Source organism: Candidatus Neoehrlichia procyonis str. RAC413 (assembly GCF_000964795.1).
Classification (GTDB): Bacteria; Pseudomonadota; Alphaproteobacteria; order Rickettsiales; family Anaplasmataceae; genus Neoehrlichia; species Neoehrlichia procyonis.
This window is the reverse complement of the sequence record NZ_LANX01000001.1, coordinates 461,374-519,044: the sequence shown is the minus strand read 5'-3', so window position 1 is coordinate 519,044 and position 57,671 is coordinate 461,374. Positions and strand designations below refer to the sequence as shown.

41 protein-coding genes, 1 tRNA gene and 1 other RNA gene (1 of these 43 running past the window's edge) are annotated in these 57,671 nt (G+C 27.7%); 34 read left to right on the top strand and 9 right to left on the bottom strand.

Going from position 1 to position 57,671, the window contains the following annotated elements; translation table 11 throughout:
- A protein-coding gene (gene pstB, locus NLO413_RS01810; RefSeq protein WP_045808839.1) for a phosphate ABC transporter ATP-binding protein PstB crosses the window boundary here: on the top strand, positions 1-357 show its 3' end. The gene continues 402 nt to the left of window position 1, outside the view; the window shows 357 of its 759 coding nt (coding positions 403-759); its start codon lies off the left edge, out of view; its stop codon occupies positions 355-357.
- A 1,277-nt stretch (positions 358-1,634) separates the two neighbouring features.
- Here the strand turns inward: pstB and tgt are convergent.
- Positions 1,635-2,825 (bottom strand): tRNA guanosine(34) transglycosylase Tgt, encoded by a 1,191-nt coding sequence (gene tgt, locus NLO413_RS01805; protein ID WP_045808838.1) that lies wholly within the window; start codon positions 2,823-2,825, stop codon positions 1,635-1,637.
- A gap of 547 nt (positions 2,826-3,372) precedes the next feature.
- Here tgt and rpmF point away from each other — a divergent pair.
- From rpmF to NLO413_RS01790, 3 genes are all read left to right on the top strand, one after another.
- A complete protein-coding gene (gene rpmF, locus NLO413_RS01800; RefSeq protein WP_045808837.1) occupies positions 3,373-3,549 on the top strand; it encodes a 50S ribosomal protein L32 in 177 nt (58 codons plus the stop codon).
- 9 nt (positions 3,550-3,558) lie between these two features.
- A complete protein-coding gene (plsX, locus tag NLO413_RS01795; RefSeq protein WP_156965555.1) occupies positions 3,559-4,584 on the top strand; it encodes a phosphate acyltransferase PlsX in 1,026 nt (341 codons plus the stop codon).
- A 249-nt stretch (positions 4,585-4,833) separates the two neighbouring features.
- Entirely contained in the window at positions 4,834-5,793 is a 960-nt protein-coding gene (locus NLO413_RS01790; protein WP_045808836.1) for a beta-ketoacyl-ACP synthase III, read from the top strand.
- A gap of 444 nt (positions 5,794-6,237) precedes the next feature.
- On the opposite strand, the gene NLO413_RS01785 is transcribed toward NLO413_RS01790, so the two are convergent.
- The gene (locus NLO413_RS01785) at positions 6,238-6,651 is read right to left on the bottom strand and encodes a hypothetical protein (RefSeq protein ID WP_045808835.1); all 414 of its coding nucleotides are present in this window, start codon (positions 6,649-6,651) and stop codon (positions 6,238-6,240) included.
- Between the two features lie 155 nt (positions 6,652-6,806).
- On the opposite strand from NLO413_RS01785, the gene NLO413_RS01780 reads away from it, so the two are divergent.
- From NLO413_RS01780 to NLO413_RS01770, 3 genes are all read left to right on the top strand, one after another.
- The gene (locus NLO413_RS01780; protein ID WP_045808834.1) at positions 6,807-7,238 is read left to right on the top strand and encodes a nucleoside deaminase; all 432 of its coding nucleotides are present in this window, start codon (positions 6,807-6,809) and stop codon (positions 7,236-7,238) included.
- Between the two features lie 1,334 nt (positions 7,239-8,572).
- On the top strand, positions 8,573-10,012 hold the full coding sequence (locus NLO413_RS01775) for a replicative DNA helicase (protein ID WP_045808833.1): 1,440 nt from the start codon (positions 8,573-8,575) through the stop codon (positions 10,010-10,012).
- A gap of 401 nt (positions 10,013-10,413) precedes the next feature.
- Positions 10,414-11,484: an FAD-dependent oxidoreductase gene (locus NLO413_RS01770; protein ID WP_045808832.1), complete on the top strand. Its 1,071-nt coding sequence runs from the start codon at positions 10,414-10,416 to the stop codon at positions 11,482-11,484.
- Positions 11,485-11,543: 59 nt separating this feature from the next.
- On the opposite strand, the gene NLO413_RS01765 is transcribed toward NLO413_RS01770, so the two are convergent.
- Together NLO413_RS01765 and NLO413_RS01760 are read right to left on the bottom strand one after the other, a co-directional pair.
- Positions 11,544-12,431 carry an FKBP-type peptidyl-prolyl cis-trans isomerase gene (locus NLO413_RS01765; RefSeq protein ID WP_045808831.1) on the bottom strand — a complete coding sequence of 296 codons (888 nt, stop codon included), beginning with the start codon at positions 12,429-12,431 and terminating at the stop codon, positions 11,544-11,546.
- Positions 12,428-13,276 (bottom strand): polyprenyl synthetase family protein, encoded by an 849-nt coding sequence (locus NLO413_RS01760; RefSeq protein ID WP_045808830.1) that lies wholly within the window; start codon positions 13,274-13,276, stop codon positions 12,428-12,430. Before NLO413_RS01760 ends, NLO413_RS01765 begins: the two co-directional genes overlap by 4 nt.
- Before the next feature lie 135 nt (positions 13,277-13,411).
- Between NLO413_RS01760 and NLO413_RS01755 the strand changes: the two genes are divergently transcribed.
- From NLO413_RS01755 to ruvX, 3 genes are all read left to right on the top strand, one after another.
- A tRNA-Glu gene (locus NLO413_RS01755) sits at positions 13,412-13,484 on the top strand.
- A gap of 300 nt (positions 13,485-13,784) precedes the next feature.
- Positions 13,785-15,572: a ribonucleoside-diphosphate reductase subunit alpha gene (locus tag NLO413_RS01750; RefSeq protein WP_045808829.1), complete on the top strand. Its 1,788-nt coding sequence runs from the start codon at positions 13,785-13,787 to the stop codon at positions 15,570-15,572.
- Between the two features lie 6 nt (positions 15,573-15,578).
- Positions 15,579-16,049: a Holliday junction resolvase RuvX gene (gene ruvX, locus NLO413_RS01745; RefSeq protein ID WP_045808828.1), complete on the top strand. Its 471-nt coding sequence runs from the start codon at positions 15,579-15,581 to the stop codon at positions 16,047-16,049.
- A 955-nt stretch (positions 16,050-17,004) separates the two neighbouring features.
- Here ruvX and NLO413_RS01740 read toward each other — a convergent pair.
- Together NLO413_RS01740 and NLO413_RS01735 are read right to left on the bottom strand one after the other, a co-directional pair.
- Positions 17,005-18,297, bottom strand: coding sequence for an adenylosuccinate synthase (locus NLO413_RS01740; RefSeq protein WP_045808827.1), 1,293 nt, complete (start codon positions 18,295-18,297; stop codon positions 17,005-17,007).
- Positions 18,298-19,381: 1,084 nt separating this feature from the next.
- Complete coding sequence (locus NLO413_RS01735) at positions 19,382-19,837, bottom strand: OmpA family protein (protein WP_045809350.1); 456 nt, start codon at positions 19,835-19,837, stop codon at positions 19,382-19,384.
- Between the two features lie 1,510 nt (positions 19,838-21,347).
- Here NLO413_RS01735 and NLO413_RS01730 point away from each other — a divergent pair.
- The 17 genes from NLO413_RS01730 to NLO413_RS01655 all read left to right on the top strand — a co-directional run bounded on the left by NLO413_RS01730 (position 21,348) and on the right by NLO413_RS01655 (position 40,563).
- Entirely contained in the window at positions 21,348-22,817 is a 1,470-nt protein-coding gene (locus NLO413_RS01730; protein WP_045808826.1) for a gluzincin family metallopeptidase, read from the top strand.
- Between the two features lie 36 nt (positions 22,818-22,853).
- A complete protein-coding gene (tkt, locus tag NLO413_RS01725; protein ID WP_045808825.1) occupies positions 22,854-24,845 on the top strand; it encodes a transketolase in 1,992 nt (663 codons plus the stop codon).
- Between the two features lie 255 nt (positions 24,846-25,100).
- On the top strand, positions 25,101-25,358 hold the full coding sequence (locus tag NLO413_RS01720) for a monovalent cation/H+ antiporter complex subunit F (protein WP_045808824.1): 258 nt from the start codon (positions 25,101-25,103) through the stop codon (positions 25,356-25,358).
- Positions 25,359-25,362: 4 nt separating this feature from the next.
- Positions 25,363-25,647, top strand: coding sequence for a monovalent cation/H(+) antiporter subunit G (locus NLO413_RS04860; protein ID WP_045809349.1), 285 nt, complete (start codon positions 25,363-25,365; stop codon positions 25,645-25,647).
- A gap of 3 nt (positions 25,648-25,650) precedes the next feature.
- Positions 25,651-26,205, top strand: coding sequence for a DUF4040 domain-containing protein (locus NLO413_RS01710; RefSeq protein WP_045808823.1), 555 nt, complete (start codon positions 25,651-25,653; stop codon positions 26,203-26,205).
- On the top strand, positions 26,198-26,614 hold the full coding sequence (locus NLO413_RS01705) for a Na(+)/H(+) antiporter subunit B (RefSeq protein ID WP_045808822.1): 417 nt from the start codon (positions 26,198-26,200) through the stop codon (positions 26,612-26,614). The genes NLO413_RS01710 and NLO413_RS01705 overlap by 8 nt, the downstream gene beginning before the upstream one ends.
- A 375-nt stretch (positions 26,615-26,989) precedes the next feature.
- Positions 26,990-27,355 carry a cation:proton antiporter subunit C gene (locus NLO413_RS01700; RefSeq protein WP_045808821.1) on the top strand — a complete coding sequence of 122 codons (366 nt, stop codon included), beginning with the start codon at positions 26,990-26,992 and terminating at the stop codon, positions 27,353-27,355.
- An 86-nt stretch (positions 27,356-27,441) separates the two neighbouring features.
- The gene (locus NLO413_RS01695; protein ID WP_045808820.1) at positions 27,442-29,313 is read left to right on the top strand and encodes an Rne/Rng family ribonuclease; all 1,872 of its coding nucleotides are present in this window, start codon (positions 27,442-27,444) and stop codon (positions 29,311-29,313) included.
- Positions 29,314-29,411: 98 nt separating this feature from the next.
- Positions 29,412-31,322 carry a molecular chaperone DnaK gene (gene dnaK / locus NLO413_RS01690; protein WP_045808819.1) on the top strand — a complete coding sequence of 637 codons (1,911 nt, stop codon included), beginning with the start codon at positions 29,412-29,414 and terminating at the stop codon, positions 31,320-31,322.
- Between the two features lie 48 nt (positions 31,323-31,370).
- Positions 31,371-31,526: non-coding RNA, 6S RNA (ssrS, locus tag NLO413_RS04990), on the top strand.
- A 17-nt stretch (positions 31,527-31,543) separates the two neighbouring features.
- A complete protein-coding gene (locus NLO413_RS01685) occupies positions 31,544-32,014 on the top strand; it encodes a type II toxin-antitoxin system RatA family toxin (protein WP_045808818.1) in 471 nt (156 codons plus the stop codon).
- 339 nt (positions 32,015-32,353) lie between these two features.
- Entirely contained in the window at positions 32,354-33,874 is a 1,521-nt protein-coding gene (locus tag NLO413_RS01680; RefSeq protein WP_052690366.1) for a proton-conducting transporter transmembrane domain-containing protein, read from the top strand.
- Positions 33,859-35,208 (top strand): signal recognition particle protein, encoded by a 1,350-nt coding sequence (gene ffh / locus NLO413_RS01675; RefSeq protein ID WP_045808816.1) that lies wholly within the window; start codon positions 33,859-33,861, stop codon positions 35,206-35,208. Before NLO413_RS01680 ends, ffh begins: the two co-directional genes overlap by 16 nt.
- 278 nt (positions 35,209-35,486) lie before the next feature.
- Positions 35,487-36,386: a GTPase Era gene (gene era, locus NLO413_RS01670; RefSeq protein WP_045808815.1), complete on the top strand. Its 900-nt coding sequence runs from the start codon at positions 35,487-35,489 to the stop codon at positions 36,384-36,386.
- Positions 36,386-37,213, top strand: coding sequence for a 3'-5' exonuclease (locus tag NLO413_RS01665; protein WP_045809348.1), 828 nt, complete (start codon positions 36,386-36,388; stop codon positions 37,211-37,213). The genes era and NLO413_RS01665 overlap by 1 nt, the downstream gene beginning before the upstream one ends.
- A 606-nt stretch (positions 37,214-37,819) precedes the next feature.
- Positions 37,820-38,329, top strand: coding sequence for a retropepsin-like aspartic protease family protein (locus NLO413_RS01660; RefSeq protein WP_045808814.1), 510 nt, complete (start codon positions 37,820-37,822; stop codon positions 38,327-38,329).
- A gap of 497 nt (positions 38,330-38,826) precedes the next feature.
- Positions 38,827-40,563: an aminopeptidase P family protein gene (locus tag NLO413_RS01655; protein ID WP_045808813.1), complete on the top strand. Its 1,737-nt coding sequence runs from the start codon at positions 38,827-38,829 to the stop codon at positions 40,561-40,563.
- A gap of 970 nt (positions 40,564-41,533) precedes the next feature.
- Here the strand turns inward: NLO413_RS01655 and NLO413_RS01650 are convergent.
- Entirely contained in the window at positions 41,534-41,917 is a 384-nt protein-coding gene (locus NLO413_RS01650; RefSeq protein WP_045808812.1) for a hypothetical protein, read from the bottom strand.
- Positions 41,918-41,922: 5 nt separating this feature from the next.
- Positions 41,923-42,147 carry a hypothetical protein gene (locus NLO413_RS01645; protein WP_045808811.1) on the bottom strand — a complete coding sequence of 75 codons (225 nt, stop codon included), beginning with the start codon at positions 42,145-42,147 and terminating at the stop codon, positions 41,923-41,925.
- Between the two features lie 342 nt (positions 42,148-42,489).
- Here NLO413_RS01645 and NLO413_RS01640 point away from each other — a divergent pair, with 342 nt between their 5' ends.
- The 5 genes from NLO413_RS01640 (at position 42,490) to lysA (ending at position 49,600) form a co-directional block, all read left to right on the top strand.
- Positions 42,490-43,197 (top strand): uroporphyrinogen-III synthase, encoded by a 708-nt coding sequence (locus NLO413_RS01640; protein ID WP_045808810.1) that lies wholly within the window; start codon positions 42,490-42,492, stop codon positions 43,195-43,197.
- Positions 43,198-43,199: 2 nt separating this feature from the next.
- The gene (locus tag NLO413_RS01635) at positions 43,200-44,162 is read left to right on the top strand and encodes a gamma-glutamyl-gamma-aminobutyrate hydrolase family protein (RefSeq protein ID WP_045808809.1); all 963 of its coding nucleotides are present in this window, start codon (positions 43,200-43,202) and stop codon (positions 44,160-44,162) included.
- A gap of 796 nt (positions 44,163-44,958) precedes the next feature.
- Positions 44,959-46,938, top strand: coding sequence for a replication restart helicase PriA (gene priA, locus NLO413_RS01630; RefSeq protein WP_045808808.1), 1,980 nt, complete (start codon positions 44,959-44,961; stop codon positions 46,936-46,938).
- Positions 46,939-47,270: 332 nt separating this feature from the next.
- On the top strand, positions 47,271-47,582 hold the full coding sequence (rpmB, locus tag NLO413_RS01625) for a 50S ribosomal protein L28 (RefSeq protein WP_045808807.1): 312 nt from the start codon (positions 47,271-47,273) through the stop codon (positions 47,580-47,582).
- Positions 47,583-48,337: 755 nt separating this feature from the next.
- Positions 48,338-49,600 (top strand): diaminopimelate decarboxylase, encoded by a 1,263-nt coding sequence (lysA, locus tag NLO413_RS01620; RefSeq protein ID WP_045808806.1) that lies wholly within the window; start codon positions 48,338-48,340, stop codon positions 49,598-49,600.
- A 1,048-nt stretch (positions 49,601-50,648) separates the two neighbouring features.
- On the opposite strand, the gene NLO413_RS01615 is transcribed toward lysA, so the two are convergent.
- Positions 50,649-51,620, bottom strand: coding sequence for an RluA family pseudouridine synthase (locus NLO413_RS01615; protein WP_045808805.1), 972 nt, complete (start codon positions 51,618-51,620; stop codon positions 50,649-50,651).
- Between the two features lie 890 nt (positions 51,621-52,510).
- Between NLO413_RS01615 and NLO413_RS01610 the strand changes: the two genes are divergently transcribed.
- Positions 52,511-54,478: an acetyl/propionyl/methylcrotonyl-CoA carboxylase subunit alpha gene (locus NLO413_RS01610; protein ID WP_045808804.1), complete on the top strand. Its 1,968-nt coding sequence runs from the start codon at positions 52,511-52,513 to the stop codon at positions 54,476-54,478.
- A gap of 1,609 nt (positions 54,479-56,087) precedes the next feature.
- Positions 56,088-57,392, top strand: coding sequence for a hypothetical protein (locus NLO413_RS01605; protein ID WP_045808803.1), 1,305 nt, complete (start codon positions 56,088-56,090; stop codon positions 57,390-57,392).
- The last annotated feature ends 279 nt before the right edge of the window (positions 57,393-57,671 follow it).

Genomic DNA, 57,671 nt, shown 5'->3' with positions numbered 1-57,671 from the left:
CTATGGGAAGAACTATACGATAGGTTAAAAGATAATGCTTGTAAATTATCAGGTGGACAACAACAACGTCTATGTATTGCACGTGCTATTGCTGTAAAGCCTACAATGTTATTAATGGATGAACCATGCTCTGCTCTTGATCCTGTTACTACAGGTGTTATAGAAAGTTTAATAAAAGAACTAAAGAAAAGTTTTACAATTATTATTGTTACACATTCAATGAAACAAGCACGTAAAATTTCTGATAAAGTAGTATTTTTTTATAATGGTAAAATTATTGAACATAATGATACGGAAGAAATGTTTAACAATCCTAAATCTTTGGAGGCAAAAAAGTATATTCTTGATAATCTTTAATAAATTTTTAGGAATTTTGGTTATAAAAAAGCATTTTATAGCTAGTAATGTGAAGAATTAGAGATAATTATAATATATAAAGCGCTGTATTAGCTAAGAGTGTGTTTTAAAACTATTTTATGGAAAAATACTTTTGTGTTTTTGATGTTGCAGGGTTACTAATTGAGATGCCATTATTAATTGTATAGAATTAACAGTTAGAGAAGGAACTATTTGTAATATTATGGAGACTGTAAATTCAAGTATATTGGCAATTTATGAATGTAAAAATCTACACAAGAGGTGTAATAATTAGTAAACTAAAACTATATATATTAATAAATATTATTGTTTTGCAAAAATAGAACTAAAATATAGAAAAAGAAATTTTTTGAGTTATTAGCTTTCTTATTTTAACTAAATAATAAACTTTCAGTTAATAATGGTACATACTTATGTGAGCTAGTGATAAAATTATTGTTATTGAGTTGTCATGTTAAGATAGTACAAATTTTAAATAGCACAGATTACGCAAAAGTTTTATAAAAAACGATAAAATTGTTTATAATAGTAAAGCTATGCGTAGTGTAAGCTTAAAAATATTAGACTTTATAAATGGAAGTTTGGATTAACTTTAATATATTAAGGTAGCTTAATAGAAGAAATATATTAGATATTTTTTATTGTTCTGAAACTATAAATATAAATAACTGTAAAAATAAAGTAAGTATGATAATACAAAGCATTAAAGAACACATAAACTTTATATGTGAATTTGCATGAATATGTATTGCAAGCTAATATTTAAGCAGACATTTATAATGAATTGTTTGTTATAGTGGAAGTATAAGCTGTCACTTTAGCTAGTAAGTGTTTAATGGGTGTTGAATAGTGGGTAATTATGGTGATAATGTATTCAGGTATTAAGGTTATCTACGTGCTTATGTGTAATATTTTTATTATAAACATTTTAAGGGAAGAAAGAAAAGCTTGTTAAATATTGGGAATGTAAGTCAAGTGTACGCTTGATGTGCTATAGAAGGAATTACAAGCTGTACAGCGGTTCAAATAAATATTGTTATAAAGTCATATTGTAATTAAGTATTTTTTAACAATGGATTAATAATTTTTATGCACTGTTAAAATGTTTAATTTTCATTAATAGTAAAAGTTATTAATTATTAATATTATGATAATAATAATTTCTTTATGGAAAAAAGATTTGCTTAATTATTAGATATAAAAAATATAGGAGGTTATGTTTATATGCTTTATAGCCAATGATGCAATCATTAATATTACATATAAACCCAGTTATTCTTTTCTTGTTCAAATGTATTATTAATTATAGCATTTCTAATATTTTGCATTAAGTTGTTCATAAAATATATGTTGTGTGCAGTGATTAAACTATATGCTAGTAGTTCTTGTGCTTTTAAAAGATGATGTATATATCCTCTAGAATGATTAAGGCATGTAAAGCATAGACAATCGTCTTCTATGGGAGATAGATCTTCTTGAAATTTTGAATTGTAGAGATTTATGTATTCCTTATGTTTTGTATTTTCACATCTATTTTTTACTTTTACTAGTGCTGCTCCATGTCTTGCAATTCTTGTCGGGTGAACACAATCAAAAGTATCAATACCGTGCTTTACACCGTAAAATATGTCGTTAATATTTCCGATACCCAGTAAATGTATGGGTTTGTTCTTATTTAAATGTTCCATGGTAAAAGATACTGTGTTGTACATTTGCTGTTTAGATGCTCCTAAAGAGCCGCCAATAGCATATCCAAAAAATGACATATTATTTAAAAAGTCACAACTTGTTTTTCTTAAATCTTGATATATGCCTCCTTGTACTACTCCATATAAAGCTTGAGTACCATGATAGTTTTTTTTAAATTCTTCAAAAGATCTAATGGCCCATCTATTGCTCATATGCATTGATTGTTTTGTGTATTCATAGTTAATGTTAAAGGGTGTACATTCATCTAATACTATAATTAAATCTGCTCCTAATTTTTTTTGAATATTTATAGATTTTTCTGGTGTTAGATAATACTTTTGCCCGTTAATATAGGACCTGAAAATTGCACCATTTTCATTAATTTCCAGTAAAGTTTTGGGTCTTTTGTTATTCCTTTTTCCTTTGATTTCATCTGATACTGAACCATAACCTAAACTGAATATTTGATATCCTCCGGAATCTGTTAGTATTGGTTTATTCCATCCTAAAATTTTATGTAATCCCCCTAGCTTTTGTATAATGTTTTCACCAGGTTGAAGCATTAAATGGTAAGTATTTGATAATATAATTTGTGTATTACATTCTTTTACTGTTCTGATATCAAGAGATTTTATAGCGGCCTTTGTTGCGCAAAATGTAAATGCAGGAGTATGAATCTGACCATGTGGGGTATTAATGATTCCAACTCTGGAATTATTTACTTGACAAGAGATTGTAAAGCTAAAATTTTTATACATTAATTAATATAAATTATGAATTGTAAAATACATATCAAATATTACGGCAGTGTCTAGGTTTTTGTGAAGAAAGTTGTGTATTTAGTTATAAAATAAGAGCAGAAGCTGTATTTATGTTATGGGTTAATTATAGGCATTCTTCTATTTTGTTGAAAAAATTATAAAGCTTATATATGAGTTTAAATTTTAAAGTATTAAATATATAATAAAATATTATTCTTTAGATTTTATTTAATGATAATCAAAGGATTTGAAATTGCTTTTAGTTATTAGTAATTTTAAATAGCTGATTAACAAGAGTTAGATTGCATTTGTGCGGGATACATATGTTTAATATTATTAAGTTTTTGTATGATATTATGATATATAATAGAAAGCTAAATGTATTATTTTGTATTAAGTGTATGATTTAATGAAGCAATTATTTTTAAGGTAATGTGATTTATCTATAATAGTGGTTGCTATGTGTGTTGTAATAAAAAAAAAGTTTTATTGCTAATTTAAGTTTTTTAGAAGATAATAAATTATTTATTTAAGGAGTTATATTGTGGCTGTACCTAAAAGAAAAAAATCGAAGTCACGTCGTAATATGCATCGCTCTCATTTAAGGTTGACTGTTCCTAATGTAGTTGTTGATAATACTACTGGAGAATATAAATTATCTCACCATATATGTTTAGGTGGATATTATAATAATAGGCAAATTGTTCAAGTTAATAAATAAAGAGATATTGTGATAAATATACCAATTGCATTAGATGCCATGGGAGGTGATTTTGCTCCTGAATCAATAATTCAAGGGGCAGATTTTGCTTTATCAAGCTTGATGTATTCTTATAACTACAAAGTACACTTTAGTATTTATGGACAAGAAGATAAAGTAATGCCTATATTGTCAAAGTATAAAAAATTAGAGGAGAGTAGTACTTTTATTCATGTCGAAGATGTAGTGTTAGCAAGTGATAAGCCTTCTTTTGCTATAAGGCATCGTAAACAATCAAGTATGACGTGTGCAATTGAAGATGTAAAAAAAGGAATTGTTTCTGGGGCTATTTCTTCTGGTAATACTGGAGCATTAATGGCAATATCAAGGTTTATTCTAGGTACATTACCTAATATTGATAGGCCTGCAATTGCAACTACAATGCCTTCTATGGGTAAGGATTTTGTATTGTTAGATTTAGGTGCTAATGTTGAATGTAATGCAGATTCGTTATTTCAATTTGCAATAATGGGTAATGCTTTTGCAAAAACTGTGCTTAACAGAAAAAATCCTAAGGTAGCGTTGTTAAATGTTGGACACGAAGAAACTAAGGGTACAGATACGATTAGAGAAGCATTTTCATTATTAAAAAAGATTGAGTCTGGCATAAATTTTTGTGGATATGTTGAAGCTAATGATATTTTAAAAGGAGATGTAGATGTTGTTGTTGTAGATGGGTTTTCTGGAAATGTAATGTTAAAAATGATGGAATCTCTAGCAGAAAATATTTTTGCTTTACTAAAAGAATCGATAAATTACTCTTTGGCTACTAAATTTGCAGGGTTATTACTTAAATTTCAATTAAAAGAAAAGTTTTACCGTTTTAACCCAAAATTTCATAATGGTGCAATGTTATTAGGATTAAATGGTGTAATAGTAAAAAGTCATGGTAATGCTGATAGTATAGCATTTGCTAATGCTATTAAAGTTGCTGCCAATGCAATCTATAATAATATTAATGTAAAAATTGCAGGTGAATTAAATGTTATTGAATAAATCTGTTTCCTTAAGTAAAGTGTGCTTATTTACTTGAAAAGGTTGTAATAAATTTTTAATTAAAAGAAAATTTTACTGTTTTAACCAAAATTTTACAATGGAACAATGTTATTGGGATTAAATGGTAAATAGTAGAAAGTAATGATAATACTAATATATAGAGTTGCTAATGCTATCAAAGTTGCTGTCAAATGCAATATATAATAATATTAATAAAAAAATTGCAGAGTTAAGAATGGTATTGAATAAATGAAAAAATCTGCTTTATTGGGAATGGGTGCTTATTTACCTGAAAAGGTTGTAACAAATTTTGATGTTTCAATGCTTGTTGATACCAGTGATGAATGGATTGTAAAAAGAACGGGTATTAAAGAAAGGCGTATAGCTAAAGATGGTGAGACAACATCAGGAATGGCAATATTAGCCGCAAAAAAAGCATTATTAGATGCGCGTGTTGTTGAAAACGATATTGATCTTATAATTGTTGCTACAACCACTCCAGATAAGACTTTTCCTAGCTGTGCTACATTGATACAATCAGAATTAAAATGCAAGAATGCTTTTGCTTTTGATATTCAGGCTGTATGTTCAGGTTTTATATATGCAATTTCTGTTGCTGATAATTTTATAAAATCTGGTCAGATTAAGACAGCTTTGGTTATAGGAGCAGAAACTATGTCAAAGATTGTTAATTGGCAAGATAAATCAACATGTATATTGTTTGGTGATGGAGCAGGTGCTGTTGTAATTAATGATAGTGGGAATGCAAGTACAGGTATTATTTCAACTTTATTGCGTTCAGATGGGACATTAAATGACTTGTTATATACTAGTGGGGGTGTTGCTTCTACTGGAACAGCAGGTATTATACATATGAAAGGTACTATAGTATTTGAGCATGCAATTGAAAAATTAACTTCTATTATTTCTGATATACTATTACGTAATTCTATTTGTGTTGATGATATTGATCTATTTATCCCACATCAAGCTAATGTGAGAATTATTAACTTGGTTGCGAAAAAATTGGGTATTTCACATGAAAAAATAGTTATAAGTATAGATAAGCATGCAAACACTTCAGCTGCATCAGTACCTCTTGCTTTATGTGAAGCTAAGAATGATGATAAATTGAAATCGGGGAGTCTCATATTATTAGCAACAATTGGTGGAGGGCTTACTTGGGGAGCATGCCTAATACGTATGTAGTTGTATCTATTGTATTGATAGATGCTATTTTATACGATTTTCTCTTGTAGTTAATATATTAAATATCGTAGTTTTATATAGTTCTGCCTATATTAACAACTTTGTATAAGTTTCATTCAATTTTACACAATTTTCTTACAGTTAATATATTAAACATCATATAAACAATATGCAAATCAAAACATTAACCACATTTAACAATATCACAGCTAAAAAATTCAATATATACAATGTTGTAGTGCTGATAATGTATTTTATAAACAAAAATTATATTATAGAAATGTATATTTATAACGGCATACAACAAATCTTTTTTACAGTTTTCTTAAAATTTTACATGATTGGAAAAACACTTTCAGTATAATAATCTTCTATAGATAAATCCAAATGATCACTAAAATTTAACAAACCAATAACTATATTATAAACTTTTTATATAGACGCTTACCTAGATCTTCCTTTATACTTACCTTGTGTAAACCCTTGCATTCTTATAAGCATTTGCCAAAAACCATTTGGCTTTTTATTAAATTTTATTCCAACAAGTCTTTGCAATTTTTCTGACATTATAAACTTTGTCCACTTACCTATTGGTTCAATAACTTCAACAACCTTTATATTATTTTGGTGATATACTTCTGTTACATTTTTAAATGAAATTTGATCTCTAACAATTTCTTTTTTCTTATTATTAAGATAATCCTTATACTTTTCTTCATTTGTTAGGTTTTCATCATTATCATAAAATATATTTATAACATACTGATGCACGTGATCTTTATACAATCTAAAAAGCAGAATAAATGCCCCAAAAAAACCTATAACAATGGATAAGTAAACAACTATTTTAAAACTCATAAATTTTTTCCACACAATATATCCTATTATATCATAATTTGATAAAAAAGGTAATCATAAACGCCTTTTCCTATTCTACATATCCATTTACGAGAAAATATGTTATAACTTATTATTAACACAGGTCCTTTAAAACATTGTTTGATTACACTTATATGAAAATAGCGCTAAAAAAAGCACAAGAAAATTTACAGCAACAAGAAATACCTGTAGGAGCTGTGATAGCAACTAACAAGCAAATCATATCTTGCTGTAGCAATTTAACAATATATAACAATGATCCAACTGCTCATGCAGAAATTTTAGCAATTAGACATGCATGTTCTATATTGAACACCACTATATTAAATAACTGCGACATGTACGTTACTCTTGAACCATGTGCCATGTGTGCGCAAGCGATATCACTATCCAAGATACGTAGATTATATTTTGGAGCATATAATAAAAAATATGGTAGTATTGAAAATGGTGCAAGGATATTTCAATTTTGCAATTACATACCAGAAATATATGGAGGGATTTTAGAAAAAGAAAATATAAAGCTCTTAAAAGACTTTTTTATAGAGTTAAGACATTGTCATTAATAAAGGTTGTTAAAGTTATTGAACTAATATGTAGTGGACAAAGTTTATAATGTTGAAAAATTACAAAGATTTGTTGGAATAAGATTCAATAAAAAACCAAATGGTTTTAGCAAATGCTTATAAAAATGCAAGGATTTACACAAGGTAAGTATAAAAGAAGATCTAGGTAAGTCTCTATATAGAAAGTTATAATATAGTTATTGGTTTGTTAAATTTTAGTGATTGTTTAGATTTATTTAAGAAGATTCTATACTGAAAGTGTTTTTCCAATCATGTAAAATTTTAAGAAAACTGTAAAAAAATTTCTTTTATGCCATTATAAATTTGTTTGTATGATGTTTAATATGTTAACTATAAGAAAATTGTGTAAAATTGAATGAAATTTATACAAAGTTATTAATATATACAGAACTACATGAAGTTATGTTTATTGTAGATTAATATACATTAGTTTAGTTATTTTTTGTCACTGATATGGTTATTTGATTATAACACTATTAATTGTGTATTTCATATCTGGTCTGCTGTTAATAGAGGTGCTTTGTAATAAATATTGGTATTGTAACAGTTTAGTTAAGCTTATTATTTTTTATTATTTCCGAAATGATAGTAAGTAAAATATGTTTTATTTATGTAAAGTCACGTTGTGTCAATGATATTGTTATAAGTTTTAGATTTTTATTATTTATACTATTGAATCATAAGTTTGATTTATTATTAATGTTGTTTATAACTGCTACCGGAATTATTAGGTACAAGTATGTAATTTATTTAAAATAAACCAATAACTATATTATAACTTTCTATGTAGATAACGATTTTTACCATTACTAAGTTGTTGTAATGTTGAAAAATTTATGCTGATGACTTGCTTTGTCTGATTGTAACTTAAGTTATGTATAAAGGGGGAGGGGATATTATAAACATCTTGACCTATTAGTTAGCAGAATATTGAATTATTTGTATTTGGAGATTATTTAAAGTTTTGAGTATAGCATTGTATTGACATTTACGTTGTAAATATTATTAATAGTTGCTGTTTTGTGATTTTCTGATATGTGCTCAAATAAAAAGAATTGTTTCATTTTTCGTATTGATCACTTCTGATAAGTGTTTTTGTTAATGATCATAGCATCTAGATGTGTTTTTAAGTCTTCGTATTGTGTTACATATTTTGTAAAATCGTATGATAAAGTTGTGGGTAATATGTACCAATATTATTAATTATCAAAGTTTATTTGGTCATATAATAAAGATATTGAGTTTTTATATAGTTATTGTTATTTTGAAAGTATGTTATAATTAAGCTTTGTATTTTTTATTGAAAAATTAATGTGCTAAAATTAAAAAACAATAAAGGTCTTCTTGCATCAATTTCTGAATTGCCATGTAATATTGAAGCAGAGCAAATGCTTATAGGGGCCATGTTACGAGATAATAGAGTGTGTGATGCTGTTGAAGATATAATAACGGCAGATATGTTTTTTGACCCTTTACATAAGCGTATTTTTGAACAAATTACTAAAATTAGTAGGCGTGGCTTAGTTGCAAATGAAATAAGCTTAAAAATGTTTTTTGATCACGATGAAGCATTAGTGGAATGTGGAGGTGTAGAATACTTAGCAAGAATAGCAGCAAAAGCTAGTATTATTTTTGATATCAAAAGTATAGCAAGGGTGATTTTAGATGCATATTTAAGAAGATGTCTTATTAGTTTTGGACAAGAAGTTGTTGATAAGGCATATAATTATGATTCTGATAATACTGCTAATCAACAGCTAGAGGATGCTGCACAAAAGTTATTTTTGTTGAGTAGTCATGGAAGAGCTGATAACAATTGTCATATGATGCCACATTTACTGGAAAATATGAAAAAGAAAATAGAATTTGCAAAAAATAATAGAGGTGTATTGCAGGGGATATCTGTTGGATTTCAAGATTTAGATCAATTATTAAGTGGATTGCAAAAATCAGATTTGTTAGTTTTAGCTGCACGTCCCTCCATGGGGAAGACAGCATTAGCGTTAAATATGGCATTAAATGCATGCAAAGTATTAAAAAAAGATGATAAAAGTGTAGGATTCTTTTCCTTGGAAATGTCTGCTGAACAACTTACTTCGAGAATTATATCAATTGAGTCTGAGGTAAGCTCTTATAAGGCCTTAACTGGAAAAATTAGCGATAGTGATCTTAAGAAGATATTAGATGCTAGTACGCGAATATGTGAATTACCATTAATTATAGATGATGTTTCCATATTGTCAATTAGTGGATTAAGAACACGTATTAGAAGAATGCATCAGTTGCATAATCTAGGGGCTGTATTTATAGATTATTTACAGTTAATTAAAGGTACTACTAAACGTAGTGGTGAAAATAGGGTACAAGAAGTTTCTGAGGTTACACAAGGATTAAAAGCTATAGCAAAAGAGTTAGGATTACCTGTAATTGCACTCTCTCAGCTATCTAGAGTTGTAGAACAACGTGATGATAAGAAACCTCAATTATCAGATTTGCGAGATTCTGGTAGTATCGAACAAGATGCAGATATTGTAATGTTTTTATATAGAGAAGAATATTATGAAATTAGAAAGCAACCAGCTGAAGGAACAGCAAAACATGCAGAATGGCAATCAAAAATGAATACAATTGCTAATGTAGCAGATGTTTTAGTGTCTAAGCAAAGAAATGGCCCGATAGGTAATATAAAGCTTTTTTTTGAGCCAGAAAAAGGAAAGTTTAAAGATTATACATCAAGATATAATATTTTATAGATCACAATATAACGTATTTTTGAGTTATTATATTATTGTTAAATAAATCTAAACAGTTGTAATAATATTATATCCTGTATGAGATAATAGTGAAGTCTTTAAAAAGTATTGCTGGTGTGGTATGTAATAGATTTTATTTTAAAGGAGATTTTTCTCATTAGTTTAGTATTATTTACTGAAGTAAGTTAAATGTTTTTGCAATAAGTGCAAAATAATGAAAATTAAAGAACTTTTTAACGTTGTTGATTGGCATGGAAAATATAGGGTTTCTTAATATATTTTTATATTCTCAAGTTAACAGAATTACGATTATTATTGATAGAATATAATTAAAAAAGTTATGGATTGATTGTGGTATTATGTTAGTTGTGCTAATTTTGTTATCTTATTGAAGATAGTATATGGTAAAAACAGTAGGAATTGCGGGTGCTGGACTAATGGGTCGAATGCTAGCATGGAGGTTAGCAAGTGAAGGATGGAAAGTATCACTATTTGATAAGGATAATAGACGTGGTTGGAAAAGTTGTGGGTTGATTGCAGGAGGTATGTTATCTTTATATTCTGAAATTGATAGTATGGATCCCATTGTTTTTAAGCTTGGATTTCAATCGATGAAATTATGGCCAAGGATTCTTGATAGTTTGCCAAAACATACACATTTTCAAATATTGGGGAGTATTATTGTATCTCATAGTTGTGATGTACCAGAATTGGAAAGACTACAATTTGCTATACAAAAAAAGCTGAATGAGATGTTACTTTATGATGTTTGCATTGTTGATAGTAGGATTATAAAAGAGCTTGAACCAGAATTATTATTTTGTTATGGAATATATTTACCTGGTGAGGGAAACATTGATAATACTCAATTGTTTTGTAACTTAGAATTTGCTTTGCAGCAATTAGAAATTACTTGGTGGGAAAAAACTAATGTTGATAAGATGTATTCTCAAACAATAGTGATAGGTGAACAAGAATATAATTTTGACGTAGTAATTGATTGTAGAGGACTAGGTGCTAGGCATGATATACCTCATTTGAGGGGGGTAAGAGGAGAAATAATTTTATTAGATGCACCACAAGTAAAACTAAATCGTCCTGTAAGAATGTTGCATCCAAGATATAGTATATATGTTGTTCCAAGGCCTAATAATAAATTTGTAATTGGTGCAAGTGAAATAGAGAGTGACGATATGTCTACACCTTCTGTGCAATCTATATTGGAATTATTATCTGGTGCATATTCCCTGCATAAAGGGTTTGCAGAAGCAAGAATTATTAAGTTGATGAGTAATTGTAGACCGGCACTTCCTGATAATATTCCTAAAATATATACTCAAGATCATATTATTAGAGTTAATGGATTATATAGATATGGATACTTACTTGCTCCAGCTTTAGTAGAAGAAGTAGTACAATTGTTACGTAATGGTCATATAAATTATCCTGAAATACATGATAGCGAAGTGTAACAAAAATTTATGCTTTTATATGATTATATAATATTAAGGCTAATAGCTTTTAATAGAGCTTAATTTATGATTTGCAAATCGATAATTTTTATATCTTTTTGATCAATTTGGCTTTTAAAATCTTGTAGAAAGTCAGGGGGAACAATGACAGCTCGTGTATGATCAGATTCCATATTTATTACACTAAGTTCTAGTGAAATGGGTACTTGTCCTTTGCCTACTGTAAAATGAGCCACATGATCACTTATTATAGGTTTACCTTGAGCATTTCTTACTGTATATTTTACTGATACAGTATCGCTGCATCTAATTGTGTTTACAATACCATTGTAATTTTTGATTGCATTGTTAAAAATTAATATATTTTGAATATTTTGTAAGTTATTGGATTTATTAGCAATTAGCTTAACGTAGTAATTGCCACTATTTTTCCCGCTATTAATTGTTACAATACGTTCACCACCTTCTTGCATTCTATCAATTGCATAATTTAGTTCTTGTATATTATGACTTCCTAATTTTATATTTTCAGGATTTGGAAAATTGTTAATTATATCTTTTATATTTGTAGTTATTGTGTTTGATATTTTATATATAATTACTGATATATCTTGCCCACAAATAACTGTCTTTCCATTGCCTTGAGTTAGATCATAAAAAGTAAAGTTTGCTTTTTTATGTACCTTAGATTTAGTATTACGTAAGTATTCTTCAAGCCCATGTTTTTTTATGTAGTAGTCAACTCTAGATTCGATTATTGGTCTTAAGATCTTATATCCTATTTGATATGTAATACTATTACTAGGAAAAAAAATTTCATAAGGCTTTTTCTTGCTGGACTGCAAATCAGAGTTTTGTAGATAAAAAACTGATATTGAATGCAATATCAGTATTGATATAAAAAATATTATAATTATAAATATTGAGTTGTAGATTATCTTTTTCATGTATTTTGGATAAATTTAGCTAAATTGCTTAAAAGGCTTGCTTGATATGAAAAGGTTTTTAAATGTTCTATGGATTGATCAAATAGATTGGCCATATATTCTTTGGATTTTTTAATACCTAATATATTAACTATGTTGTTTGCTTGGTGATCTTGATGCATGTCTTGAATGTCATCTTTGATTTGAAAAGCGCATCCTAAGCTTTTACCGTAGTTTATTAGAGAATCTGTTTCTGATTTTGATCCTTTTCCTAAAATTGCGCCTAACTCGCATGCAGCGGAAAACATTTTGGCAGTTTTTAATTCATGCATTTTTTGCATTATATGTAGATCTGTAATTGGGCTAATTATATCTAGAAATTGACCACTTATCATTCCTTGATAACCGCATGCGTGTGAAATAACTTTTACCATTTTACATTTTATATAATTGCTTTCACTTAAGTTAGATATTAATTCAAAAGCTAATGTAAGTAAAGCATCCCCAGTTAATATAGCAACATGCTCACCAAATTTTTTATGACAGCTTTCTTTACCACGTCTTGTAATTGCGTTATCCATAGATGGTAAATCATCATGTATTAGGGAATAAATATGGATTATTTCGATAATAGCACTAACTGGTAATATTCTTGTTATATCTACGTTAAATATTTTTGCAGATGCATTTACAAGGAATGGTCGTATGCATTTACCTGAATTAAAAATATTATAGCACATTGCCTCATGTAAGATATTATGGGTATATTCAGCTTGAGTTATTGGTAAGAAAACTCTTATTAGTTCTTGAGTAAGTAATTGGCTAAACTTCTGTATTGATTTTAATGTTTGATTATGTATGTCCATGGTAATAAGTAAAGCTTTTGGTATCAATAGTATATAAAAGCTGTTTTAATTACTAGATATAAAATTTAAGAAGTAATATAGAATAATGTTTGACTACAAGTACATTAGTAATATAATCATTTAAAATATGAAAGTGACTCCTTCGTCTAGTGGTCTAGGACCCCACCCTTTCACGGTGGTAACGCGGGTTCGACTCCCGTGGGAGTCACTGTTCTTTTTTTAGATATAGTCAACAGTAATTCTCTTTTTTAATATACTAAAAGCTACATAATTTTTATCTGCAAAACTTTTGTAAGTAGTTATGATTGGTATTTATATGTTTATCAAGAAGAAAAAGGGAATACTTATTAAATAATTATTAACTTTTTAGTTATAAATAACATGTTACTAATATTTATTTAATACTATATATTGTGTTTATTTATAGATATAGATACTATATATATTATTATAATATAAAATATGTGTATTTTGTATAAGGTACTCATCTTAAAAAAGGTATTTAAAAATGACATCAATTGTTGTAGATTATAGCCGTGATAATAATTTGACAGCTTTTGGAAAAGCTATGCTTTCTGATAGATATTTATTAGATAATGAGAATTATCAACAGCTGTTTGTCCGTATTGCTCAGTATTATTCCGATACAGATGAGCATGCACAGAGGTTATATGATTATATGAGTAAGTTGTGGTTTATTCCTGCAACTCCTATATTAAGTAATGGCGGTACAAAAAGGGGATTACCAATTTCGTGCTTTTTAAATGAAACTGAAGATAGCCTAAAAGGGATAGTGAATCTATGGAATGAAAATGTATGGCTAGCATCTTGTGGAGGTGGTATAGGAAGTTACTGGGGTAACTTGCGTTCTATTGGTGAGAAGGTAAGGGGTAGTGGAAAAACTTCAGGAATAATTCCATTTATTGTTGTACAAAATGCATTGACTCTAGCAATTAGTCAAGGTTCGTTGCGTAGGGGAAGTTCTGCTGTCTATCTACCTGTGTGGCATCCAGAAATAGAGGAGTTTTTGGATATAAGGAAACCTACAGGAGGTGACCCTAATAGAAAGGCTCTTAATATACATCATGGAGTAACTTTATCAGATGACTTTATGCGAGCTGTGGAAAAAGATGAGTCCTGGAATTTACTAAGTCCTAAGGATAAATCTGTTATTTGTACAGTGAAAGCACGAGACCTATGGATTAAAATTCTTACTAATAGAGTTGAAACCGGAGAACCTTACATAGTATTTATTGATGCAATAAATAACAATAGGCCAGAGATATATAAGAAATTAGGATTAAAAGTTAAGATGTCCAATTTGTGTACAGAAATTACTCTTGCAACGGGATATGATCATTTAAATCAATCAAGAACTGCTATATGTTGTTTAGCATCATTAAATCTTGAATATTATGAATGCTGGCAAAGCAGTAATCTTTTTATTGAAGATGTTATGAGATTTCTTGATAATGTATTAACTGATTTTATAAACAAAGCACCGCAAGAAATGGAGAGGGCAAAGTATTCTGCAATGCGTGAACGTAGTATTGGTGTTGGAGTAATGGGATTTCACTCGTTTTTACAAAGTAAGATGATACCATTTGAATCTTTTACTGCAACAATGTGGAACAAGAAAATATTTGCGCATATCAGGGATCAAGCTGATAAAGTTTCTTATAAATTAGCTGTTGAGAAAGGTCCTTGTCCTGATGCTATAGATGCAGGTATGATGGAAAGATTTGCAAATAAGCTATCTATTGCTCCGACTGCTTCAATTTCCATTATTGCTGGTAATACATCTCCTGGTATAGAGCCGTATGCAGCGAATGTGTTTACTCATAAGACTTTAACAGGTTCTTTTATTGTACGTAATAAATTTCTACAAAAGCTTTTAGAATCTAAAAAGCAGAATAATGATCAAGTATGGTCTTCAATTTCAACAAATGAAGGATCTGTCCAACATTTTGATTTTTTAACTGATTACGAAAAATTAGTTTTTAAAACAGCATATGAGCTTGATCAACGTTGGATAATTGAGCATACTTGTAATAGGTCTCCATATATATGTCAAGCGCAGTCAGTAAATCTTTTTTTACCTGCAAATGTTCATAAGAGGTACCTACATAAAATACACTTTTTAGCATGGAAGAGAGGTATAAAGAGTTTATATTATTGTAGATCTAGATCAATTCAAAGAGCAGATAAGGTTTCCCATAATGTATTTAATAAGTCTGTAATACATCAAAAACAAATGACAAACTTTAATTATGATGAGTGCTTATCATGTCAGTAATACGTAATGTTATATAGAAATATTGAAGATTTTTTTTTGAATATTGACATTAGTAAAAAGATAATGGGTATTGATTTTGGTGAAAGAAAGCTTGGCATTGCATTAAGCGATATCACGAATCTAATAGCTATACCATATATTGTATATAAAAGGTGTAATACTAGAAAAGATATAGGGGTATTATATAATATTTTTAGTAATAGTAATGCTGGATCATTAGTTGTAGGATTTCCAATTCAACTTGATGGACAAGATAGTGAAATGTGTGATAAAGTTCTTAATTTTGTTAATAAGATTATAAAAAAACATAAAATAGTTGTATATTTGCATGATGAAAGATATACTACTTCTATGGCTTCTAGAATTACTAAAGAAGCTAAAATGCGTAGAAAAGAATCCCAAAAAATAGATGATAAGATTTCTGCTGCATTAATTTTACAGCAGGTTCTTGATATCATAAAACTGTATCAGCGATGAAATGCTTATAATAACTAATTTATATAAATACTAAAAGAAGTCAATGATGTGAGTTTAGTGATTATGTGAGCAATATACCATTTATGGTCGTAATTATGAGCCCGTAAGCCAAGTTTATTGATAAGTTAATAGAAAGGCAGGATGTGCTCTTAAAGGTTATTATGTACAAATGGGAGCTTTATTATAAAGACAAAAAGATTTTCCATAAGAGACTGCTATTATTATGGGAAAAAATGCTTGCTAAGAAATTAAAGACTGACTTTAGATGAAGCGATTAGGTAAAATGGCGATAAGAAGGTATTCTCAGTAATAGTATTTATGTTATGATCAGCATTATTTTAACGAAATAGTATTTATATATTATTGGGTCAAACGTGTGGTTACAGTGCTAAAATTGTAAATTATGTAAATTTAATTTTTAAGTTTTAATTATATTTATAATCTAGTGTTTAGTACATTATTGCGAATATAAGTGTGTTTTAAAATAACTATAGTATTCAAATACATGAAAGCGTGACACAATTCAATCCTGAAAGCATTATGAGAAATTTTACTTATTTTATAGTTATATGCTTCATACATATATAGAATTACTTTTATAGGGTAAAGTGTAAATATAAAATGGTTCTAAGATAAGATTATTGCTAATAATGATTTTATCAGTAAAGGTTATTTTTAAAGTTGCTTCGATTAAGAATTAGATTATTAGATATTTATGATGTAACAACAGCAGCATGGCATCCTTTTATTAAGGGCTATACATTATATGTTCTCACAAGTCAAGGGGTGTTCCATCATATATTAGAGGGACTTTTGCATAAGTTGTTAATTAATATTTTAGTATATTATACCTAATGTAGCGTCAAAAGATACGAATTTGTTCACGTGCTTTATACTTTAGTTTTGTTATTCAAGCTATAATTTAAGGTATTTATAATGGCAAAATTAATGTGAACTAATTTAAGTAAAGATTATCTAGTGTAATAATATGTTTTCTGTCTGGTCCTGTTGATATTATATGTATCGGTACCTGAAGCAATTCTTCTAATTTTTGTATATAAAGCTTAGCATTTATGGGTAAATCATTATATGAAGTTGCACTGAATGTTGTACTATTCCATCCTGGCAATGCTGTGTACACAGGTTCTAATCTTTTTTGTATATATGGAGATGCCGGTAAGTAATCATAAAAAGTATTATTGTATTTGTATTGAGTACATATTTTTATTGTATCTATATGATCTAGTACGTCAAGTTTTGTTATAGCTACACTTGATGCCCCAGATAATGCTATAGCTTGGCGAGTTAATACTGCATCGAACCATCCACATCGGCGATGTCTATTGCTAACAGTACCTATTTCATTACCTTTTTGAAACATAATGTTTCCTATGGAGTTATTTTGTTCAGTGAAAAAAGGACCATTTCCTACTCTCGTTGTATATGCTTTTGCTAATCCTAAAACATGTAACTTATGTGATACACCTATACCGCATCCTGAATACACTTGCGATGCTAGAGTGTTGCTTGATGTGACATATGGATAAGTCCCATGATCAATATCTAATAAGGCGCCTTGTGCTCCTTCAAAGATAATTTTTTTATTATTTTGTATTAAATGATTTATTATTTTCCATACGGGACGCATAAATGGCACTATTTGAGGAGTAATATCTAAAAGCTCCTTTATAATTTGATTTGCAGTTATTATAGACTTATTTGCTGCCTTTCTGAATAAATTATGATAAGAAAGCATATGTGATACTTTATCATGTAATGATTCTTGATCTAGAAGATCACATAGTCTAATTACCCTGCGGCCAATCTTATCTTCATAACATGGCCCTATCCCTTTATGTGTGGTACCTATTGTATTATTTCCTCTCATTTCTTCAAATATTGCATCTGTTTCTCTATGAACACTAGTAACTATCGGACAAAGTTCTGATACAATTAAATTTTTGCTGCTAATTTTAGTATTAATATTTTTTAATGTATCAATTTCTTTAATGAAAGCGTATGGATCTATAGCTGCACCATTCCCTATAATTGATAACTTATTATTATGTAGAACTGATGAAGGCAAGGAACTTAACTTGTATGTTTGATTATCAATTATAATGGTATGACCTGCATTATTTCCTCCTTGAAATCTAACAACAGCATCTGCATTTTTTGATAACCAATCTACTATTTTACCTTTGCCTTCATCTCCCCATTGTAATCCCACAACTACAATATTTCTCATTATGTATTATTAAGTAATAAAAAACCCAAGCTAAGCTAACAAAATAAGGAAATGATGTCAATGATTTAAAATGTATTAGCTTACTATAATAAATTATATTTTATTCTAACAATTTTGTTAGGTAATGGTGATGACAATGAATAAAGATTGTAATTGTTTGTTAAATAAAACAGAAGATGGTAAAAGTGATAGATTATAAATATTGTAGTATTTTATAAGGATAGTTTATGCTTGTCTTTGGAGAATATAGGTATATAACAAAACTTTATTATAAATGAACTTTCTCTTTGTTATTTCTAAAATGTAAAAGGTTATTCTGGTAAAGAAGTATATGTTTATTTATTAATATTCGGATGAAATTAGATATAAAGAGTACATTAGAGAGATTATCTTAAAGAAGTAAATTATAATAAGTGATCTTTTTTTTTATATTAATTCACATGTTACTATAATCGTATATGATGTGTTTTTTGATATATTGTAAATTTATGTAATTTTTTAACTATTAATTTGTATAGTGTTTTTGCCGGTTTGAAGCATTAAATGATAAGTAGGAGATAGAGAAGTTATAATTCACGAGTGTTCAAGGATTATTATAATGGATGTAACATAAGTATTGATGCTGGTATTTTTAAATTGTATTATACATTAATGTAACAGTGTGGTAATTATAATTATTTTTAGTTTATCTTATGATAATTTTAAATAAGATTGTAGATAATGCTAATTTTTATACAGGTATATTTAGTATACGTATATTATAGTAAGCAATGTACTAAAAATAGTGAAACCTAATTAGCACAACTATACATAGCACCTATATATTGAATATTAGAATGAAAAGCTGAGGTTATTAAAAATAGGCAAATAAAGAGCTGATAGTTAACAAGACTGCTAAATCATAATTATGTTTACTAAAATAAAAACTCCTAAATTCAATACGATTATAAAATAATGTACAGAATCAGAAACATAAATATTGTTTTAGTTAAGATTCGTAATTTAAAAAATATAATTACTACCTAAAAATAAAAAAGGCTAGATTTTTTCCATCTAGCCTAATACTATTTTTTACTACTTTGGCTTAGCTAGCTAAAGAAGTATCTTCTTCAAAAATAATAACAGCTCTACGATTTTGTGAGTGAGCATTTTCAGCTTCCTTATGATTTTCGGAGTATACTAAAACGTCAGGTTCGCTTTTGCCTTTGGATTGTACAGTAATCCTAGAAGCTAAAGAACTATCACAATTTACAAGGAATTTTTTAACTGTACTTGCCCTTCTTTCACCTAAGGCCATATTGTATTCTTCAGTACCTCTTATATCAGTATGTCCAACAACCACTATATTAGTATTAGGGTTGCTTTTTAATTTATATGCTATTTTTGATAATACACTTTTATCAGTCTCTCTTAAGTCTGATTTATTATAATCAAAGTATACCTTTTCAACATTTTTAGTGTTGAAAAAAACCTTATCAGCATTAACTTGAATCTTATCTTTATGTAAAGCTCCACATCCGGTCATAAAAAAAGATAACATAAAAAAACAAACAATAAACTTACACTTCTGCATATAACAACTCCTACAAATAATCTGGAACATAAAAAAGCTAATTTTAAATATATTAAATAATTACTTAAAATAGCATTAAGTCAAGAGAAAAATAATACTTATAGCACTGATTTTTATGTTAAATTAACAAAATTGGTATATTGTCTATATGTTGTTATTTATAAGGTATATGAGTTTTGTATTAAATAATATTATTTTCAAAAGTGGATGTAACATTTATAAAAATTAAAGACGTAATAAAACAAAAGCGTGGCTTTCCGTAATGTAATTTATTTATAAAAATATAACAAGCTATTATATTAAAATTAGAAATTTTATTTTCTGAAACGTAATAAGTGATACTTAATTGTGTGTATATAAGGTCAAAATTAACTTATGAAAACTTAAAAGCTTTGGTTCTAATAAGATAAGATTATTATTAATAATTATTTTATCAGCAAAAGTTATTTTTAAAGTTGTTTAGGTTAAAAATTAGATGATTTTATGTTTATGATGTAACACATTAGTAGTATGGTATGTCTTTATTGTAAATTGTAAGGACTTTTACTGCTATTATTATAATGTGATAATAAATCAATAGGTGTTATCTGTATTAAGAAGGACTTTTGCATCAATAGTTCAATTTAAGTGTAAGTAAATAAAGGCCTATATGCTTTACATTATAGGTTTGTATTTATAAATTTACTATTTTTATGTGTGCCTAAATTGTATATGAACTTTGTGATAAGTGGTTTGTAGCAAACTAATACAGTAATATTTATGTTTTTATTGCTTTATTGATAAATTAATTTTGTTAGAGATTTGTTGCATATTAATAATTATGTCTGCTATGAGTGTATTTTGTACAACTATATTAGTTGAGCAGAATCTAGTCTTCTATTATATTAGCAACTATATTAGAAGACAGATTAGAATTTTATATAAATTGCTACCATAGCATTAATAATGTTAATGTTGTTTATTGTTTGAGTTGTGTGATCAGGTAAAAAATTAAATAATGTTATTTTGATAGTGTGTAAGTTAGATTTTTTTTTGCAAGTATACATAGTGTAATTATATATTTAAAAGATTGTAATTATAAAGTACAAAAACTAGGGTTTTATATAGGTGTTTGTTAAGTTTGTTATATTGTATAATATCTTTGGTATTCATATTAAATGATGTTTAGGAATGTTTGCCTATAACTTTTAAAATCAGCTAATTTTTGTTAAGATTATACTTTATAGACTAGATACATATAAGAACATATAAGAGCTAAATGCTAAAGGCCTTTAATTAGTCATAAATTAGTATGACAGTTGATGAGAGAGTGATTTTAGAATGTATTGGATTATGAATTTTAATTAATAAAGTTTATTATTCGTTTTTTGCATGATTATTGTATTGTGTGTTCTTTAATTATTTTGATAAATGGGTATTTAAGTGTATTATTTCTACGAAAAGAAATTAAAAGTATTTTTTGTGGATTGTGTTGTTTATGAAGCATTATAAATTTTTAGAACAGGTGTTTAGTAGAATTAATAATATTGATGATACTATAAGGTTATTGGAATGCAGTACTATGGATCTTGATAGCAAGATAGAGCGCATTAATACTCTTCAAGAAATTAGATATGAGATTATTACTGATGATATGATAGATGAAATGATTAACTTTTCTCTTAATAACAAAAAAAAACTTAATGATTGGGAACTTGCAAATTTAAATCATATGCATAGAGCGTATCAACATAATAAAAATGTACCTGTGAATCTAATAAAGGATTTATTTAAGGCAAAGGTAAATTGTGGACAGCAATGGGAGTTATTTCGTAATAAAAATAGTTCTTTGAAAGATGTTATGGGCAATTTGTCAGAAGTTGTAAAGTTAGTATCTGATATGTCTAGTATAAGATCAACAAGTTTAAAAATGAATAATAAATATGATGCTGTATTAAGTATGTACGACGCTGATTTAAGTGAGAAAAAGATAGATGAAGTGTTTACTGATATTGGTGCATTTTTACGTCAGTTTGTGCATGAAGCTATTGAGAAGCAAAATCATTCTAGGGTATACTATGCCAAAAGTGTTGATGAGGATAAGCAAAAAGCTTTTGGGAATTATTGTTTATCTTTATTTGGCATTCAAAATGATGTTATATTCACTAAAGCATCATGTAATAACTATGTTGTGAAAGAAAAATATGAATTTATTGTTAGATATGACGAGTTGAATTATAAATGTGGAATTGAAAACTTGCTAAAAAATATCGGATATTTTTTATATGAATTAAATTTACCAAAGCAATGGGCTAATCAGTTAGTAGGTAGGTACTCAGGAAGTATTATGTATGAAGCTCAAGGAATGTTAATGTCATGCCATTTGATGCATGATAAGGGCTTTATTAATTATATAGCTCCTAGTGTAAAAAAGTTTTTATCATTGCGTGGAAAGGTTAGTAGCTGTGAAAATATTTATTCGTATTTTACCAGAATCCAGCCTAGTACATTATTTGATGAATCTGATGAAGTAACTTTTCTTGCCCATGTGATGTTGCGATATACTTTGGAGAAGGAAATGATTAATGATGATTTGCAAGTAAAAGATTTACCTGATGCTTGGTTTCAGGGTATAAAGTATTATTTTAACCTTACTTCAAATGATGATTTTGATCAATTAATGCAGGATGGTTATTGGATAAATGGGTTATTTGGATATATTCCTTGTATGGCAATTTCTGCTATTGTTGCTGCACAAATTTTTGATACTATTAAAAAATGTGATACAGAAATTTTAGAAGAGGTTTCTAAAGGTAATTTTAAAAACTTATTTATATGGCTTAGTAAAAATTTACATTCTTATGGTGCTAAATACAATAGCATGGCTTTATTACAAAAGGTCACTAAGCAATCGCTGAATGTGGATTTTTATAAAAATTATTTAATCAATAAGTATCTTAATATATAAAAGGTGTTGTATTAACGAATAATATTGAGCAAAGTAATGAATGATAATTATGCTATTATGGCTAATTCTATAAGGTTCTTATCGGTAAGTGCTATACAAAAAGCTGCATCTGGTCATCCGGGTATGCCTTTAGGTATGGCAGATGTTGCAACAATCTTATTTCATAAGTTTTTAAAATTTAGTGTAAAAAATTATAATTGGTTTAATAGAGATAGGTTTATTTTATCAAATGGTCATGGATCAATGTTATTGTATTCCATATTATATTTTATGGGATATTTGAGTATTAATGATATAAAACAATTTAGGCAAATTAACTCTTTAACTCCTGGACATCCGGAGTATGGATGTACACCTGGAATTGAAGTTACAACTGGACCTCTAGGGCAAGGATTTGCTTCTGCTGTAGGTTTTGCAATTGCGGAACGCATATTGTCTCAAAGATTTGGTTCTGATTTAGTTGATCATTATACTTATGTTATGGTTGGAGATGGGTGCTTAATGGAAGGGGTAAGCCATGAATCTGCATCATTAGCAGGTCATTTACAACTAAATAAGTTGATAGTTCTTTTTGATGATAATGGTATATCGATAGATGGAAGCACTAGCTTGTCTATGTCAGATGATGTTAAAGCTAGGTTTTTGTCGTATGGATGGGATGTACAAGAAATAGATGGTCATAATTTTGATAGTATTATCCAAGCAATTATGAACGCTAAATTAGCTGATAAGCCTTCTATGATTTGTTGTAGGACGATCATTGGAAAATCGATGTTATCTAAAGAAAATACGTGTTTTGCTCATAGTTGGCCATTTGACGAGAATGACATACAAATAATGAGAAAACAATTGAATTGGAGTCATGATGCTTTTAATATACCACACGAAATAATGCTTTTGTGGCAGCAGGCTGTGAAAAGAACAGAAAGGGAATATGATGAGTGGGTAGACAAATTTCAAAAATATAGTAAACATTCTTGTGATTTTTCAGAAATAATTGCAGATGGGGTACCTGAAAGTGTATTTTTAGAATTAAATAAATTTAAGGCTCATTTACATAAATTGTGCGTAAATGAAGCTACAAGAAAGTCTTCTGGTAGGGTGTTGGAAATTTTAACAAAAATGTCAACCAAATTTGTAGGAGGATCTTCAGATTTGACTAATTCTAATTATACAAAAACTAGTAATATGAAAGTTATTACTAAAAATTTCTTTGATGCTTCGTATATACATTATGGTATTAGAGAGCACGCTATGGCAGGATGTATGAATGGTATGGCTTTGCATGGTGGTATTATTCCTTATGGAGGTACTTTTCTGATTTTTTCTGATTATTGTAAACCTTCTATTAGATTATCGGCTTTAATGAAGCAGCAAGTGATATATATTATGACTCATGACTCTATAGGGGTAGGTGAAGATGGGCCAACACATCAGCCAGTAGAGCATTTAACATCTTTAAGGGCAATACCAAATTTATATGTTTTTAGGCCGGCAGATGCAGCTGAGGTTTTAGAATGTTGGGAAATAGCATTGAAATTAACAAAATCTCCATCATTATTTGCGCTTTCAAGACAAAATGTAAGTTATTTACGTAAAGTAGAATCTAATACCAACCTTTGTAGTAAGGGGGCATATATTATATGCGATTATGAAAATAAATTAGATGTTACAATTTTTGCTACTGGTTCAGAAGTTGAAATTGCATTAAAGGCAAAAACAATTTTATGTAATAAAGGGTTAGGAGTTAGAGTAATTTCTTTTCCATGTTGGGAAATATTTGATCAACAAGATAAGAATTATATATCAGAATTGTTAGATAATGATAGTGTTAAAGTTGCAGTAGAAGCTGCAAGTGCTTGTGGTTGGCATAAATACATAGGTTCCAATGGAATATTTGTAGGTATGGAAAGTTTTGGTGCATCAGGTCATTATAAAGATTTATATGATTATTTTGGTATTACTCCTGATAATATAGCAAATAAAGTTCTGCATACATTAGCTGAGCGTAATGCAGAATATGATTGATATGGGTAATTTTGAATGTATTAATGATGAATTTGATTATAGTAAAAGGTTTACTAGTATTACATATAGAAATATAAGACAATAAGTACTTTTTAGTAAAGATTTAATTATAATATGATTTGAGTTTATATTGAGGTTTTTGAAGAAATTCCTTACTTAATAAAGAAATTTGTAATAATACAAATTAAACTAATATACATTATTGTTGTATATTTATTATTTTTAGTTATTTTAAATATAAAATAGAGGTCATTAATGGTCATATTTACTGCGTATGGCTTGTTGGTATGTATGTCAATAATGTTAATTGTCATAATGAAAGAACGTGATATATATAATAGGATTCTTGCTGCAAACTTATTTAGTACATATGTTATAGTACTTATTGTAGTGTTAGGTGTTATTAGAGAGACATTGCTATTTGTAGATATTGCTTTAATTTATGCATGTATTAACTTTGTTTCTACTGCAGGATTTATGAAATTTTTTCTTTATGATAATTCTAGGATATAAATTTATGATGACGTATTTTAGCTTATTAGTGATAGGGTTAGGGTTATTTTTAATGGTTACTGCTGCAATTGGGGTGGTAAGATTTCCTAATTTTTATACTAAAGTTCATGCTGCAGGTATAGCAGATACATTAGGATCAGCTTTAGTATTAAGTGGATTAGATATGCAATATACTTTTTCACTTTTTACAATAAAAGTGATATTGCTAATTTGTATTTTATGGATTACTAATGCTACTGCTTGTCATATGCTAACTCATTGTGCATACAAAAGTGACAAAGAGTTATAAGATATGCTTAAAGATCATATTTTTCTTTTTGATTTAGTATTATTAGTTTTATTATTTGTTACATCTTTTGCTTTAGTGTTTTTGAGAAGTTTAATTGACAGTACGGTTGTAATGTGCATGTTTAGCTTTATTATGGCTCTTTTGTATTTAATTCTTGATGCGCCAGATGTTGCAATTACAGAAGCTTCTGTTGGTGCAGGATTAAGTACAGTGTTGATGCTTTCTGCATTATCATTGATAAAAGTACAAAGTATTAAAAAAAATCCTAGTAATGTAGCAAAAATATTAATTTCAGTTATATGTGCAGTGTTAATGTTATTAAGTTTAATGTATGCTGTTACAGATTTTCCAAGATTTGGAAGTTTGCATTCTGCTGTAAGTCAACATATTATTCCATACTATGTGGAAAGTGCAGATAATAATATAGGTATTCCTAATGTAGTTACAGCAATTTTAGCAAGTTTTCGTGGATATGATACATTATGTGAAACAGTGGTTGTGTTTACAGCAGCATTATGCGTATTTTTGTTACTAAAAAGAGAAAAAATTAATGATTAAAAATGTTGTTTTGCGTACTATTCTTCCTTTTATAATGCCTATTATGCTTTTATATGGATTATATATTCAAGTACATGGTGATTATAGTCCAGGAGGAGGATTTCAAGCAGGTGTTATTATTGCATCAGCTGTGATTTTTTATGTTATGGTATTTGGAACTACTGCTGTATTTAAAGTAATTTCAATGTTTAGTATTCATGTGATTGGTGCTATAGGAGTGTTAATATATGTTATTACTGGAATTGTGACCATGTTTTTAGGTGGTGAATTTTTGTCTTATTCTGTATTACTTAGTAATTCTGTAGCAGCACAACAATTAGGTATTTTTATTATAGAATTTGGAGTGGGCATGACAGTATTTAGTGCTATGATTAGTATTTATTTAAGTTTTGCATCAAGAAAAAGATAAGATATATTTTGTAGAATTCTGCTGCATTAAAACCATGTTAGATATTTACTGATAACATTTATGAAATTTATTTTTTATGCAATATAATAGCGCATAAGTTACTTAATTATTTACAGTTTAGCTACTTTGTAAGATAAAGGATTTTAGTAATTAGCATTAGTTAGTAAAAATTTATGGGTAGTAGTTTTGCTTGATAGTAAAGAGTAAGTAAAACCATATATAAGTTTGTGCTGTGAACAGTATAGCATTCTTTTATTTATGCTATTAGAAAAGTGAAAATATTGGTAATATTTTCTATTGTATTTATTTAGAGCATTTTATTATGGTCGTTATGTTATATAGGGCTTTTTTATTATGTGATTAAGGTTAGGTGTTATGATTTTTGGTTATGTTAATTATATGGTATCAATGGTTTTAATGGTTATTGGGTTATATATTACTATTATTGATGAAAATTATGTAAGAAAATTACTAGGATTAAATGTTTTACAGTCTTCTGTATTATTATTTTATATATCGATAGGCTATGTAAAGGATGCTTCTATTCCTATTTTAAATTTACATGCTACTTTATATAGTAATCCATTGCCAAGTGTGTTAATGTTAACTGCAATAGTCGTTGGGGTTGCTACATTAGCAGTTGGACTTTCAATTGTTGTTAGAATAAAAGAAGAGTTCTTATGTATTCAGGAAAGTGAATTGTCTTTACAGATCTCTTGTAACAGTATTGTTGACAATTGATACGATAAAATATAATTATATGGCTAGTAATCAGTATAGTTGCTTTATATTATTTTGGGATTATTAATAAAAATGGTATAGTTTTTGTGTCAAGTTATAGTAAAAGAATACTAATCGATGCAGTATGCCCAGATGAAGTAAGAGTTGCAGTGTTGTGTAATAATCAAATTGTGGAATTTGATCAAGAGTTAAAAAATAAGAGACGGATTAAGGGTAGTATATACTATGCTGTAGTGAGACGTATAGAACCATCTTTACAGGCAGTGTTTATTGAGTATGGTATTAGTAAGCATGGTTTTTTGCCTTTTTCCGAGATATCGGTCGAGCATTATCAGATTTCTCAAGATGAAAAAGAAAGCTTATTGCAGTTAATGTATGATGAAGATCAAGATTTTATAAAAGGTTCAATAAGAAATGATGATAAGCTTGATAGTATATGCAGTGATAATGATAAGGATGAAAGTATTAGAATAGATGACAATAATGCAGATGATAAAGCTAATTGTCAGAAAAAAGATAATAATTCACGAAATAATAAGTCAAGAGCTCTTTTTCATAAGATGTATAAGGTTCAAGATGTAATTAAAGTTGATCAAAAAATTATGGTGCAAATTATTAAGGAAGAGCGTGGTAATAAATGTGCAACTTTTTCTACTTTTATTACGTTAATTGGAAGATATTGTATATTTATGCCTAATTCTGGCAAAAGAAGTAGTGGAATATCTCGTCGTATAGAGGATGTTCAGGATAGAAAAAATCTAAAAAATTTGCTTAATAATATAAAATTACCTAAAGAATCTGGAGTTATTATTAGAACTGCTGGTAATCACAAAAGTCAAAAAGAAATAGAGCAGGATTTGTTGTATTTACAATCTACATGGAAAAGTATATGCAGTAATTATTCAAATATGAACCCTCCAACATTGCTTTATGTTGAAGGGGATATCATTAAGAGGACATTGAGGGATTTTTGTGATGAAAATGTTCGAGATGTGATTGTTTCTGGTATTGCAGCTTATGAAGTAGCGAAAGAATGTGTAAAATTTATGTTCAGAAACAAGCTACGCTTAAAGCTGTATAAAGGAAGTATGCCAATTTTTACATATTATAAAGTTGATTTACAAGTTCTTGATTTATATAGTAATAAAGTATACCTTCCATCTGGTGGGTATTTAGTTATAACTTCTACAGAAGCTTTAGTATCGATTGATGTTAATTCCGGACGCATGACAGGAGAAGATAGTATTGAAGAAACTGCATATAAAACAAATATGGAAGCAGTTAAAGAAATTGCCAAGCAAGTAAATTTACGAGGATTATCTGGGTTAATAGTAATAGATTTTATTGATATGTTAAAGTACCGCTATTGTAGAGTAGTAGAGTCTGAATTGAAAGAAGCATTTAAACATGATAAAGCGAAAGTACAATTTGGTTGTATTAGTGCATTTGGTCTGATGGAGATATCAAGGCAGAGGATTAAACAAAGTATATTTGAAGCAAATACTGTTCAGTGTGGGCATTGCAAAGGAGTGGGTCGTGTAAGATCTTTAGAGTCAATATCAGCTGATATATTAAGGGAAGTTAGGTATTCTGCTAATAAGAATAGAGAGAAAATTATTAATGTTTTTACTAATGAGCAGATGATGTCTTATATTTTTAATAATAAGCGTAAACATATATTTGATATTGAAGAAGAATTTAATGTTATCATAAAATTACACGTTAATCAGGTATTTAATATTTCTGATTTTAGTATAAGCTTAGAGAAGGTATTTGATAAAGATACTTGTCATGAAGATGCGGTAAATTTATTTACTATAAATTACAAGAATAATGAAAATAATATAGATGTTGCAAAGGATCATGATGTAATTTGTAATGTAAAAAATATTGATCATGCAGAAACATGGAGTAGAAGATGGTTGCGTAAGATATTTATAAATCATAAATTTTGCTAAATTATCAAAGAATAGGGTTGTAATATGGTGTTTTGGTGATTATATGATACATCAAGTTATTGTTGATTTTTTATGAAATTTTTGGGGAAGGTTTTATTATGGCAGTCATAGGTATAGATTTAGGTACAACAAATTCTTGTGTTGCAATAATGGAAGGAGGAGATGCTAAAGCTATTGAGAATAGCGAAGGGGCAAGAACTACTCCATCTATTGTTGCGTTTACTGACAATGAGAGATTAGTAGGTGATTCTGCAAAGCGTCAAGCAACTACTAATGCTAAGAATACAATATATGCTAGTAAAAGGTTGATAGGTCGTAGGTACCAAGATATTAAAAATATTAAGTCTTCATATGAGGTTGTGTCTGCTAAAAATGGGGATGCATGGATTAAGATACGTGATAAAGAGTATTCTCCTAGTCAGATAGGTGCTTTTATATTAGAAAAAATGAAGGATACTGCAGAAAGTTATCTTGGCTATAAAGTTGAAAAGGCAGTAATAACGGTTCCTGCGTATTTTAATGATGCACAACGTCAGGCTACAAAAGATGCAGGCAGGATAGCAGGTCTTGATGTTATTAGAATTATCAATGAACCAACAGCAGCAGCATTGGCATATGGGTTAAATAAAAGTGATAAGCAGAAGGTAATAGTAGTATATGATTTAGGTGGTGGTACCTTTGATGTTTCAATTTTAGAAATAGCAGATGGAGTTTTTGAAGTTAAAGCAACAAATGGTGATACTATGCTTGGTGGTGAGGATTTTGACCATGCAATTATGAATCATTTAATGGATTATTTTAAAAGTGAAAGTGGTATAGATCTAAGAAATGATGCGATGGCAGTGCAAAGAATAAAAGAGGCATCTGAAAAAGCTAAAATTGAATTGTCTAGCAGAATGGAAACAGACATAAATCTTCCTTTTATTTCAAGTGATAATAGTGGTCCTAAGCACTTAAGTTTAAAATTAACAAGAGCAAAATTTGAAAATTTAGTTGCTCATTTAATTGATAGGACTATAGATCCATGTCAAAAAGCATTAAAGGATGCTGGTATTTCTGCAGATAAAGTAGATGAAGTGGTTCTGGTCGGTGGAATGACTAGAATGCCTAAGGTGATTCAAAAAGTAAAAGACTTTTTTGGGAAGGAACCTCATAAAGGTGTTAATCCTGATGAAGTTGTGGCAATTGGTGCAGCAATTCAAGGTAGTATATTATCTGGAGATATTAGGGATGTATTATTATTGGATGTTACACCACTATCGTTAGGTATTGAAACTTTAGGTGGTGTTTTTACTCGTTTAATTGATCGTAATACAACTATCCCTACAAAAAAGTCACAAGTATTTTCTACGGCAGAAGATGGTCAAACTGCTGTAACTATTAAAGTCTTTCAGGGAGAAAGGGAAATGGCTGCTGATAATAAATTGTTAGGTCAATTTAGCTTAGAAGGTATTCCTTCGGCACCTCGTGGAATGCCGCAAATCGAAGTTACGTTTGACATAGATGCTAATGGTATAGTGCATGTTTCAGCAAAAGATAAAGCATCAGGAAAAGAACAAGCGATTAAGATACAATCATCTGGTGGTTTGAGTGATGATGAAATTAAGAGAATGATTCAAGAAGCACAAGAAAAAGCTGAAGAAGATAAAAAGCGTAAGAAATTTGTTGAAGTAAAGAATAATTCAGAAAATCTTATACATTCTACAGAAAAATCTCTTAAAGAATATGGAGATAAAGTTTCTGAATCTGATAAATCTGCTATAGTAGATGCTATTAAAGAATTAAAAGACTGTATGGGTAGTGATAATATAGATGATGTAGAAGTAATTCAACAAAAATTTGACAGTTTATCACGAGTATCAATGAAACTAGGGGAAGCTATGTACTCTAGTGCTAATAATAGTGCATCTTCAAATAATGCTAGTAGTGGCGATGCAGCAAGTGGTACAAATAGTGATGAAAAAGTTGTTGATTCAGATTATCAAGAAATTGATAAAAATGATAAGTAATCTTGATAATAATTGACGTGTGTACTATATTGTGTTACAACTGCGATGGAGGTGCTGCGTTGTACGTTAAAGTTAATAGTTCCTCGAGCCCGTTTTATTTTTTAGGGAGCTATCACTGTCAATTCATTGGTAATTGTTATATGGTGCCCACGTTAGCTTGTGTCTCAGGATACGCAGAAACATGACGGCAAATGCGGCTCTCTTATATTTTGTGTTGTACTATGCCAAATGAATATAAGTTTTGGAGTGAAGACATAGTAGATTTTTGTGCTACGGACTTATTTTCTATTGTGTTGGATGTAGAAAAATATCCTGATTTTCTTCCGTGGTGTACAGCAGTATATATTAAAAATCGTGGGGATAAGTTTATTGTTGCAGATTTAATTGCAAGTTTTAAAGGTATAAGGGGAAGTTATTCTTCATATATACGGTTTTGTGCTCCTACTTCTACTGATGATGGGTGGATAAAAATAGAGTCAATTGAAGGTATTTTTGATTTTTTATATAGTAATTGGGTTTTTATACCTTGTAATAGTAAAAAATCATTGGTCAGGTTTTGCATAAACTGTTCATTTAAATACAAAGCTTTGCACTCTATGTTTAATTTTACTTCTCCAATTATACAAAAAAACTTAATTTTAGCTTTTAAAAATAGGGCAAGTTATTTATTTAACCGAGATTTGAATGCCTAAGTATTTATTTAATAATGTTATATTTATTTTTTTGAATATGAATAATTTTTATATATCTATACTTTGACTTTAATTAAAATTTATTAATTAAATAGGTTGATAACTAAGTTAATATGAGTACATTCATGTAAGTAGTCTATAGTTATTATAATTGATTTGTATATTTTAGGTATTGCAAATAACTTGCTATAATTAGTTAAGACTTGATATATCTGATTATTTAACAATGTTAAAAATCTACAGTGTTAATAGACATTATGCATTTTGTGATACACTTTATATTTATGTAGTAATAAAAATGAATATACTATATGTTGATGTATGCTATTGGTTATATTGATGTCAAAGGTTAGTACATATTTGGATATTTTTAATTCGAATAATGGTATTTTATTGATAACATTTTCTTTGGCTATGTTTTTAATTTATTTATGTTCAAAGAATATTAGTAAACGTGAAATGATAGTTTATCTGCTATATTATAGCAGTAATTCTGTAGCAATATTATCTTGTGATATGACTATAGTAGTGGTTGCATTTGAATTTATGGTATTATGTGCACTACTTATTATTGCTATTAATTCATCTACAGCAGGATATAACCCAGAAAGATATAAAGCATTTATTCATTATGCATGTGTGCATTTTTTTGCTGGTGTTTGTTTGCTTATAGGAATATGTCAATTTCCTTTTTCTAAATTTTTAAATAATATTCCAACAACTTTATTTTTTATAGGGTTACTAATTAATGCTGCAGCATTTCCTATGTCTTCTTGGGTTACTCATGCTTATCCTGTAGCTTCTGATATTGGGATAATGATTTTATCAGTTTTTACTACAAAAACTGCGGTTTATGTTATATTAAAATTATTTCAGGGGCATGATATTTTGTTATATATAGGGTTAATAACATCTATATATGGAATGATTTTTTCATTATTAGAAAATAATATCAGAAAATTACTTTGTTATAATTTAGTTGGACAGATGGGTTTATTGTTGATTAGCATAGGGTTTAATTATATGATAGCAACTGATATTATTGTTTTACAGATGGCACTGTCTATATTATACCAGTTGTTGCTATTTATGATTGCTAATACAGTAATAAACAATACTGGTAACGTAAATATTAATGAAATGGGTAATATATTAAAAAAAATGCCTTTAGAAGGAATCTGCTGTTTGGTGGCTTTGTTAACGATGGGAGGATTTCCTGGTACTAGTGGATTTATTGTTAAAACATTAATATTACATAATTCAGAATTGGGAGGTTTGAAAGATATAATATTTGGAAAGCTATTTCTTATTTGTAGTATGTTATTATTAATGAGTACAGGATTTAAATTTTTTTGGTTTATTTTTATGTCCAGTGCAAAATGTGTTAATAAAATAGCCAAAAGTGGGTTTTTTACTAAAATTTCAATGTTAATATTGACTTGTATATTGCTTTTATCTGGATTATTGTATAAAGAATGCTTTTTTTTTATAGGCATAGAAAATAAATTTTCTTATACTTACGGTAATGTATTGTCCCAATGCATGATTTTTTTTATTGCTGCTTTGCTTTTTTATTGTTTTTGTAATGCGTTTAAGGGAAGAGTGAATTTTAATTTAGATGTAGATTGGATTTATAGGTCGTTTTTATTAAGTGTTATATTAAAGTTCTATACTTTTGTCTTGTACATTTTTAGTATTTTTGCTAGTTTAGAAGGTAGTACATTATCTATGATTAAGTTGCTTAACAATAGTCGTAGAGGTATAGTAAAAGCTTGTGGTATTACATCTTTGAGCTTTACTGTTATAGTTGGTATGTTATTTATTAGTAGTGTAGTTGTATTTTTATGTTTGAATCATTAACAAGTGGGTTAGCTACTGCATTTCAAAAATTAAATAGTAAACGTGTAATTTCTGATAAAGATTTTGATTATACGATGCAAGAGGTCAGTAAAGCATTAATTGATGCTGATGTAAATTTAAAAGTTGTCAATGATCTTATTGCTAGTATAAGAGGTAATATTATTGGGGAGGAAGTAGTTAAAGGTGTTCTTCCTAGTCAGATGGTGATAAAAAAGATAGAAGAATACTTAATAGAAGCTTTAGGAAGTAGTAAAAGCGAGTTAAATATTATAGGTAGTAAGCCTGCTGTAATTATGATGGTCGGATTGCAAGGTGTTGGTAAGACTACTAGTACTGCGAAAATAGCATTGAAGCTTTGTAGTAAGCAAAAAAAAGTATTAATGGCTTCTTTGGATGTTTATCGTCCTGCTGCACAAGAACAATTGCAAATTCTTGGTAATCAGATTTCAGTTGATAGTATTCCTATAATCAAAGATGAGATGCCTGTTATTATTGCTCAAAGAGCTTTAAAGGCTGCTCAGCATGAATGCTATGATGTATTACTTTTAGATACAGCAGGAAGGTTACATGTTGATGAAGATATGATGAAAGAGTTGAAAGCTATCAAAGATATAGTCTCTCCTTCAGAAATTATATTGGTTGTAGACTCTATGATGGGACAAGATGCAGTAAATGTTGCAAGTGTTTTTCACGAAAATCTTGATATTACTGGTATTATATTAACTCGTGCAGATGGAGATACTAGAGGTGGTGCTATTTTATCAATGAAAATGGTTGTTGGTTGTCCAGTTAAGTTTATTGCTACTGGTGAAAAACTAAATGATTTAGAGGATTTTTATCCTGATAGGATAGCAAAAAGAATACTTAATATGGGTGATATTACCTCTTTAGTGGAGAAAGCTACAGAAGTTGTAGGAAAAGAAGCAGTAGATAAGTTACAAAAAAAAGTGCAAAAAGGTAGTTTTGATCTTAATGATTTTGTAGCGCAATTAAATGCATTAAATAAGATGGGAGGTATTACCAGTATACTAAAGTTTCTTCCAAGTTTTGATAATAATGTGAAGCGTCAAATATCAAGCATGGTTGATGATAGTAGGATTAACCAGTATATTGCAATTATTAATTCTATGACAAAGCAAGAGAAGTGTAATCCAAAAATACTTAATGGAGCTCGTAAACTTAGAATTTCAAAAGGTGCAGGAGTTACAGTGAACTCTATTAATTTGCTTTTAAAGCAACTTCATCAAATAAATAGTGTTATTGGTAAGTTTGGTAAGGTGAATTTTGAGCAATTTAAGAATATTGATATAATGAGTTTATTAAAGAATAAGTAAAGTTGTACAGTTACTAATATCAGTATTTGTCAGATAGAGCATTATGCAAAAAAATGCTTGATGGTTTATGTATGTTAAAAGAAGAGATAAAAAATACATGGTAAATGTATTAAGATGGTTAGTTGTTTGTAAAATTTTATTTATAGTGTGATTGAATATATAATAAAGAAGAAATTAAAGAGCGGTGTTTTTAAATAATTATAGAGAAAACAACAAATCTTATTATTTATGTTGATTGGTGTGTTATAGTTAGTAAGAAGTTTTACTTGTAGTTTTGTATGTATAGTGATGAAGGGTTAAGTAATAAGAATAAAAAATGTTCTATGATTACTGTTGTGGGAACAACAAATGCTGGTAAATCTACGTTAATTAATTTATTGATTGGTCAGAAAGTATCAATAGTTACACCTAAAGTACAGACAACTCGTGTTAAAATGAATGCTGTATATACCAATGGAAATGTGCAACTAATATTTACTGATACCCCAGGAGTTTTTGCCGCAAAAACTAAATTGGAAAAATTTTTAGTAAAGCATGCATGGATGTCTATTAAAGGTGTGGATTTAGCTATGTTGGTAATTGATCCAAAGAAATATTTAGATATTCATGTTGTGAAAATTATTAATAGAATCAAAGCTTTGCAAATTAAAGTAATTTTAGTAATCAACAAATTAGATTTAATTTCCAAGAAAGAGCTGGATATAATTTTAGAGCATATTACTCATTTATATAATTTTGAAAACATTTTTGCTATATCTGCATTAAAAAATTTTGGAATTGATGCTTTGATAAGGTATTTATCTGAAGTATCTCCTTACGGCCCTTGGTTATATCCCGATGGTCAGATAACAGATGCTTCAATGAGATTCTTTACAGCTGAGATTACTAGAGAAAAATTATTTATGATTTTGTGTCAAGAGCTTCCATATAATTTATCAGTTGTTACTGAACAAATTGAAGAGAAGGAGAGGAGTTTAATTGTAAAACAGGTGATATATGTAACAAAGGAAAGTCATAAAACTATTGTTGTAGGAAAAAATGCTAATGTTATCAAAAATGTAAGTCTTCAATCGAAGAGTGAGCTTGAAGAATATTTTCAAATGAAGATACATCTTTTTTTATTTGTAAAAGTACGTAAATTTTGGCAAGATCATTTAGAAGAATGTGTAGGACAATGATGTTGAGTTCTTTATTAGTTTTTGATATAGAAACAATACCAGATGTTGATTGTTGTGATAATTTAATAGATGAATGTGATGGTGTAGATGATGTACATGTAAAAAGAGAAGCTATGGTAAATTACCATCTTAAAATTACTAATGGACAGAATGCTTTTTTGCGTCAGCTTTTCCATAAAGTAGTAGCAATTAGTTTTTTAAAGGCGGATATTCAAAAAGTTGGAGAACGCGAAATTTTTCATTTACAGGAAATTCGTTCAGGAGGAAATGTTTGTTCTGAAGAGAAAGAATTAGTAAAAGGTTTTTTTCAATATCTATCTTCTATAAAACCTCGGCTTGTATCTTTTAATGGACGTACTTTTGATTTACCAGTTTTAAAATATAGGGCTATGGTGCATGGAGTGCAAGCTGGTTACTTATATAAGACTGGAGATAAATGGAATAATTATTTTCAAAGGTACAGCATAGATTGGCATTGTGATTTATTAGATTATCTTTCAGATTTTGGAGTATCTGCTAAGATAAAAATTAATGAAATCTGTGCGATATTAAATTTTCCTGGTAAGGTTGGTGTTGATGGTTCACAAGTTATGGGCTTGTATGATAGTAATAGGGTATCTGAAATTCGCAATTATTGCGAAACGGATGTTATTAATACTTATTTAATATATTTAAGATTAATGCATTATCAAGATAAGATAACTACTGCAAATTATAACAGTAGTATTGAGAATTTATTAGTGTATCTAGAAAATAGTTCAAAAGATCACTTTTTGCATTTTAAGTTAGAATGGAAGAAAGTTTGTAAAGGAAAGTTTTATTTGTAATTTTTTTAATAACATGCAGTATAATCATAATTAATTGGTTAATGAGAGGTGTAGGGGAGGCGGTCATACTATAAGTATTTTTTATTGTCATATTATATAATATAATTTTTTGTATTAGCATTAATGTAATTTTATTGTTTAGCATTCATAATTTATTTAGTGTAGATAGGATTGAGTTCACCTTAACAGTTGGTTTTTGAATTGTATATTTATTACTATTTACATTAAGTAATGATAATATTTGGTGATTTAAAATATGCTTTTACATGTAAGTAATTAGTTTATAACTATTGCTAAAAATATTGTATTACGTAAAGTAAGGTTATTATTTTATTTAATGTGAATGTTTAATATTTATTGTATCATAATAAATATCATAATTAATTTATATTAATGTAGGCTTGGACTTTCTGTAAAGTGGTAGTTTTTGTAGTTATTTATTATAATCAAGATTTATCTAATTATGACTTTGTAAAATTAGTAACAGATTTTTAATTTTTTACGCTGTAATGACCTAGTTACTAGATGTAAATTTTGCATAAAAAAGAAATGTGAGTAATTTATGTAAAATTATTGAATTCATTTTTTGTATATTGAAATTTTTTAATGAATAAAATTATAAATGTAATTTTTTGGTTATTATTTATAATAGTTGTTGCATTGCTATATGGTGTAAAAGAAGAAATTATAAATAGTAAATATGTAAGTATTTTTATTCCTAATATAAGCTATATTAGAGATGATGGTAGCATTGAGCTTAGAAAATCTAAAAATGGTCATTTTTATATCAATACTGTAATTAATGACCAAAATATTATTTTTCTTATAGATACGGGTGCGACAGATGTTATATTATCTTTAAAAGATGCTCGAAAAATAGGAAAGTACTTAAAGTATTTACAACGTATAAAATCTTATCATACTGCTAATGGAATAGTAAAAGCGGTATATGTTGAGATACCTGAAATAAAAATAGGTAACATCGTAGTTAATAATGTAAAAGCGAGTATTAATACAAGCGGTATAGAGACTTCTTTGTTAGGCATGAGTTTTTTAAAAAATTTTTATTTTGTAATGAAAAAAGATAGGTTAGCATTATATCCATATTATAAATAAGCATTATTATTTACTATCTTATTCAAGAGAAGTTGTTATGTGCTTTATGTTGGCGTTAATCAAATAGTTTATGCTTTTAAGTTTTTTCAAATTTGCTGAAGTATTAATAGTTATACATAAATAATAACTGTTACTTAACATAATTACTATTTATAGTATTACTAAGATAAAGTAATGCTATACTTAAAATAAAAAAATTAGCAAAATTATACGTGATTAATATTGTAGTTTGAAAAAATTATTATTTGTGATTGAAATATGTAGTTTATGAAGGTTATAGAATGTAACGATAGTTTTAGTAGTAATGTTATACTGTAATATTTTTATATAAAATACGTGGTAATTAAGGTTGAGAATAAATTTACAAGAATTTTACTATATTGATTCGTCTTGTATGATGATTAAGTTATGTATGCTAATAAAATAGCTTTATCAAAGATGTGTATTAGAACAGTTGTCTTTGGTAATCATGTTTATAAATGTATAGCAGCTATAGTATGAATAATAAGCTTCAAGATTTATTATTGTTGATGAATATATATAATGTGGATGTGTTGTTGCTCCATAATACAGATGAGTATCAATCTGAATATGTGTTGCCTATGAGGCAAAGAATAAGGTGGTTGTGTGGGTTCACAGGTTCAAATGCTTTTTTAATTATTACAAAACAGTGCAAAGGTTATTTTTTTACTGATGGAAGATATATACTACAAGCAAAGATGGAGCTTGATAATAATTATTATGCTATTTTTAATAGTTCTGACATTACACCATTGAAGTGGTTAGAGAAAAATTTACATGTTGGATCAGTTATTGGATATGAAGATCAGCTTTTTACATTGAGTCAGATAAAAATATATGAAAAATATTCTTTAAAGTTAATAAATAGTATTTTAATCGATAAACTATGGAATAGGTCTATGGATTTTTATCAAAAAGTTGTTGATCATCCGATAAAATATTCAGGAGAAAGTAGCTATAATAAATGTGTGAGTGTTGCAAAAAATTATTGTACTGGACAAGCAATGTTTATTACGGACATAGGAGTTATTTCTTGGTTACTAAATATCCGCAATGCTACATTTGTTTACAATCCCTCTGTTTTTTCACGTGCTATTTTATATAAAGATGGTAGAATAGATTTATTTATTGAAAATATAGAACATGTGCAAATTACAGGTTTGCATGTTAATATTTTTGCAATGGACAAATTAAGTAATGCTTTAAAAGTGTTAAATAATGTTTCAATAGATGCATCTACAATACCTATGTATCTTTTTAACATTATTAAAGATAAAGCTGTATGTGTTAATGCACAAGATCCTTGTCTATTATTAAAATCAGAGAAAAATGTTACAGAGATACAGGGAGCAGTACGTGCTCATATCAGAGATGGGGTAGCTGTTATTAATTTACTATATTGGTTATATAATCAAGTAATGTGTCAGAGGAAAGTAACAGAGTTAGATGTGGAATCAAAGGTTTTAGAATTTAGAAGTGTTCAAGAGCTATTTCAAAGAGAAAGCTTTGCTACAATATCAGGGTTTGCTGAAAATGGTGCAGTGATACATTATAAATCAAGTGAAAAAACTAATAAAGTAATAGAAGGTAATGGATTATATTTATTAGATTCTGGTGGACAATATCTAGACGGTACAACAGATGTTACTAGAACTATAGCCATAGGTCAACCTAGTGATGAACAAAAATATCATTTTACTTTAGTACTTAAAGGTCATATAGCATTAGCAAAAGCAGTATTTCCTGTGGGTATAAGTGGAAGTATGTTAGATATACTGGCTCGTCAGTATTTATGGAGTGCGGGACTTGATTATCAGCATGGAACTGGTCATGGAGTTGGAAGTTTTTTATCAGTTCATGAAGGTCCTCAAGCTATTTCGCGTGGTAATGATGTAATTATTAAGCCAGGTATGATACTATCGAATGAGCCGGGTTACTATAAAGAAGGTGAATATGGTATTAGAATTGAAAATTTAATGTATGTTAGAAAACATAAAAATAAGTTTTTAAAATTTCAACAGCTTACTTGCGTTCCTATAGATATAAATTTGATAAGTATACATATGTTAAATTATGATGAGATTTATTACCTTAATTATTATCATAAGTTTGTTTATAAAGTGACTTCTCCTTATTTGTGTAAAGATGTTAGATTATGGTTAAGGAGCTTGTGTAAAGAGCTAGAATTGAAGTTATGTAGTTTTAAAAAATAAAATAATTATAAAACATCTTAAAAATTAACTTTTTGTATCTTACTTCTGTTTTATTGAGAAGATGTTTTGTTATCAGTTTTTAGTGCATTTCAAGTTTTTCTTGCTCGTATTATGTATGTTAATGCTACTCATAATATAATTTTGACTTATATAATAATGGCCAATTTATTTAGAGATGTGTTGATATAAGTGAATTTTATTTATTAACTTTGGTATATACGATGATAAGTAGTATTTAATTTACATAATAAAGAAAAGTATCTTTAAAATTAACAAAGAAAGTTGTATAGAATATGCGTATACGTTTATAATGTGATACTTTAATTATCAAGGTAATAAACTTATAATTATTGATTATCTTATGTAAGTGATAAAAATATTAAAAATGAATTATATGATGAAGCTCAATATTTATTTACGGTATTTACCTTATGTTTTGAAAATGTAATATATATTTAGAAATTTTTTGTTTACTAGGTTTCAATATATTTATTGTACAGAAGCTTTGCTTTATGTTTTAAACTTTTAAAGTTGTTTATAAATAAGCACTTATTCATTATTCTTTGGCAAGTATAATAAGAGTGTATAAGCATAAATATGTACTAAAAAATTGTTCCTAAGAGAAAAGAATAGAAAATTAAATTTTTTTGATTAACTTCTAATATGAGGTTATGTGAATTTGTGTTTACATGCGAAGTATATAGTATTGTAATTAGTAAAATTTGTGAGAGCAAATTATAAAGTAATAATGCTTTGTGTAAATTTACCATAAAACGTACAAAGCATTAACTTGTGATAATACACATATAGCAAGATAAAGAAAGCATTTTCTAATTTAGTGAATTTACAATTACCTGCTAATTACCTCTCTCCTGAGAATATATGGTTATACAACTAAGAACGTGTATAGTATGTATTGTACCATCATATACAGTGTACAATTAAAACATGTAGACAGGGGGGTATTATATTATTTGCTAATTTCTTTGTTGTACAAAGGTGCATAACCACGAATATTACATTTATTAATAACAGTAGAAAGAACTTTACGTGCAATAAAGGAGGGAGCTGACCGAATTTTTTTTCCAATACCACTATTAAGTTCTTTGATTGAATAACTACTGTAGTGAGTATAATTTATAGGAACTGTATAAATGTTTGTACGACAAATATTAAACGTAATGGAGGATTTGCCTTTATCTCTCATATATAATTTATCTCTTATATGTAACATTAGCTCACCGATGGCCTGAGGATTATTAACGGATAGTGTACCACGATATTTTATTATGAATTTGCTGCTAACAAGTTTACATGTCCAGGAAAAGCATGCTGTATCTAATAATAACACCATGTCATCTAATAAGGGGGGGGGGATGTATTAGTACTACTTTTATTGCGTTGAGAGTTATTTTGATGATAATTTATACGAAAAAAATAATTATAATGATCATTTAATAAATAATTTTGATTTATGATGTTGTTTGCATCATGGGAACTATTAAAATGTGGAAAAGGTAAAATTATAAATTCATTGCATACTTTATTAGTGCTCCTAATGTGTATCAATAAAACCTCTGGCATTATATTGTCAAAGCATATATTGCCTTAATTATGTAAATATATGTGTATATAGTCAAGAGTGTATTTTTTAAATGTATAAGTAAGTACATTGTAGATGAAAATTACTATGTTTTTATTGAGTTTTAATATAGAATTATTATGTTAATTGTACAATAGTAAGTAATTTTTAACTATAGATATTAATAATTTAGGATATATATATTATATTGTTATGTGTATACATATTAGGTCTTGTAGATATTTACTATTAATTAATGTGTTGTGATTGTTATTATTGTTTACATAAGTGCTGGATATTTAATCTTGTTAAGAAAAGACATTTATGTATGAGAAATTTTGTAAATGGGAATATTATTAACTCGTCCATATTTTAGCGCTTTAATATCTCGTGATATTCTATTGAAACATGGTTTTGAAGTTTATATAGAACCTGTACTAGAAATTGAGTATCTAACAACCTGCTTACAAGATATAGAATCTTTTGATTTAATTATATCAACTAGTAAACATAGTATTATATCTTTAAGTAAAAATGTAACAATAAGAAGTAATAGCATTGTTACTGTGGGTAATAGTACTATGGAAACAGCTATATCTTTGGGATTTAATAAAGTGGTTTCAGTTAATGGAGATATTAAAGATGTAATTTCTTATGTAAAATTACAGTCACGTAATTTAAAAATTTTGTATATACGTGGAGATAAGGTAACATGTGATGTGAAAGCTATTTTAAACAGTATGGGATTTGATGTTCATGAAGCTGTAATGTATAAAACTGTTGATAGGGAATTATTAAGTTATAATTGTTACAATCTTATAATTAATAGGGGAGTATCGGAAGTTTTATTTTATTCTTCACATTCTGCGGAAGTATTTATACAATTGGTGCAGAAAAGTAATGTTGTAAATTGCTTAAAAAATATGAATGCATATGTTCTTAGCAATAAAATTGCTGGCATAGCTAAAATGGCGGACTGGAAAAATATTTTTGTTTCTAACGTACCAACAGAGTTTTCGTTAATTCAATTATTAATTATGAAAAGGAAATAATAATGAAAATTTATACGTTTAATAATAACAAGGCATCATTTTTTTTAATAATTGTTCTTTTTTTGTTTTTGCTACTGCCATGCCAACAATCAGTATGTGCAAATTTAAAAAATACACCTAAAAATAATGTTATTGTGGGCATATTGTCAACAAGCGTACCATCTTATCCTACAGAATATCAAACTGCAGTTAAAATTTCTAAGATTTTTAACGATAAAGGGATAAAAGTTATACTTATAGATTATAATAAGATTATAAAGTTTGCAAGAGAGTTGAATAACTGTGATGTTGAAATTTCTAATCAAAGTATTGATTATGCATTGCAGAAGTTTATATCTGATAATAATATAAATAGGATTTTGATACCAGGAAATAAATATAACATTAGTTCTTCTCCATTAAGTCCATCACCAAATCGACAGTTGGTTACTAGCTCTATTGCTAAAGTTGTTCGTAATAATCCTAAGATACATCTTTTAGCAATTTGTGGTGGTATACAAGGTGTTATGCATGCTCAAGGTATTTTAGTCAATAGGGTTGATGGTATGCTGCAATCGCAAGATTCAGCAAGTGTGCATGTTATATCATTACCAGATCCAACTAGTAAAAATGCAAATTTAAAAAAAGTGATAATTGATTCAAATAGTAGGTTAGCTTATATTATTAATAAAGTCTCTAAACAACAATCTAGTAAAATAATAACATACTTTCCAGATGTCCATCATGAGGCGATTAATAATAATAGTGAAAATATAGATAAAATGCATGCTTTAGGGTATAAAATAGCTGCAATGTCAGAAGACGGTATGATTGAAGTAATAGAAGATAAAAATAATAATATTCTTTTGCAAATGCATCCAGAATATCTATTGATGAACTCTCAAGAAAAGCTTACAGACAATCATAGAAAAAAAGCGATTATGATTGCAAATATAATATTTGATGACTTTCTTTATCGCAGTTAATATTATCTTTGCATACCTGAAAAACCTTATGGACTTTGGTGATATAATGTTATCATATTAGCAATTTATTTATGTATTACTTTGTCAGTAAATATTTGTATTTCAATACTTTTTTATACTTTTGTTTGCAAGATATGTTCTTATTTATAAATGTAATTGTAACAGATTTTTAAGGTATCGAGTGACAAAGGTGATACTAAAATATGATAATATTTTACCTGTGGTAAAGTTCGCTACTTAATTTTAAACATTTTTTGAAACATATACTTTAAATAGCCTATAGGTTTAGACAATAAGATATATTTGAAAAATTGTTTTTAATTATGACTTGTAAAACTACTATCGAATAATATTTTTGTTAAGATTATTACTTAATGTATTTGTAGCTGTATTGTTATTTAAATGTTTAATGGTAATAATTATTTGATATAGTAGATATTAAAACGTGAAATTGCAGTGTACAAATTAAAGGAAGAATCAAGTAATCTTTTCATACAAAGTGCTTAAATATATAAAAGGTGGATAAAATGCAAGAAAAAAGGATATTAGGATGGAAGTAGTACTGTATGACTTCTTTTTGAAAAGAGTCTTTTATCATGATTTATCACTAAAAGTATATTTTATGTATATGTTATAAATATTTTTAGTTATTCATAATTAAATACAAGTTTGTATAAAGAGATCGATAATATGTTGTAAGGTATTTATTTGTGAGAATGTATATTTATGTTTTTAAAGTTTTTTACCAAGTATATATTATGAAGTAATATTTTTTGTTTAATTACGTGAATGATAAGTGATAGCTGAAGTTTTGTTACCTTTACCTCTTGATAAGTCTTTTTATTATATAGTACCTGACAATGTAGTTTGTTCCATAGGGGATTATATAACTGTATGTTTTAATAATAGAATGTTGATAGGAGTAATCATAGGCTTTAAAAGTCATACTGTAAGTAATATGAATTTAAAATATATTAATAGTAAGCTTTGTATACCTTCTATAAATCTTTTGTTAATTAACTTTATTCAATGGGTAGGATTTTACAATGTTATACCGATGGGATTAATACTAAAAATGGTTTTTGGCGGTGTGGTAAGTGTTAAGTCTTTAGATAAGTTAGTGTATAACGCGGAACATTTATCTACAGTAGATGATATATCGATTAACTTATCAAGTGAGCAAAATGACGCATATAATAAAATTATTAAGAACATTTTTCAATATTCAGTAATGGTTTTAGATGGTGAAACAGGTTCTGGTAAAACAGAGGTGTATTGCTCAGTTATAAAAACATTGCTTCAGCGAGATCAATCTGTGCAAGTATTGATATTACTCCCAGAAATAGTGTTAACAGCGCAATTAATGAAGCGTATCAATTATTATTTTTCTACATGTAATTCTGTTGAATGGCATTCAAATTTGACAACAGTGCAGCGACGCAATAATTGGTTAAAGATTGTTTATGGTGACGCCTCAATTATTGTAGGAGCACGTTCGGCTTTGTTTTTACCTTATAAGAATCTAAAAATGATTATTGTAGATGAGGAACATGAATATTCGTTTAAGCAGGATTATGGTGCTATATATAATGCTCGTAATATGTCAATTATATTAGCAAAACAAGCTAATATTCCAGTAATTTTAAGTTCTGCAACTCCTTCTTTAGAAACTATATATAATATTTATAGGAAACAATATTACCACATTGTGTTAAGTAAAAGATTTGGAGATGCACACTTGCCAGATGTTAAAATTGTTGATATGCGACAAAGTGTATTAATAAATAAATGGCTATCTACTGATCTGTATAATAATATTGTTAAAGCGTTAAATGAAGGAAATCAAGTAATGCTTTTTCTGAACAGGAGAGGTTATGCAAGATTAGTGTTATGTAAAAAATGTGGATTTAAAGTTAATTGTCCAAATTGTTGTACTTGGCTTATAGATCATAAAGAAAAAAGAATGCTATTATGTCATTATTGTAATTATCATTGTTCATTTCCAAAGATTTGTAGTAATTGTTTTAATGAATCATCTATGATTTCTTATGGGGTTGGAATTGAAAAAGTAGCAGAAGATATACAAAAGTTAATATTAAATGCTAAGGTTGCGCTTATAAGTAGCGATATGACTATTAAGTGTATTAATAATGTTATAGAGCGAATTTTAAAACAAGAAATAAATATTGTTATTGGTACTCAAATAGTAGCTAAAGGTCATAATTTTCCAAAATTGACCTTGGTAGGAGTAATAGACGCAGATTTAGGTTTGGGTAATAGCGATCTTAGAGCAGCTGAAAAAACATATCAGTTATTACATCAAGTTGCAGGGCGTTCAGGTAGATTTCAAGAAAAAGGTAACGTAATATTGCAGACATATGATGCTGAAAATCCTTTAATACAGTCTTTATTATTATATAATCGTAAGTTATTTTATGAATTGGAAATGCGATCAAGATATATTACGAACATGCCACCATATGTAAGACTAATTGCTTTGATTATTACAGGTAGGAAAGAGCTAGAGGTTATGGAGGTTGCAAAAAATATAGTAAATAATCTTGTAAAGTATTTTGTAAAATCCAAATACATTGAAATTTTGGGGCCAGTACCAGCACCAATAGGGCTTGTTAATAATAATTATAGATATAGGATATTAATAAAAATTAGTGATAATATGTTAATACAGAAATTGCTTAGTAAGTATAGAGAGTATTACAAAAATTTTAAAAGTGTTACGCTTATTATTGATATTGACCCAATTAATTTTATGTAGTGTATTATGTTTATAATGGTAAGTGTAAGGTAAAAATATGTAGTTACATTTACAGTTATAGATTTGCATAATAGCTTTTATGTGTGGTGAAGTAATTATCTGAATAAATTTATATCTTTGTATTTACGATAGTATTTTTTTTATGATTATTTGTAAATATGTATTCATATTAGTAATAGAATGTGCTTAAACTGAAAGTAAGCTATTTTACCTAGAAGTTTGTGTTATAATTGTAAATTGACTAGTATTTTTTTATTTTTAAAGTCAATTTCTTAATTGACTATAGATTATATATTGGTAAAATGATTGTTTAACGTAGGGTATGGTATGTTATGAGTAGAGTTTGTGATATTACTGGCCGCTCTAAGTCATTTGGTAATAAAGTTTCACATTCAAATCGTAAAACTAAAAGGCCTTACTTTGTTAATTTGCATAATGTTACTTTAATTAGTGATGTGTTAGGTAGAAGTTTTAAATTAAAGCTGGCTAGTCGTACGTTAAGAACTATAGCCTATAAAGGCGGATTAGATTTATTTTTATTAAATACATCTTCATGTAAGCTAACTGATAAGGCAAAAAAAATTAAAAATGTGATAAAAAAAACTATGTTAGCAAAAGAATTAAAGAACCTTGTTACGTTATAGTGGTACTGATAAATGAAAGGCTAGTAATTTTACTTTTGTTAAGTTATTGCGTTTGTTTTCCTATAAATGTAGTATTTATTTTTGTAATTAAGTTTATTTATATGTAGTTTTAGTGTACTATGTTTAACTACCTATAAGGTATAGACTAGTATTTTTAGTGCAATAGTGTACTTTTCAGTTGTTTTACTTGCAGTTTTGTTAGCTTTGCTTGTTAAATTAAGTTTCTTAATGTTAAATGAAAATATGTTTTTACACTTGAACAAAGAATTTTTTATAACTAACTCTATAATATTTTTATGTATGTTATGTACATGTACTAATGTACTTAAAAATTTCTTTTAAAACTAAAAGTGTGTGTCACTTACTAAAAGTAAAATCTTAAATATTGAAGCTATGTAAAATAGTGCATTATAAGGAATGTTAGATGGTAAAAATGTTAATGTTATAAAAATTAAAATAAAACATATTATGAATAGCGATTAGTGTTGCTGGACACTTGATAATAACATAGATAATAACACGTAAATATTGGGTGTGTACTGTTATTAAGTACAATTTTAAAAGGTAAATTTTGTGTTTATTGTAATTAGATTAAAATTTGTAAATATATAAACTATCACTCTATTTGATATACTGTAAGACTTTGTTATCATGTAATGATAATTGAATTATTAGCATATTTTTAAATGAATTTTAATTGTACTTTCTCATTTTTGATATATATTTGAATTTTTTATAAAATTACTATAGTCTTTATGAATTATTTGCCGTCTTCTTTTTTTAGCTACATATCCAATATGTTACATGTAGAAAATGTCAACGTACTTGAAGTAGTCAAATCTTTCGGTACACCAACTTATTGTTACTCATTACAGACTATTAAAGATAACTATTATCAATTTAGGAATAATTTACCTAGTAATTCTACGATTTGCTACTCTATTAAAGCAAATCCTAACTTATCAATTATAAGGTTATTATCGCAATGGGGAGCTGGCGCAGACGTTGTATCAGAAGGTGAAATACGTAGGGCAATGTTAGCAGGAATTCCAGCAAATAAAATCATATTTTCTGGTGTGGGAAAAACTACAGCAGAAATATCTTTTGCTATGGATCAAAAAATACTTCAATTTAATGTTGAATCTATTGAGGAGCTTCATCTTATCAATCAGATTGCTAATCAAAAGAATATTATTGTATCTGTAGCTATTAGAATTAACCCTAGTATTGATGCGAATACACATGAAAAAATTAATACAGGACTTAAAACACATAAGTTTGGTATTCCTGAAGATTGTATTAATCAAGTACTAAGTTATAGTTTTTCTAATTTGCAAATTATTGGTATTGCGGTGCATATAGGATCACAGATTTATGATTTATCAATTTTTAAAAATGTCGTTAATAAAATTAAAAAAATTGTTAAAACATTTCGAGATTATAACATAAAAATATTAAGAGTTGATATTGGTGGTGGTTTAGGTATTTCATATGGACAGCAGAAAAGCTGTCCTACAATAAAAGAATATTCTTTTATTGTAAAAGAAAACTTTTTTAATGAAGAGTATGAGATAATTTGTGAGCCAGGAAGAGCAATTATAGGAAACGCTGGTATATTATTAACTAAAGTATTATATCGTAAAAATAATTCTGTAAAAAATCATATAATAGTTGATGCAGGTATGAATGATTTAATACGTCCTGCATTATATAATGCCCAGCATGAAATTATACCAATAATTTATAGTAATGATAATAATATTGTTGCAGATATAGTGGGACCTATTTGTGAGTCTGATGATTTTTTTGCATATAATTATTATATACAAAATCCAAAAGTTGGTGATATTCTTGCAATATGTACAGCAGGTGCTTATGGATCATCAATGTCAAGTAACTATAATTCAAAGTTATTAGCGGAAGAAGTATTAGTACATGATGATACATTTTGTAGCATACGTAAGCGGCAATCTTACGATATGATGTTAAGCAATGAAATAGAGAATTTAATAAAATAAAGCAGAAATTATGTGAAAATCAGAAAAAGAAATAGATATATTTTACCTACGATATAACTGTAAGATTTATAAGTTAACATAAATTTTAGACAAATATTCAATAATTGAATCATTAACAGATTTGGCAAAAAATATTATTTTTACTTGTGTAATTGTAAACTTAATTTTTACGGTAAGAAAAAGCATATATTTTATTTTTAAATATGATATCTAACAAGGTCTTAAAATCATTGTTGAAGATATTTTCTATGCTGATCTGAATTATTTCAGTGAGAGCTATTTAATATAGTATTAACATAATTAAATTGTATAAGGTTCTTATGATTATTACTAATGAAATACCTGCAATATAGCTTATTATATTAGTTGTTCTGTTTGGAAGAGATATTGTTATTATTTATGATATATAGGAAACTTGAATTTATATTTCGTTAAAGCAATGACTTAGTTATGTTGCAACAAAAAGGTAATAACTAACAATATGAAAATATTTTCTTGTGAGAATTTATTATTGTTAAAAGCTATGTTGTTAGTATTTCTTTATATAAAACAATTTAGGTTTACATAAACAAGTACTAGTTATTAATTTTGAGGGGTAGTAAGAATAAACTATTATATTGTTGTAACGTATTTCATGTGTAGTGAAAGTTTGTTTATAAAATTAGATTATTATATCGTAGCTTACTAGTATTAAATATATATATATATTGTTAAAATAGAAATTAATGAAATCTGTGTGATAGATATAAAATTGTCCTGGTAAGGTGTTGGTGTTGATGGGTTGCAAGTTATGCAGGTTTATATAATAAAGTCTTTAAGATTTGTAGTTGTTATGTAATATATGCTATTAATAATTATTTAATATACTTAAGATTATGCATATTAAGATAAATAACTATGGTAAGTTATAACGGCAATATTGAGAATTTATTAATGTATGTATCTAGAAAAAATGGCTCAAAAGATTACTTTTTGCATTTTAATTTGAATTTCTAGGGTATGCGTATGTTTTTATATTTTTTTATTTGAGTTGATTATAAAGTTATATCTATTGTAGATATAACTTTATGTTTCTTAGCTCGTTTATTAATTTTTGCATGTCGGAGCTTAATTCTAGGTTGAATTCTAAATATTTATTAGTAGAAGGATGCATAAATTTTATATAGCATGCATGTAATGCTTGTCTAGGAAATTTTTTTACTAAATTGCTAGAAGGAGTATATCTAATGCCTTTGATATTATTTTTGCCATATTTTTGATCACCAATAATAGAATTTCCAATATAACTCATATGAACCCTTATTTGATGCGTCCTTCCTGTATGTAGTTTGCATTCTAGTAAGCTTGCTATGTTATAGAAAGTTTCTTTTGTTTGATATTCGGTAATAGCTAATTTACCTTTTGAGTGTGTAACTGTCATCATATGTTTATTGTGACGCTTTACATCAATATAAGTTTTAATAATGCCTTGGCTGGGATTAGGTATGTTCCATACAATAGCAAGGTACTTTTTTATGATTTTGTTGTTAAGAAACAAATTAGATAAGAAATAATATGAATGTTGATTTTTTGCGATGATCATAAGACCGCTTGTATCTTTGTCGAGTCTATGTATAATTCCTGGTCTAGTATTGCTACCTACAGTATTTATATTACTATAACGTGCAAGAAGTGCGTTTACTATGGTATCATTTTTTGTACCTGCACCTGTATGTACGGTTATACCTGCAGGCTTATTAATTACTAATATGTCATTATCTTCGTATAGTATATTTAATGGTATATTTTTATTTGGTATAATGTGATTATTCACTTCTTGAATTGGGGTTATTATTTCATAGATTTCATTAAGTTTTATTTTGTGATTTTTATTATTTATAAACTTACCATGTAGCATTACATGATTATTGGCAATTAACTGTTGGACTTTATTACGGGAAATATTAAGCTTTATAGCAATGAGCTTATCTAGTCTATTTTTTTCTTCTGTTACCTTAAGGGTAACGATCTTTTGAGTCATAATTGATTTTTAACTAGAGGTTATGATAAATGTTATAAAATATTGGTAAGATTTTCAATTGTATTGTGTAGATATGGAGTATTGTATAATGATAAGCGATTATTAGTAATTTTGAATACAAAAGATTAGGTAAGCAAATCTTTGTTAACTATGAATTGTTTCAATAAAGACATGTATTAACGCTAGTTAGTAATCATAAGGATTATTATGTTGAAAATAGTATATAAATGTTAAACAAGTATATTTTGTAATAACTTTAGGGTTGGAGCATATATTAAAGTTGGGATCTATATTTTCTGATATTATTACTAATAAATTTTTATTATTAGTGTTATGAAAATAATTCATAGCTAAGGCAAATGGGAAGTTCGTTTTTGTATTGCATTATGTTTATTATATGTCGTTTTATTTTTATAAAGTAGTCATTGGAAATTATTGCTATATTGAAAGGGCGATGTTATGTGAATAAAATAAGGGTGGACTTTTTGTGCTTGTAAACTAACCCTCAAATAAAAGCATGTATTGATGTTATTATATGTATAATAATATATGAATTATAGATATTATGTACGATAAGGAGTTAAAAATTTTGAGTAGGAATTCTGAAATTTTGCAGTATAAATTATAAAATGTATTGTCTATATACTTAAAGATATAGTTGATTAATAATCGTGATTGATTATAGCAGGTGTTTAGTTAAGTGTATAATAATTTTTTATTTATTGTAAATTGTGTGTAAATGTAAAGCTGCAGTATACCTTTGTAGTTAAAGTATGTGATAAAAATTTAAAAATATTACTTTGCAGGATAATGGTATAAATGTAGAATCACTTGCAAGTGAAAATGCTGCAAATAAGATGATTTTTTGTTGAATATCTTAAAAGTTGATAATGATAAGAAAAATATTAATAGCAAATAGAGGTGAAATTGCGTGCAGGATAATTCGTACTGCGCATAGAATGGGCATATCATGCGTATGTATATATTCTGATGTAGATGTTAACTCTTTGCATACCTTATGTGGTGATGAAGTTATAAATATTGGACCATCGCAGTCAAGTCAAAGTTATCTTAATATAGATAAAATTTGTGATGTAGCTTGTAAAGTAGGAGCAGATGCTGTACATCCAGGTTATGGGTTTCTATCTGAAAATGCACTTTTTGCTGAAGCACTTGCAAAACATAATATTACTTTTATTGGACCTAGTCCATCTTCTATTAGGATGATGGCTGATAAAATTACATCTAAGGAATTAGCTCAACATGCAGGAGTCAATGTTGTTCCTGGTTATATGGGGGCTGTACAATCTATTAGTGAGGCTAAAGAAATTGCTCAGTCTATAGGGTTTCCTGTTATAGTGAAAGCTACTGCTGGTGGTGGTGGAAAAGGAATGAGAGTTGTTAGGTCAGTTAATGACATAGAGCAAGCGTTTACCTCAGCTACAAATGAGGCTTTAAAAAGTTTTAAAGATGGCAGAATATTTATTGAAAAATATATAGAATGTCCTAGGCATATAGAAATACAAGTTATTGCTGATAAGTACGAAAATATTGTATGTTTAGGTGAAAGAGAGTGCTCTATACAAAGACATAATCAGAAGGTTATTGAAGAGACACCAAGTCCATTTCTTGATCACGATACAAGACAAAATATGTATTTGCAATGTATTAGTTTAGTAAAAAAAGTTAATTATTTTTCTGTAGGCACTGTAGAGTTTATAGTTGACTGTAATAAGCAGTTCTATTTTTTAGAAATGAATACTAGATTACAAGTTGAACATCCTGTTACTGAGCTTGTTACGGGAATTGATTTAGTTGAAGAAATGATAAGAATTGCTTGTGGAGAAAAATTAAGATTTACACAGAATGATATTCATTTTAATGGGTCAGCAATTGAGGCAAGAATTTATGCTGAAGATCCAAAGAAGAATTTCTTACCATCAAGTGGTAGAATTGTGCATTATTCTGAACCCAAGACAAGTAGCAATCTAAGGATAGATAGTGGTGTATTTGAAGGCTCATCTGTGAGTATGTTTTATGATCCTATGATTGCTAAAGTATGTTCTTATGGGCAAGATCGAATAGAAGCTATAAAAATTATGCAAGAGTCATTGAATAGTTTCTATATTGGTGGTATTGATAATAATATAGATTTTATATTATCTATTTTTCATCATCCTGTATTTATTTCTGGTAATATTAGTACAGGATTTATTAATCAATTTTATAAAGATGGGTTTCAAGGAGATCCTTTAACGGAAGAAATAGCAAAGATATTTGCTATAACATCCCTATATATTTATTGTGAGGATGAATATAGGCATGGTGGGGCTTTACAAAGTGAAGAAGAGCTTTCAGTTTATGTAAATGATAAGAATTATATATTGTGCGTGAATTATGATAATAAAGTGATGTGTGTTACATATAATTATAATATGCTAACAGTATTTGGAAGATGGAAAATACATTATAAGTTGCTAGAAGTGCAAATTAATGATTGTGTTTATTGTATTAAAGTTGATCGTATTTTTAATAAGTATAAGCTTAAATATTCTGCTGTTGAAGTTTTATGTGCAGTGTATCAGATGTATGCTGATAAGTTATTATCTATAATGCCAAAGCTTGATAAAGTAAGCACACCTTCTAATGTTGTAATGTCTCCTATTGCTGGTATGATTGTGAAAATTTATGTTAAAGAAGGAGAACAAGTGCAGATAGGGCAGACATTATTTGTAATTGAGGCAATGAAAATGGAAAACTTAGTTTGTTCTGAAGTAAAAGCATTGGTGAAGAAAATATTTTTTGTAGAAGGTAATAGCGTCTTTGCAGGTGATGTTGTAATAGAATTTTGTAAGTAGTGAATTGGAGATAGATATATTTTTTATATTTATAGTATATCTTCAACAAGTCTGAATGTGTGGTATTATGTGGTAGCAAAATATTAATTTTAAATCAGAAATTAATAAAATGATATGTAAAATATCATAATTTTTATATAGGGATTTATGCTTATTAGTTATGATAATTTATTAATAATTAAAGAGATATGCTTTAAATATAATTATGGTTAATTATTAATAGTAATATAATTTTAAGTTACTATCTAATTTACTTTTATTATCTACTTCATCTTTTAAATCATTATCTGATTTATTTTTATAATCTGCTACTTCATAATGTTCTGTAGCTTATACTTCATCATTTTCATTAGTAGGAAATTTACAAAGTAGTCCTTTCCACAATACGTCTAGTACTGATTCATAATCTGTGCTTAATTAATTTTACTTCTACTATCTACTTCATCTTTATGTACCATTATGTAAAAATAATTTACTTAAAGATTTGAGATGAGTTGGAAGTTGATATGGTAGAATTGTAAAAGTTTAGTGTGAATTTGCATAAAACTTACCACTTATGAAAAGCATTTGTACTAGGTTATATAGCTGTAACTTTTTAATGTATTTTAGCTTAAATGCTTATGTAATAAGTATTATATTGCATTGTAGGGATAATTTATTTTATTAATGATGTCAAAATGTCTCCTGATATTAAATAGGTTGCATTATGTGAGGCTGATAGTTTATGATTTATTAGCTTGTTGTATATGTATGATATTACGGTTGATTTACTGCGATGCATTTATTTATTAATTTTTCTGTAAAAAGAGTTGTAGAGTTATTTACATTTAAATAATCATTCAAAAACTAAAGTAGTGTAGTGTTATATGTAGTACGTATAACTTAGTTATACATGATTTGTATATTTACTTTTTGATATTTTAAATAAGAAATATATGTTTTGTGAGTATTACTAAATAGATAGATAAATTTATGTAAAATTGTGTATACGTGTATAGTTATATAAGAAGATATATGATGTTTTGTTGATTTGTAGATATTTAATAGTTACTGTGATGGTCATTGTATATAAATGTTATAAGGTATTTGAGTAGTGTATATCAGTAAAAATAGCGTTAGTATTATTCTATATAATAAAAAATTATAATAGTGGTATTTGTGTTGTAAGAGTAAATAATGTAGTGAAAGCCTACATGATTGATAAGTTAGTATAATAAATTTTTAACTATTTAGTATTAATGTATATTTATTTGTAAGTAGTTATCAATAAAGAGCATTATAAGTTAATCATTTTAATTGGTGAAGTTTAATATATTTTACATTATTATATATAGTATATGTAGGTTTGTTTTCCTTAATTTATTATAATAGTATTATGAAATAATTTTAGGATATGGGAGTTAATTGTTGTAAGACCATATAGAATTAATATGTAGTTTTTAATGTTAAAAACTTACTTTCTTTATTATATTATTGTGCTATTTAGATGTGAGAACTGATAAATTAATAAAGTATACATCAAATCTTTAATGTGTTAATAATTGTAATTTTATAGCTGGTATTTACAAATTTACTTTCTTCATTACTGTTAACTATTGAGTATAAATTAATGACTAAGAGTGTAAGGATTGAAAATGATATTAAAGATCATAATTTAAATGATGAGGTAATGTTAAAAGGTTTACACTCTAATAATGATGAAGATGATGAGTTTAAAGCTTTAGGTAAAATTAGGTTAGAAGATTTACAGTTACAAGAATGTGTTTTAAAGCTTGAAAGTAAAATTAGAGAACTAGCTAAAGAAAATAATAAATTTATATTTCAGGCATATGATAAAGACTTAGAGTCAGATGATAATTCTCAAAATGTAGAGTTAACAGAACCTATTGTAGGGAAGGGGCTAGAAGTTAAAGAATCTATAATGCAAAAGTTACTAGATTTCTTACAAGAGCTTTATCTTGAGATTGATGATGTAAATATTTATAGTGTAGAACTTTTAAAATCTAAGAAAAAGCAAAAATTTATAGAGTCTATTATTACTTTTTTGAAAAAATTTTTACTTCAAGGTCATACATTAAGTATCAAGCAATCATTAGAGCAGCAAATTAAAGAGTTAGAATTAGCGTTAAGTGAGGAATCAGATCCCGCATTACATAAGTTACTGCAGGTAAGGTTAATGTTATTGCGTCAAATTTATATGATGGGATTAAAAACAGGTCTAGATGCGAATACTTTTTTAAAATTTCTATTAATATCTAGTGTTTCTAACACCATTCTTAAAACAGATTCACTATCTGTTGATGACAATAAGGGATCTTACAAAAGATATGCAACAAATTTATATGACAGTATTCGTTATAAAGATGAGGTAAATCATACAGAAGATAAGTCTTATGATTATAGTATATCAAGTATTAATATCATTAGTAATGATATACCAGGAATCTATTTAGGAAAAGTTAATACGGTATCTTATAATATGTGTGATTATTATTCCTTAGATCGTTCTCCGCATATTAATACATTACAATTACAAGAAGTTGCTATACGGACATTTATAGAGAAAATATTGGACTTTATCATGATCAAACTGCAAGCTGTTGTGAACACTGCTTCTAATAACATTCAGTTGCAGTGTGGAGATGGATTCAATAGAGTAAATATTACGAATGACTATGGTACAAAATTAATAAATAATAACGATATTTATAATAGGGGAATGTTATTTTATGCCATGCATTATAATCATGCTACGCAGACAAATTATGGATCTTCTCTTAGTAGTACGAGTATGAGCTATAGCGTTAATTATACTACTGTTAATAATATGCATGTGCATGGTGGTAAATGTTGTAGTTTATTAGAAGAGGTAAAGGTTAATTGTGTGCAATCACAATTAAGTCAACAAATGTAGTTCAGTATAATGTTATATATAATGTTGTATATTTAGCTTTATGATACCAATTAGTATTGGTTAAATAGTGTTATTATATAATTATGTATTTTGAGCTTTATCAATACAGGTACTGCTCTACCACTTTTTAGCATCGCGGTTTTCCTTACATTGCTAGATACTGTGTCTTTATCATCAACATCATATTCTTTATTATTATTATTATTATTATTATTATTATTATTATTATTATTATCTGCTTTTCTAGAATGTAAATTATTGATAAATTTTGCTAATTAT

Excerpts from the sequence above, each read along its gene's own strand:
- tgt (WP_045808838.1), bottom strand. The coding sequence starts at position 2,825 with ATGTATAAAAATTTTAGCTTTACAATCTCTTGTCAAGTAAATAATTCC.
- NLO413_RS01790 (WP_045808836.1), top strand. The coding sequence starts at position 4,834 with ATGAAAAAATCTGCTTTATTGGGAATGGGTGCTTATTTACCTGAAAAG.
- NLO413_RS01785 (WP_045808835.1), bottom strand. The coding sequence starts at position 6,651 with ATGAGTTTTAAAATAGTTGTTTACTTATCCATTGTTATAGGTTTTTTT.
- NLO413_RS01780 (WP_045808834.1), top strand. The coding sequence starts at position 6,807 with ATGAAAATAGCGCTAAAAAAAGCACAAGAAAATTTACAGCAACAAGAA.
- NLO413_RS01770 (WP_045808832.1), top strand. The coding sequence starts at position 10,414 with ATGGTAAAAACAGTAGGAATTGCGGGTGCTGGACTAATGGGTCGAATG.
- NLO413_RS01765 (WP_045808831.1), bottom strand. The coding sequence starts at position 12,431 with ATGAAAAAGATAATCTACAACTCAATATTTATAATTATAATATTTTTT.
- NLO413_RS01760 (WP_045808830.1), bottom strand. The coding sequence starts at position 13,276 with ATGGACATACATAATCAAACATTAAAATCAATACAGAAGTTTAGCCAA.
- NLO413_RS01750 (WP_045808829.1), top strand. The coding sequence starts at position 13,785 with ATGACATCAATTGTTGTAGATTATAGCCGTGATAATAATTTGACAGCT.
- ruvX (WP_045808828.1), top strand. The coding sequence starts at position 15,579 with ATGTTATATAGAAATATTGAAGATTTTTTTTTGAATATTGACATTAGT.
- NLO413_RS01740 (WP_045808827.1), bottom strand. The coding sequence starts at position 18,297 with ATGAGAAATATTGTAGTTGTGGGATTACAATGGGGAGATGAAGGCAAA.
- NLO413_RS01735 (WP_045809350.1), bottom strand. The coding sequence starts at position 19,837 with ATGTTATCTTTTTTTATGACCGGATGTGGAGCTTTACATAAAGATAAG.
- NLO413_RS01730 (WP_045808826.1), top strand. The coding sequence starts at position 21,348 with ATGAAGCATTATAAATTTTTAGAACAGGTGTTTAGTAGAATTAATAAT.
- tkt (WP_045808825.1), top strand. The coding sequence starts at position 22,854 with ATGAATGATAATTATGCTATTATGGCTAATTCTATAAGGTTCTTATCG.
- NLO413_RS01720 (WP_045808824.1), top strand. The coding sequence starts at position 25,101 with ATGGTCATATTTACTGCGTATGGCTTGTTGGTATGTATGTCAATAATG.
- NLO413_RS04860 (WP_045809349.1), top strand. The coding sequence starts at position 25,363 with ATGATGACGTATTTTAGCTTATTAGTGATAGGGTTAGGGTTATTTTTA.
- NLO413_RS01710 (WP_045808823.1), top strand. The coding sequence starts at position 25,651 with ATGCTTAAAGATCATATTTTTCTTTTTGATTTAGTATTATTAGTTTTA.
- NLO413_RS01705 (WP_045808822.1), top strand. The coding sequence starts at position 26,198 with ATGATTAAAAATGTTGTTTTGCGTACTATTCTTCCTTTTATAATGCCT.
- NLO413_RS01700 (WP_045808821.1), top strand. The coding sequence starts at position 26,990 with ATGATTTTTGGTTATGTTAATTATATGGTATCAATGGTTTTAATGGTT.
- dnaK (WP_045808819.1), top strand. The coding sequence starts at position 29,412 with ATGGCAGTCATAGGTATAGATTTAGGTACAACAAATTCTTGTGTTGCA.
- NLO413_RS01685 (WP_045808818.1), top strand. The coding sequence starts at position 31,544 with ATGCCAAATGAATATAAGTTTTGGAGTGAAGACATAGTAGATTTTTGT.
- NLO413_RS01680 (WP_052690366.1), top strand. The coding sequence starts at position 32,354 with ATGTCAAAGGTTAGTACATATTTGGATATTTTTAATTCGAATAATGGT.
- ffh (WP_045808816.1), top strand. The coding sequence starts at position 33,859 with ATGTTTGAATCATTAACAAGTGGGTTAGCTACTGCATTTCAAAAATTA.
- era (WP_045808815.1), top strand. The coding sequence starts at position 35,487 with ATGTATAGTGATGAAGGGTTAAGTAATAAGAATAAAAAATGTTCTATG.
- NLO413_RS01665 (WP_045809348.1), top strand. The coding sequence starts at position 36,386 with ATGTTGAGTTCTTTATTAGTTTTTGATATAGAAACAATACCAGATGTT.
- NLO413_RS01660 (WP_045808814.1), top strand. The coding sequence starts at position 37,820 with ATGAATAAAATTATAAATGTAATTTTTTGGTTATTATTTATAATAGTT.
- NLO413_RS01655 (WP_045808813.1), top strand. The coding sequence starts at position 38,827 with ATGAATAATAAGCTTCAAGATTTATTATTGTTGATGAATATATATAAT.
- NLO413_RS01650 (WP_045808812.1), bottom strand. The coding sequence starts at position 41,917 with ATGGTGTTATTATTAGATACAGCATGCTTTTCCTGGACATGTAAACTT.
- NLO413_RS01645 (WP_045808811.1), bottom strand. The coding sequence starts at position 42,147 with ATGCCAGAGGTTTTATTGATACACATTAGGAGCACTAATAAAGTATGC.
- NLO413_RS01640 (WP_045808810.1), top strand. The coding sequence starts at position 42,490 with ATGGGAATATTATTAACTCGTCCATATTTTAGCGCTTTAATATCTCGT.
- NLO413_RS01635 (WP_045808809.1), top strand. The coding sequence starts at position 43,200 with ATGAAAATTTATACGTTTAATAATAACAAGGCATCATTTTTTTTAATA.
- rpmB (WP_045808807.1), top strand. The coding sequence starts at position 47,271 with ATGAGTAGAGTTTGTGATATTACTGGCCGCTCTAAGTCATTTGGTAAT.
- lysA (WP_045808806.1), top strand. The coding sequence starts at position 48,338 with ATGAATTATTTGCCGTCTTCTTTTTTTAGCTACATATCCAATATGTTA.
- NLO413_RS01615 (WP_045808805.1), bottom strand. The coding sequence starts at position 51,620 with ATGACTCAAAAGATCGTTACCCTTAAGGTAACAGAAGAAAAAAATAGA.
- NLO413_RS01610 (WP_045808804.1), top strand. The coding sequence starts at position 52,511 with ATGATAAGAAAAATATTAATAGCAAATAGAGGTGAAATTGCGTGCAGG.
- NLO413_RS01605 (WP_045808803.1), top strand. The coding sequence starts at position 56,088 with ATGACTAAGAGTGTAAGGATTGAAAATGATATTAAAGATCATAATTTA.